General features: G+C 44.3%; 22 protein-coding genes. 6 read left to right on the top strand and 16 right to left on the bottom strand.

Features of this window, described 5'->3' with window-relative positions; genetic code table 11:
- From AC1DXF_RS27710 to AC1DXF_RS27700, 3 genes are all read right to left on the bottom strand, one after another.
- The coding region (locus AC1DXF_RS27710; protein ID WP_477451935.1) for a beta strand repeat-containing protein at positions 1 to 7,856 on the bottom strand (7,856 nt) is incomplete at its 3' end.
- Between the two features lie 30 nt (positions 7,857 to 7,886).
- Positions 7,887 to 8,816, bottom strand: coding sequence for a methionyl-tRNA formyltransferase (locus AC1DXF_RS27705; RefSeq protein ID WP_477451934.1), 930 nt, complete (start codon positions 8,814 to 8,816; stop codon positions 7,887 to 7,889).
- 37 nt (positions 8,817 to 8,853) lie between these two features.
- Positions 8,854 to 9,405 carry a phage tail protein gene (locus AC1DXF_RS27700; RefSeq protein WP_477451933.1) on the bottom strand — a complete coding sequence of 184 codons (552 nt, stop codon included), beginning with the start codon at positions 9,403 to 9,405 and terminating at the stop codon, positions 8,854 to 8,856.
- A 463-nt stretch (positions 9,406 to 9,868) separates the two neighbouring features.
- On the opposite strand from AC1DXF_RS27700, the gene AC1DXF_RS27695 reads away from it, so the two are divergent.
- From AC1DXF_RS27695 to AC1DXF_RS27675, 5 genes are all read left to right on the top strand, one after another.
- Positions 9,869 to 10,462 carry a hypothetical protein gene (locus AC1DXF_RS27695; protein WP_477451932.1) on the top strand — a complete coding sequence of 198 codons (594 nt, stop codon included), beginning with the start codon at positions 9,869 to 9,871 and terminating at the stop codon, positions 10,460 to 10,462.
- 12 nt (positions 10,463 to 10,474) lie between these two features.
- Positions 10,475 to 11,131, top strand: coding sequence for a hypothetical protein (locus tag AC1DXF_RS27690; protein WP_477451931.1), 657 nt, complete (start codon positions 10,475 to 10,477; stop codon positions 11,129 to 11,131).
- A complete protein-coding gene (locus tag AC1DXF_RS27685; protein ID WP_477451930.1) occupies positions 11,098 to 11,886 on the top strand; it encodes a sensor histidine kinase in 789 nt (262 codons plus the stop codon). The genes AC1DXF_RS27690 and AC1DXF_RS27685 overlap by 34 nt, the downstream gene beginning before the upstream one ends.
- A gap of 119 nt (positions 11,887 to 12,005) precedes the next feature.
- A complete protein-coding gene (locus AC1DXF_RS27680; RefSeq protein ID WP_477451929.1) occupies positions 12,006 to 12,659 on the top strand; it encodes a response regulator in 654 nt (217 codons plus the stop codon).
- Between the two features lie 117 nt (positions 12,660 to 12,776).
- On the top strand, positions 12,777 to 13,079 hold the full coding sequence (locus tag AC1DXF_RS27675) for a GIY-YIG nuclease family protein (protein WP_477451928.1): 303 nt from the start codon (positions 12,777 to 12,779) through the stop codon (positions 13,077 to 13,079).
- 920 nt (positions 13,080 to 13,999) lie between these two features.
- Here the strand turns inward: AC1DXF_RS27675 and galB are convergent.
- From galB to AC1DXF_RS27615, 12 genes are all read right to left on the bottom strand, one after another.
- Positions 14,000 to 16,414, bottom strand: coding sequence for a beta-galactosidase GalB (gene galB, locus AC1DXF_RS27670; RefSeq protein ID WP_477451927.1), 2,415 nt, complete (start codon positions 16,412 to 16,414; stop codon positions 14,000 to 14,002).
- A gap of 221 nt (positions 16,415 to 16,635) precedes the next feature.
- Complete coding sequence (locus AC1DXF_RS27665) at positions 16,636 to 17,754, bottom strand: glycoside hydrolase family protein (protein ID WP_477451926.1); 1,119 nt, start codon at positions 17,752 to 17,754, stop codon at positions 16,636 to 16,638.
- Positions 17,755 to 17,974: 220 nt separating this feature from the next.
- Positions 17,975 to 20,740, bottom strand: a complete 2,766-nt coding sequence (locus tag AC1DXF_RS27660) for a family 78 glycoside hydrolase catalytic domain (protein ID WP_477451925.1) — start codon at positions 20,738 to 20,740, stop codon at positions 17,975 to 17,977.
- 25 nt (positions 20,741 to 20,765) lie between these two features.
- Positions 20,766 to 24,284: a malectin domain-containing carbohydrate-binding protein gene (locus AC1DXF_RS27655; RefSeq protein ID WP_477451924.1), complete on the bottom strand. Its 3,519-nt coding sequence runs from the start codon at positions 24,282 to 24,284 to the stop codon at positions 20,766 to 20,768.
- Positions 24,285 to 24,351: 67 nt separating this feature from the next.
- On the bottom strand, positions 24,352 to 27,246 hold the full coding sequence (locus AC1DXF_RS27650; RefSeq protein ID WP_477451923.1) for a glycoside hydrolase family 95 protein: 2,895 nt from the start codon (positions 27,244 to 27,246) through the stop codon (positions 24,352 to 24,354).
- 8 nt (positions 27,247 to 27,254) lie between these two features.
- Positions 27,255 to 30,020, bottom strand: a complete 2,766-nt coding sequence (locus tag AC1DXF_RS27645; RefSeq protein ID WP_477451922.1) for an alpha-d-galacturonidase — start codon at positions 30,018 to 30,020, stop codon at positions 27,255 to 27,257.
- 217 nt (positions 30,021 to 30,237) lie between these two features.
- Entirely contained in the window at positions 30,238 to 31,797 is a 1,560-nt protein-coding gene (locus AC1DXF_RS27640) for an MGH1-like glycoside hydrolase domain-containing protein (protein WP_477451921.1), read from the bottom strand.
- A 2-nt stretch (positions 31,798 to 31,799) separates the two neighbouring features.
- Positions 31,800 to 32,813: a zinc-binding alcohol dehydrogenase family protein gene (locus AC1DXF_RS27635; protein WP_477451920.1), complete on the bottom strand. Its 1,014-nt coding sequence runs from the start codon at positions 32,811 to 32,813 to the stop codon at positions 31,800 to 31,802.
- A 147-nt stretch (positions 32,814 to 32,960) separates the two neighbouring features.
- Complete coding sequence (locus AC1DXF_RS27630) at positions 32,961 to 34,613, bottom strand: UxaA family hydrolase (protein ID WP_477451919.1); 1,653 nt, start codon at positions 34,611 to 34,613, stop codon at positions 32,961 to 32,963.
- A 32-nt stretch (positions 34,614 to 34,645) separates the two neighbouring features.
- Positions 34,646 to 36,115, bottom strand: coding sequence for a tagaturonate reductase (locus AC1DXF_RS27625; RefSeq protein ID WP_477451918.1), 1,470 nt, complete (start codon positions 36,113 to 36,115; stop codon positions 34,646 to 34,648).
- Positions 36,116 to 36,141: 26 nt separating this feature from the next.
- Positions 36,142 to 38,043 carry a glycoside hydrolase family 88/105 protein gene (locus tag AC1DXF_RS27620; protein WP_477451917.1) on the bottom strand — a complete coding sequence of 634 codons (1,902 nt, stop codon included), beginning with the start codon at positions 38,041 to 38,043 and terminating at the stop codon, positions 36,142 to 36,144.
- A 171-nt stretch (positions 38,044 to 38,214) separates the two neighbouring features.
- Positions 38,215 to 39,870, bottom strand: a complete 1,656-nt coding sequence (locus AC1DXF_RS27615) for a glycoside hydrolase family 28 protein (RefSeq protein WP_477451916.1) — start codon at positions 39,868 to 39,870, stop codon at positions 38,215 to 38,217.
- A gap of 291 nt (positions 39,871 to 40,161) precedes the next feature.
- Between AC1DXF_RS27615 and AC1DXF_RS27610 the strand changes: the two genes are divergently transcribed.
- Positions 40,162 to 41,193, top strand: coding sequence for a LacI family DNA-binding transcriptional regulator (locus AC1DXF_RS27610; RefSeq protein ID WP_477451915.1), 1,032 nt, complete (start codon positions 40,162 to 40,164; stop codon positions 41,191 to 41,193).
- 142 nt (positions 41,194 to 41,335) lie between these two features.
- Here the strand turns inward: AC1DXF_RS27610 and AC1DXF_RS27605 are convergent.
- The coding region (locus AC1DXF_RS27605; RefSeq protein WP_477451914.1) for an OmpA family protein at positions 41,336 to 42,413 on the bottom strand (1,078 nt) is incomplete at its 5' end.

The raw sequence follows: 42,413 nt of genomic DNA, 5'->3' as shown, positions 1-42,413 counted from the left end.
GCCGTAACAGTTATGCTTGACGTCGAAGCCAATACCGACGTTTGATAATTTACCGTGCTGCTGCCCGTTATAACTGTCAGCGTAGAAGCTGGGCTCAGGCTTAATGAGCTCAAAGCAGGATTACTTGATCCGTTTTTATACACAACGATAGCATAGGTACGAATGGTGACACCATCCTCGGCTGTTACAGAAATATGAACGGTAGTAGTCCCGGTAGCATTTAGCGTTACAGGGTCAGATGTGCTACCACTTGGCACAATATTACCTTCGACCCGTATCACCGAGTTAGGATCTGACGCTATAGCCTTAACATTTATACTGGCAGTGGCTGCAGAGACCGTAGTTTGATAGTTTACGGTACCGCTACCTGTTGTAGTTGTCAGTGTTGACACCGGGCTTAGATTTAGGGAAGTAAGCAAGGCATTACTTGACCCGTTTTTATTTACAACAACGGAATAAGTACGGACGCTGACACCATCCTCGGCTGTTACGGATATATGGATTGTTGTAGGGCCCGTTGCATTCAGCGTTATTGGGGCCGATGTAACACCGCTGGCTACTGTAGTGCCATCAATCTGTATCACTGCATTCGGGTCTAAAGTTGTAGCTACAACAGCAACAGTCCCTGCTGTCACCGATACCGAGGTTTGGTAGTTTATATTACTGGTACCCGTTGTCGCTGACAATGGACTTGACGGGCTTAATGCCAATGAACTTATTAAGGTATTACTTGATCCGTTTTTGTACACGGTAATGGAATATGTACGAATAGTGGCACCATCTTCGGCTGTTACAGAAACATGAATAACAGTTGCTCCGGTTTCGTTCAGCGTTATCGGTGCAGATGCGCTTCCGCTCAACACCACATTGCCCTCAATCCTTATTACCGCGTTTGGATCTGCACTTGCAGCCGTAACAGTTATGCTTGACGTCGAAGCCAATACCGACGTTTGATAATTTACCGTGCTGCTGCCCGTTATAACTGTCAGCGTAGAAGCTGGGCTCAGGCTTAATGAGCTCAAAGCAGGATTACTTGATCCGTTTTTATACACAACGATAGCATAGGTACGAATGGTGACACCATCCTCGGCTGTTACAGAAATATGAACGGTAGTAGTCCCGGTAGCATTCAGCGTTACAGGGTCAGATGTGCTACCACTTGGCACAATATTACTTTCGACCCGTATCACCGAGTTAGGATCTGACGCGATAGCCTTAACAGTTATACTGGTTGTGGCTGCAGAGACCGTAGTTTGATAATTTATGGTACTGCTGCCTGTTGTAGTCGTCAGCGTTGAGGTAGGGCTTAGATTTAGGGAAGTAAGCGAGGCATTACTTGACCCGTTTTTATTTACAACAACGGAATAAGTACGGACGCTGACACCATCCCCGGCTGTTACGGATATATGGATTGTTGTAGGGCCCGTTGCATTCAGCGTTATTGGGGCCGATGTAACACCGCTGGCTACCGTAGTGCCCTCAATCTGTATGGTTGCATTTGGGTCTGTAGTTGTAGCTACAACCGCAACAGTCCCTGCTGTCACCGATACCGAGGTTTGGTAATTTACATTACTGGTACCTGTTGTTACTGACAACGGGCTTGACGGGCTTAATGCCAATGAACTTATTGAGGCATTACTTGATCCGTTTTTGTACACGGTAATGGAATATGTACGAATAGTGGCACCATCTTCGGCTGTTACAGAAACATGAATAACAGTTGCTCCGGTTTCGTTCAGCGTTATCGGTGCAGATGCGCTTCCGCTCAACACCACATTGCCCTCAATCCTGATGACCGCGTTAGGATCTGCTGTCGCAGCCGTAACAGTTATGCTTGACGTCGAAGCCAATACCGACGTTTTATAATTTACCGCGCTGCTGCCTGTTATTGCTGTCAGCGTAGAAGCTGGACTCAGGCTTAGTGAACTCAAGTTTCCATTGGTAGACAACCCAGCATTCGAACGGTTAACCGTTAGCGTATAGGTACTGGTGGTACTGCCGTCCTGCGCCGTAACCACTATCGGGATAATGTTGGCACCGGGGGTTAATGCTACCGTTGATGTACCGGCAACATTGGTTGCTAAGCCATTAACGGTTATTGTTGCATTTTGGTCTGTAGCGGCCGGGGTTATGGTTAAAGAGTTGACCGACGATCCTACCGGGACGGTATAGTTCAAATTACTGACATTAAATACCGGGCTTAATGTCCCAGTACTTAAGTTCAAGCTGGCAAGCGTGGCATCCGAAGATGCAGCTGCCCTGGTTATTGTTACATTGTATGTTTGGGTAACAGTACCGCCAGCGGCATCACCAGCTGTTACAACAATAGCAAAACTGTTATCGCCTGCAATCAACGGCATGGTTGCCGACGCGCCAATTAACGAACCATTAATGGTTATTACGGCGCCTGGATCTATTGCGGTTGGCGTGATTAAAACGCTGCCAACATTACCGCCTACCGAAGCGGTATACGTTGTGGTTGCACTGTTAAATGCCGGGCTAAGCGTACCACTGCCAAGGGTAAGCGAGGCAAGTGTAGCATCGGGGGCCAAACGGGTTACATTTACGGTATAATTTTGGGTATTCACGCCATCGGCAGCGGTTACCGTTACCCTTATACGATTTGGCAGCCCTACGTTAAGCGGAACACTTGCACTTGGTGCACCGGCACTAATAGTTGTGGCCCCTATGGTAACTATTGCATCAGTAGCATTGGCAACCGGAGTCAGGTTTAAATTGCTAACGCTATAAGGCACCGACGCAGAATAAGTAAGTGTAGTGCCAACAAAAGCAGGGTTCAAGGTGCCGGCATTTAAAACCAATGAAGCAAGGCTAATATCAGCGAACGGTAACCTGTTTATGTGCAGCGTATTTGTAGTTTGATGAACGCCATCAGCCGCGGTTACAACCACATCAAAAGTATTATCGCCTACATTTAACGGCAACAGATTTGTACTGGCATCATAAGCTAATGCAACGCCGTTAACAGTAGCTATTGCACCATCGGCAGGGATTACGGGATGAATCCTCACCCCGGTTACTTTATTTGCCACGGTAAGAGGTGTAAGCACATCAAAAGCGAAATTAAAGTTGTGACTATAGCCGGTAGCCGAAACAGACATTGCAGATAAAGTAGCATTAGGCGACAATAGCGGCGGTGGCGTACCTGCGCGTGTAAGCACCAGCGTATACGTTTTTGCAGTGCCGTTATCCTGCGGCGTAACTACTATATTAAAGGTATTTGCGCCGCCATGTAAAGTCATGGTGTAATTGGCAAACCTGGCTACCGCGGTTCCATTTATTTTCATGGTAGCGTTCGGATCGTAAGAGTAAGCTGTAAGCGGCAAACCGGTGATGGTCGAATCGGCCAGTGTTGCAGTATAGTTTAATACACTGGGATCAAACGGTTCGTTTATGGTAGTAACGAACGGAATGGAAAGTGTAGACAGGTTATTATCTGACGATAGCGTACGGGTTACTGTTATGGTATAGGTATGTGTTGCAGTACCATCTTCGGATGTAACTATAATATTATAAGTGTTAACGCCATAGTTAATTGTCGGCGTAACGCCTAAATAATTTACGGGGTTACCGTTAAATGTAATAACAGCAGCGTTGTTTGTACCGACAGGAACAAAGTTAAACTGTGATACATTGTTGGCTACTGTTGCGGTATAATTATACGTGGTACTGCTAAATGGCTCATTAAACGTTAATACAGTAGCATTAAGCGACGATAAACTGGCATCTGATGATGGTGCCCTGGTTATGGTGATGTTATAATGTTTGATATCGCCGTTTTGCGCTACCCCATCAACGCTGATGGGATTGTCGCCAACGTTTAATGAAAAAGGATAAGACGTGGTGGCAGTTATTTTGAAGGGACCTATTTGTGCATTTGCATCAACATCAGCGGCGGTTGCAGTAATATCGGTACCAGTAACAAGGTTATTTACAGCAGCCGTATACGTTGTTGTGTTTGAATCAAACACGGGGTTAATTGTAACACCGCTAAGCGCAATATTTGTTAATAGGGTATTTGTAGAAAGCGCCCTGTTTACAGTTACCAGGTAACTTTGTGTAGTGGTGCCGTCCTGGGCGGTTACAACCGTGGTAAAGTAATTGTCGCCGGCATTCAAAGGCAAAGTAATTGCAGAAGCTGAGGTAAGCGCCATACCGTTTACAAGCATAGTAGCATTGCCCTGATGAACCACCGCCGTAAGATCAATTGATGTAATGTTATGATCTACATTTACCGAATATTGATGTGTCGCGGCGTCAAAAGACGTGTTTAACGTTCCCTGTGAGACAGATATATTGGATAAAGCTGCATCAGAAGATAAAACTACTGTTAATGCCGAACCATTTGCCGGCGATTGCACAAAGCTATAATTATTGGCGCTTAAGCCCGAGCCGTTAATAGGATAGCTTCCCTGCGGACTTGAGCCTGTTGCTGTTGATGTAAAGCTTAATGTACCGGTTGTGGCCGTAGCCTGTGTATCACCGTTGACAAAACCCGTTACGGTACCGGTAAAGGCCGGATTGGGCGCCAGGTAAGTTTTAGTTGCCGGGGTTGCCACGTAACTTAAAGTAATCTTGTTAATTGTTAAACTGTTGCCGGCATAATTTAAAGCGTAGTTATTATTTAATGTGAGGCTGCCCTGGTTGATGTTGTAGCTGCCTGCAAACTCGCCAGCGTCACGCGTTAACGAGCCACCAAAGGCATCGCCACCCAGTAATGCATCGGCCGTATAGGTTAAAGCCGGATCGGCATCGCCATAAGCTTTGCTTTGCGCGTTTGCTGTCACATTTATTACCTTTTTACCGATAGTTAAATTACTGCCTGTAAAGTTTAAAGTATAGTTGTTATTTAAGGCCAGGCCTCCCTGGTTAATGGCATAAGTACCTGCTGCCTCGCCAGCTACGCGGGCTAATGCCCCTGTAAAGCTATCGCCGCTTGTTAATGCATCGGCGGTATAGGTTAAGGCAGGATCAGCATCGCCATAGGTTTTGTTTTGGGCAGCGGCAGTAACGTTAATTATTTTTTTGCCTATAGTTAAATTTGAACCTGTAAAGTTAAGGTCATAGTTTGTGGTGTTTAAAGCAAGCGTTCCCTGGCTAATGGCATAAGTGCCGTTACTTTCGCCGGCTGCGCGTGTAAGTGTACCGCTAAAGGTATCGCTAAAACCAAGTGCGTCGGCGGTATAGGTTAACACCGGATCAGCACCACCATAGGTTTTACTTTGCGCATTTGCCGTTACATTAACCGTTTTTTTGGTAATGGTGAGGTTGTCAGATATAATTGATATGGTGTAATACTGATCGGTAAATACTCCAGTTGTTGCATTTACCGGTCTTTTAGTGCCAAGGGTTAATGCGTAAACGCCAACATCCTCTCCTGCCAGCCGGCCAAACGTACCCGTCATACCTTCGCCAGGCGCAAGTGAGCCTACAGTAAACTGGTAAGGAAATCCGGGATCGGCACTGCCGTAAACTTTGGTAGCAGGTACAGGGTGCAGCGTTATATCTCTTTTGGTGATAGTTAAATACTCTGGTATATAAGTGATAACATAGTTATTGCTTTGATCTACACCGGTTGTTGCATTTATGGGGTGTTTGGTTCCTATGCTTAACGCGTATGTACCTGGGGTTTCGCCCGGATCGCGTACATATGAGCCTGCCATTCCGTCGCCGCTTGGCATCGAGCCCACCCTAAAATAATAAGGGAAATTGGGATCAACATCACCGTATGATTTAGTTGCAGGTGCAGGCTGAATACTGATAGCTCGCTTATTGACAGTTAAAACACCGGTTACAAACGAGAGCGTGTATTTGCTGGTGCTTAAAGCCAGCGTTCCCTGGGTAATATTATAGGTACCAATATTAGTGCCCGCATCGCGTGTTAATGCGCCAGTGAAAGCATCACTACCTACCAATGCACCCGTGGTAACTGAATAAGTTAACGAGGGGTCGGCATCGCCATAAATTTTATTTGCGGAATTTACAGTTACTGTAATTGAAGCTTTATTTACGGTTAAGGCCTGCACTACGCTGGTTGCCGCCAGGTTACTGGCATCGCCCGCTTGCGAGGCTGTAATATTAGCAGTGCCTGGTGCAACAATGTGAATCTTACCACTTACTATAGTTGCCACAGCTGTATTATTGCTGCTATAGCTAACAGTTAAACCGCTGCTGGCTGTTGCGCCCGGCGCATAATTTGCATCGCCATATGTTTTTGATGCCGTTGAAGCAAAAGTAATGGTTTGTGGAGTTTTAGCCCGGTTTACGGTTACTGTATAAGTCTTGGTAGAACCATCTTGCGCGGTTACCACAACGTGTTGGGCATTATCGCCTATATTTAAGAAAAAATTGGCAGATGCCGAGCCTGATGTTACAATGGTGGTGTTAACTCTAAGTGTAGCGTTGGCCTGGTTGCATGTTGGTGTAATGGCAATTGTTTCTGTGCTGTTTGGTACCGAGGCTGTATAAGAAGTAGTAGCGGAAGCAAATATTGGGTTTAATGAACCACTACTTAAACTAAGCCCCGAAAGTGTGGCATCATTTGATAGCGTTGAAAAAGTAACTACAGCACCATAAGTAGTACCGGCGCCATTTACAGCATATGCCCTGGCATAATAGGTTGTTGCTGGACTTAAGCCTGTAACATTTCCGGAATATGCAGCATTAGTGGTTACCGTAGCGTTCGCTGCTTTGGTATCGCTTACCGTAGGCGTGGTATTGGTTGAACTATAAACAACACCACGTTCGGTGCTCATTCCGTAGCCGTAAACCAGTGTGCCGGCAAGTGTTGCCGTTGTTGCTGTTATTGATGATGCCGCAGTAGTGGTTACCTTAGGTTGTTCCGGCACGGCTAAATCAGAGAGTACCGCAGCGGTTGAGCCTTGTGGTAAATTAAGTGCTGTACTGAAAGTATTATTTGAAAGATTTACTGCTATTATCTTTGCCGTAACATTATAAACATCGGCTATATAGGCGCGGTTGTTACCCAAATCGAGCGCCAAACGAAAAGGCGTATTGCAAATTGAAGTAATCAAAGCCACATCGTTGGTACCATCAAGGTTTTGCCTCCGCAATGCGTCGGTGGCGGTAAGTGTTGTGGGGTTAGAACCTTCAGTGAGGTAATAAATATAGCCGTTTACCTTATCAACCGCAAAATCGTATACCGCGGGTGCACTGGTGGCAAACGACCGTGATGTAACAGCGTTGCTGTTTGCCAGGTCGATCGTTTTCAAAGCTCTTCCGCTAAAGCTTACATCCAATACATAAACCTTATTGCCGGCAACATCCACATCAATTCGGTAAGGGTTTTTTGTTATCGATGTGGCTATTGTTTGTGAGCTGGTTCCATCGGCATGCACCCTATAAACAGCATCGCCTGCATCGTTAACGGTTATACTGCCGCCTTCAGTTATATAGTACAACCAGTCGTTGGCAACATCATACGCAACATCTTTTATATATTTGGAGTTAGCGCTGCTGATGGATCTTATTACAGCGCCTGTAGTTGCATTAATCACTTTAATAACATTACCTGCGGTATACAATTCCGACACAAAAAGTCGGTTATTGTTGCCATCCAGGGCAATATTACCCGGCTGTGTCAAACTGGCTGTCGGCCCGGTAGTAATTGTTGTTACGCCGGTGCCGTTATAATTTACGCGGTTAACAACATCGCCCGCAACAGGGCTGGTGCTGGATTGGTCGCCCAGGCTGTAAACAACCTGCGCACGGGTTGTTATACTGATACATAACAATACTAACAACAAAAAAGCAGCCGACATAGTATAAAGGCTTTTTAAAAGATTGCTTTTTAATAAGAGTAAATTTCTTTTCATGATGCTTACTTAAGTGGTCTGTTTTTGCGGCTATACCGTTATATTTTTGCTAATGAATTTTTGCCCCGTTTTTAATCCATAAAAACATGCGTGCCGGGCCGGTATGCATGTATTATCTATATTAAAAAAGTTTATGTTTAACTCCTGTTTATTAATGCAGGCCACATAAAACTTGTTATTAGCTATGTTGATGGTACCTGGCGCAGCGTTTGTATTTTGTGGCGTTATCTGCGCATCCAGTATCTTTAATTCGTAACCATTTATTAAGGCGCTTGCCCCGTTATTCCAGGGCGTGCATGCCTTAATCAGGCCTAATACCTCCGTTGCCGTCATTACTTCCCAATTCACCAATACATCGGCCAGTTGCGGCTTTTTGTAATACCGGGCCAGTGTTTCGTCCTGTTCCCTTTTTATAAGCGGCTGTTTTGTGCTTAGCTTGTGCAATATCTCTGCTACACCTGCTACCTGCATTTGGCTAAAAGCCTGGTTTGTGTAACTATATGTATAATAATCTTCGTTCTTTAGCGTTTTATCCCATATAACCGCACCACTATCCAGCTTATTGGTTAGTTGGTGTATGGCTAAACCTAATTGCGCTTCGCCATTTTTTAACTGCCAAAAAACCGGCGAAGGCCCCCTGTATTGCGGCAGCTTACCAAAGTGTATATTATAAATTCCTTTTTGCACGCCGTTTAGTTCTTCAACCGCAATTTTATGAGCGTAGCCGGTAATAAATATTACGTCCGGTTCATTCAGTTGCTGCCAGTTGTACAACTCTTTTTTGTCATTCTCTGCATAAAACGGTATACTGTTCACCCTGCAAAAGTCAGCCAGATCGGTCATGCTGATATCAGCATGGGCCGATTTGCCGAAGTACAGTGTAACCCCTGCTTTTATACTCCTTAAGTACGAAAGCAGGGGTATACATATTTTCGAATTAGATATGATGCCGACTTTCACCAGCAGGCATTAAAATTCATAAAAGGTTTGTTCATTATTATGGTCTTGAAGGCCAAATACCTTGCCATGCAATAATGAAATTGATTCCTAAATAAGGCGTTACCACGTTTACCGGCTGGTTACCACCTGAAGGCACAACGGTTTTTTGATTCAGATAGGTTTGAGGAAGCGTGGTGTCGACAAAATCCTGGTAACTAGTGGCCGCGTTGCCCGTCGACCCGTCTACGCCGATTGAAAGGAAATTATTCTCCGGCGTAGATTGATCGGCAGCCGATGCAATGACAAGCACCTGGTGCCCATGCGCCGGCATTTGCTGTACCGATAAGGTAACGTTCTCTGTTCCGCCCAGTTGGCCAAGTTCATAACGGGATACGCCCCTTCCTTGTCCGTTTCCAGAGTGTATGGGCGCACGGCCTCTAAGGTCGGGTATTTGAAAAGTACTCATACCGTCGCCGCCATAGGTAGTGCCTATTAATGAAAAAAATGCCTGATACTGATTAATTGACAGCATTGAGCCATCGCAAAAAAACCAGCCCTGGGGTGCAAAATTGCCGGCGAACATGCGGATTTCGCCAATGTAAGGATCCATAGTAATAAGTTTTATAGTTTAAATTAATAAGTTAGTTTTATGGGGGGAGTGAATAAGTTGTTTTGGTTTAATCGGTTATAAATATATGTCATTATGTCAATTGAAAAATTTTATCTGCGGTGAATGTTCACAACCAATTGCTATAAACATCAGCTTAATTATCAATGTTTTATAATAATATACCATTGGTTAATTTAATTGCAAATTTCAGTGAGTTACCCCCACAACAAAGCATTATTATTGCTGCCTGGTTATGTTAAACAATGTATCAATACATGTAACAAAACCGTTACCTCATTTTCTTTACTTTGCATCACATCACAAATGTCTGTTATAGTTAAAAGGTAGTATAGGGTATAATCAGCTTTTTTAAAGGTGTTTTTTAGGGTAAAAAAAGGTTTAATATAGATGTTGTGTTTCTACTCATAATTGAGCACTTTCGATAAACTCAAATAACAACATCATGATCAAAAAAATTACCCTAATTGCCCTGGCTTTTACCATTATTTGTTTTAGCGCATGCCAGCAAAAGCCGGCCACCACTACGGCGGCAGCTCCCGACCCCCAGGCTAATCTTGATACCGTAGGGTATAAATTAGCTTTAGCCTATGTAAAAAATTACGAAAAACATGCCGGCAAGGCCGACTCAATTATTAAGCTTGATCAGAAGCCCGACACCGTGAAAGTAGCTAATACCCGGGCTATCTGGTTTGACCTTAAACGACTGAAAGCTTTAGTTGCAAAGATAGACAGCGAAAAGGGCGATGGCATTCGTTTTTACCTCGCAACTTATCATAATGACTATCCAGGCACTTTTGTTGACGGCCACATTCCGGATAAAATGTATTGGGGCCGTAATACATTGATAATGGTATCAACCGTCGAAGTTAAGAAAGATGGCAAAACGCTGCACTGGGATTACTATAATGGAAAACCGGCACCAGGGCAAAACAGTGGCGCAACCGGCTTTATAGTAGGCACCCCACCAGAAAACCGCGGCGAGCAATGCCCGCCGCCAAGCACCTGCAGCAGCATAGGTGCAACATTGGTACAATAATATCTAAACCGCATGATTTTTATCACAATAAATACTGTTGCCGAATTTATTTGCTTCCTGGCCGCCCTTATTTTTCTATCAAACGAAAAAATAGCGGCCTGGAAGCTATTTATAGCATACACCCTATTAACCTGCATTGTAGAGTTTACAGGCATTTATATGAACAGGGTAGCGCATATCTTCAATCATCATTTGTACAATGTGTTTTTGTTATTTGAGTGTGGCATGGTAAGCTACACCTTATACAATTTATACAAACCCTATAAAGACACGCGCAAATGGCTGCTTGCCTGGTACAGTATTTTTATGATAATATTTATTACCGAGTTATTTGCTACCCACTTTAAAGGCTTTGTATCAATTACTGCAACGATAATGTCGGTAATGTTTGTATTTGCCTGCCTTTATTACTATTACCTTAAACTAATGGATGAGCAGTTTGAACGGCTGGCATTTTCAGCACCTTTTTGGTGGGTAAGCGGCTCATTGTTTTTTTATTTCGGGAGCACTACCTGTAATGTTTTTTTCGATTATATGTCGCACTCAAGTACGGTAATATATGGGCACTCTATACGGTACTATATTTTTAATTTACTTAATATTATACTTTACGCATTTTGGTCATACGCTTTTTTATGCAGGTATCTTCGCAGGAAATCATCTTCCTGATAGGGTTAACTTCCCTCATTTTTTTGATTGCCCCCCTATTCTTGATTATTTACGTTGTTTCATACAACCGCAAAAAAAAGAAACACCAGGAGGAGAAGCTGCTGCTGCAAAAAACATTTGAAAATGAGCTGCTCAAAACCCAGATAGAAGTACAGGAACAAACCCTTAAAACCATCGCTTACGATCTGCATGATAATATAGGCCAGTTGCTGAGTATCACCACCATCACCTTAAGTTCTATCGACCTGAACAATACGGATAAAGCAGCCGAAAAACTAGCATTTATTGAAGACCTGACCACACGATCAATTAAAGAAGTAAAAGCGCTGTCGCGCCTGCTCCATGGCGAAGAATTGGTAAACCGCGGGCTGGCCGCGGCTATTGAATTTGAACTGGAATGGCTGCAACGATCAGATAAATTTAAGATCAATTTCGATAAACGGAACCTCGGCTCATTTAATGCCGACAGCGGTAAAGAAACCATCCTTTTCCGGCTGTTCCAGGAGATTATAAATAACATTATACAGCATGCCAAAGCAACTGAAATATTTATAACTTTAGAGCAGATTGAAAATTCATTTCAGTTAACAATCCGCGATAACGGGAAGGGTTTTGATGTAGAAGAAACACTGAAACGAAAAAATGGGATGGGCCTGCATAACATCACCAAAAGGGCGGCCATGATAAATGGCACCGCTTTTATCAACTCGGCCCCGGGAAGCGGATCTGAAATTATTGTAACTATACCCTACTAACGTTAAGTTAATAGTACTAAGTTTTGAGTCAAAAATTGAATTTATCCTTTTTCGACTTAGAACTTAAGACTTTCGACTAAAGATTATCCCATTGCACAATTAACATAACCTGAATATTAATGGACGCTGATAAAATAGATATAGCTATTGTTGATGACCATACCCTTTTTCGCCAGGGCCTGGTAAGCCTGCTTACCGATTCGGGCAAGGTAAACGTGATCTTTGATGCCGAGAACGGCCAGGATATGATCCAGAAGCTGTCGCGCCATCCTATACCCGAGGTAATCCTGATGGATATTACCATGCCCCAGATGGATGGCTACGAAAGCACCAAATGGATTAAAGAAAACCATCCCGAAATTAAAGTACTGGCTTTAAGCATGTTTGAAGAAGACAAGCCCATTATTGGCATGCTTAAAAGTGGTGCCGGCGGTTATATGCTCAAACAATCCAGGGCGTCTGATCTGATTGATGCCATAACCGGCATAGCCAAACAATCTTTTTATATTAATGAGCTGGTAAGCGGTAAATTACTACGTAACATTCAAAACAATCAGCCGGTAAAAACGCAACAGGTTGAAATAAATGCCAACGAACTAAAATTCCTTGAACTGTGCTGCAGCGACCTCACCTACAAGCAAATAGCCGATATGATGAACCTAAGCCCACATACCATCGATAATTACCGCGAAGCCCTATTCCAAAAATTTGAAACCAAATCAAGAACAGGCCTGGTGATTGCCGCGCTAAGGCAGGAATTGATAAAGATATAGGGGGTTGTTTTAACACTCCCAAGTCATGCCGAACTTGTTTCGACACCCCACGCGCTAAGTAATCAGTGTGCTTATAACTTTGCATATCGAAATCCCTAAAGTTAGATAACTAAGGAAATGCTTTACAAACAGGGTCACGTTTACATAATGTCTAACACTTACCGCACAACATTTTATATAGGCGTAACCAGCGATCTGCGTGCAAGGGTTTGGCAGCATACCAACGGAGAAGGCTCCGCTTTTGTTAAGAAATATCGGCTTTATGACCTTGTTTACTATGAATATTTTGAACGAATAACAGATGCAATCGACCGGGAAAAACAATTAAAACGATGGCATAAGGACTGGAAAATCAACCTTGTAAAGTCTGTAAACCCAACTATGAAGGATTTGAAGGACGAAATAGAATCAATGTTATAAACCGCAAATATAGGATAGCAATGGTGTATCGCGAAGAAAATGTCGTCCTGAACTTGTTTCAGGATCCAACAGGACGGTAGCCGCCATGGTGTACACCCTGCATGTGGGGTGCACGAAGAAAATGTCGTCCTGAACTTGTTTCAGGATCCCACAGGACGGCAGCCGTCATGGTGTGCACCTTGCATGTGGGGTGCCGAAACAAGTTCGGCATGACTGTAGTATAACGCGCAGAAAATGTCGTCCTGAACTTGTTTCAGGATCCCACAGAACGGTAGCCGCCATGGTGTACACCCTGCAAGTGGGGTGCCGAAACAAGTTCGGCATGACTGTAGTGTAACGCGAAGAAAATGTCATCCTTGAACTTGTTTCAGGATCCCACAGGACGGTAGCCGCCATGGTGTGCACCCTGCAAGTGGGGTGCCGAAACAAGTTCGGCATGACTGTAGTGTAACGCGAAGAAAATGTCGTCATGAACTTGTTTCAGGATCCCACAGAACGGCAGCCGCCATGGTGTGCACCTTGCATGTGGGGTGCCGAAACAAGTTCGGCATGACTGTAGTGTAACGCGAAGAAAATGCCATTCTGAACTTGTTTCAGGATCCCACAGGACGGTCGCCGCCATAGTGTACACCCTGCATGTGGGGTGCACGAAGAAAATGTCATCCTGAACTTGTTCAGGATCCCACAGAACGGCAGCCGCCATGGTGTGCACCTTGCATGTGGGGTGCCGAAACAAGTTCGGCATGACTGTAGTATAACGCGAAGAAAATGCCATTCTGAACTTGTTTCAGGATCCCACAGGACGGTCGCCGCCATGGTGTACACCCTGCATGTGGGGTGCCGAAACAAGTTCGGCATGACTGTAGTGTAACGCGAAGAAAATGTCATCCTCAAGTTGTTTTCCCGCCATCCTGCCGGTTTTACCTACCACTTTGTATCGTAAGCTGCGCCGCCTGCAAACGATCCCCGGTAACTGTTATATTAATTTTACCAGCATTTGATTTTGATTGAATAATAGCCAGCCCCAGCCCATTAAACACCCGGTGCTGATTGGAAACAAATGGATCCAGATCTGTTTGCGAGCCATTATCAACCGTTTTTAAGATCCCCTGCCCCCCTACTTTAAATTTAATGAGCTGACCGGCATCCGGTACCGGGACATTATTTTTATCAAGTATGGTAACAGTAATATATGAAAGGTCTTTACCATCAGCTTTAATATGGCTCCTGTCGGCTTTAAGTTGGATGCGGTACGGCTCGCCTGCCGTAACAACCTGGGTGCTCATAATGACCTTGCCATTTTTGCGCGAAACCGCTTTCAAAGTGCCGGGCTCATATTTAACCCGCCACATTACATGCAGGTCATCACCTGTTTTCCTGCGGATGCCTAATGATTTGCCGTTTAAATAGGCCTCCACTTTATCGGCATTATTATAATAAGCCCAAACATCAATAGTTTGACCGGGCTTCCAGTTCCAGTGGGGCAACAGGTGCAACACTGGCTTAGTTGTCCATTCGCTTTGGTACATATAATAAACATCCTTGGGGAAGCCAGCCAGGTCAACTATACCAAAATATGAGCTGCGTGCAGGCCATAAGTACGGGGTAGGTTCGCCGATATAATCAAAGCCGGTCCACACAAATAATCCCGAAAGGAAATCGTATTTCTTGATGATCTTCCAGGTTTCTTCATGTGTTGAACCCCAGTAGGCCGATACATTGTCATAAGCCGATACCGTAAAATCGGGATTGCCATCTTTCAAAGGTGTTTTGCCATCCTTTGGCCAGCGCCTTATGCTATCCGACGGCATATCATAATGCCCGCGGGTAGCCAGCGCCGACATGTTTTCGGCCCCAATAAACTTTTGGCCGGGGTAGTTCTTTTTAAAACCGGCATACACCTCCTGGTGGTAATTTAAGCCAACCAAATCGAGTGCGCCGGATTGATAGATGAAGTTCTTTTTAGGATCAGCCTCGCTCAGGGCCGACGTAACCGGCCTGGTTTTATCCAGCTGCTTCACTATGCCAACCAATTCGCGACTGATCCTGATGCCGGTACTGTCAAATTGTTCCCTTATCTCGTTACCAATACTCCAGGCAAAAATCGACGGGTGGTTTCGGTCGCGCAACACCTGGTCCTGCAAATCTTGCACATGCCATTTGTCCCAATCCTGGTGATAGTCATACTTACTTTTCTTTTTTCGCCACATATCAAAAGCTTCATCCATCACCAAAAAGCCCATCCTGTCGCACAGATCAAGAAATTCAGGTGCAGGCGCGTTGTGCGATGTACGGATGGCGTTACAGCCCATGGCTTTCAGTATTTGCAGCTGGCGCTCCATAGCCCGTACATTTACAGCCGTACCCAGTGCGCCCTGGTCATGGTGCAGGCAAACGCCTTTTATTTTCATAGGCTCGCCGTTTAAAGTAAAGCCTTTATCGGCATCAAAGTTAAAATAACGGATACCCGTGTAAATTGACTGATCATCGAGCACTTTACCGTTTTGCAACACTTTTATTACTACTTTATACAGGTACGGCCTTGTTACCGACCAAAACTTAGGTTTGCTTACTGCCAAAGTTTGATGAACAACAATCGAAGTGTCTCCGGTATTTTTTACAGGGGATGTTTGGGAAACAACAACTTTACCTTCGGCATTATAAATGGTAGTTTGCAGGCTTAATTTGTTGTTTGCCGATGGCTGATGTACACCGATCTCCAAAGCCACTTCGGCGGCTTTATCATTTACATTAGGTATTGTTATAAAAGTTCCCCAGTTTGTAAGGTAAGTTTTAGCCGTAGTAACCAGCCACACGTTACGGTAAATACCCGATCCTGTATACCAGCGGGAATTAGGCTGATCGGAATTATCCACACGTACCGCGATCACATTTTTTTTGTTGTCAAAGTTGAGGTACGGCGTAATATCATACCTGAAAGAGATATATCCATTTGGGCGTTTGCCCAGGTAATGCCCGTTTACCCAAACCTCGCTGTTGTGGTAAACACCATCAAAATCAATAAATATGTTTTTGTTTTGGGCTGATAAAGGCAAGGTAAAACTTTTACGGTACCAGCCAATGCCCGCGGGTAAGCCCCCCTCGGCCTGTGTAGTGGGGTTTTTCTGATCAAAGCGCCCCTCTATGCTCCAGTCGTGAGGCAGATCCAGGCTGCGCCATTGTGCATCACCAAAGGTGCTATTTTGAGCCCGCGGCTCATCGCCTAAAAAAAACTTCCAGCCGGTATTAAAATTTTCTGTTTTACGCGCGCTTTGGCCCTTAGCCGCAGCAGCACAGATCAATAAAGTAATGAGCAAAAAATAATGGTAACGCATAATTTGAGTTTATAGAACAGTTTTAACGCCAACCCTCCGTCATTGCGAGTGATCACCAGCCGTAGCCCGGAAAAAACAGTAATGACATCTTAAAAAAAATAGCGTCATTGCGAGGAGGTACGACGAAGCAATGACGGGTAAGAGGTTTCTGTACAAAAAAATACATACTGACAATCAACAACTTATAATGACGATCTGTTTATAAAGCCTATCTACTTCATTTATTTCTTCTTTTTAACCGGTGGTGCAACAAAATTCAATTCGCTTTTGCCCAGATCTTTTGATGTGGCTACAGCTATACCACGCTGATCGGCTTTGTTTACAGCGCAATAGTAGTGATATACCACACCCTTATATTTTACCACAAATGATTTGTGGGCAAACATATTGTCATAAGGTTCGGATGATTCAATCAGCTTATCGCCGGTCCAATCAGTCCAGTGAACCAGGTCGTACGAACAGGCAAACCGGTTAAATACACCCGTTGTCCCGGTTTTCCAAAAGGCGCCGAAATAAAACATCACATACACATCGCCCATTTTTTGAATATACGGGTCGCCGGTAATGCCGTCGCCATGGTTCAGCACAGGATCTTTACCATAACGCCGCCAGTGCAGCATATCGTCAGATACAGCCATACCAATGCGCTCGGCACCGCGTTTTTTGTTTAGGCTATCGCCGTTGGCATTGTAATACATTACAAATGGGTGCCCGGTAAGCTTTGCCTTATCCCATATCACGGTTTCTTTGTATTGGGTATGGTTATCCCACCAGCTTACGTCTTTATCGATACTTGATAGCACGGGATGATCTAACCGCTGCCATTCGTGCGGTGTTGACGGATCCTTGCCGGTATTGGCTATGCTGATTGATAGCAGCCCTTTCTCGTACCCCCGGCTTTGCCCGCCGAAATACGACATCCAGTATTTATCCTGGTATTTTTGCAGCTGGTAACTGCCGCCCCATTTGTAATCCTGCAAAGCAATATAACCTGCCTTTTGGTTGCTGTCCCACTGCGTGGTATCTGAGAATGACAGGATGCGGCCGCGGGTTTTCCAATGCAGCAGGTCCTTGCTATCAGCCAGCCAGGTTTCGTAACCACGGCCATTGAATACAAGGTAAGTCATGTACCAGTTGTTTCCTTTCCTGAAAACACTTGGGCAATCCATTTTTTTTGAATTGCTATCGGGCGCCATCACCAGGCCATATTTATACGGGGTTTTTACCTGCTGGTAAATATCCTGCATTACCTTATTAGGCACCGTATTGGTTTGTGCCGATAGTTTTATAGCCTGTAACAGGCAAATAAATAATACCAAGCGTTTTAATGTATGATTCATATTTTATAATTCTTAAAAGCTGCCTAAAAACAGATCGTCATTGCACGAAGCAATAAGGTGTTTGTAAAAAAATTCTTTGTCATGCTGAACGTAGTGAAGCATCTATTATTCGCCATACTTCTTCGCCCTGTACAGCCTGCGAATAGATCCTTCACTACGTTCAGGATGACAAACCCCTTCAGAATTTCCCCAAACTTTTACTACTCAACATGACACCCCTCTACCTAACCACAAACAAATAACCACCCGACCCTACCTTAACCAGGGCCTTACCGTTTTTGTATCCTATAAATTCCATGTCTTTTCTGTTCCTGATGTTTTGCCCGCCAGCTGTGATCATAGCCGTTTTAGCTACCGGCAAATAAATGGTAGCCGTGGTATTAGCCGGAATACTTACGTTCAGCTCAAATTTACTTGCCTCCTTTTTCCAGCTGCTCGAAATGGTACCATGAGGCGACTGGTAGTTTGCCTTTGCCCAGGTTACATCGCCCACAACTTCGGGCCTGATCTCTATTTTATTAAAGGCGATGGCATCATCTGCCGGGCGGATGCCTGCCAGTCCGCTGTAAAACCACTCCATTAAATGGCCCAGCATAAAGTGGTTGTTTGATACCGATGGCAATGCGGCCCATGATTCTGTCAGAGCCGTTGCGCCATGTGCTAACTGATACCCATAACCCGGCACATCAGCACGACTATTCATATCAAATATCACGTCAGACCGGCCCTCATCATCCAGTACCCTAAGCAGGTAGCGGTAACCAATATCACCGGCGGTAAGGCTGTTACCCCTACTGCGGATATCCTTTATAATATTGTTCACCACAGCGGTTTTATATTGCGGCTCAACCAACCCGGTATAAACCGATATGGCATTTGCCGCCTGGCTGCCGGTACCGTATTGCCTGGTTTCGGCATTAAAGAATTTTTTATTGTAAGCTTCTTTTACCTGAGCTGCTAATTTATTGTAAGCAACAGAGTCTTCGCTTTTACCCAGTAAAGTGGCAATTTTTGCGGCGATATCAAGGTCATAATAATATAAGGCCGTGGCGGTGATGCCTTGTGGTGTTAACTGGGATACGCCAGGTGGATTTGGCCCCAGATCGTACCAATCGCCAAGGCCTTGCGTTAAAATATGAGCGTCTGCTTTTTTACTTAGGTAAGTTAGGTAGCGTTTTATCATATCGTAATTTGGGGCCAGCACATTTTTATCGCCGTACCATTGATACACATACCAGGGCAGAATAACGGCATTGCTGCCCCATTCGGGCGAGTCGCGGAACGGCTCATCAAACTTTACATATTCAGGAGCTATCTCCGGAACCAAACCATCTTCAGTTTGCGAGATCCGCATATCGTTGATGCATTTACCCGCCAGCCCAACTATATCATAGTTATAATGCAGGGAACTCCCCACCAAATGTGCTTCTTCCAGCCAGCCCAATTTTTCGCGGTGCGGACAATCGGTAAACACGCTGGCCATATTGCTTTTCATGGCCCAGTCTATCAGCTTAAAGGTTTTATTGAACAGCTCATTTGAACAGGCAAAATCGCCAACCGTGGCAGCAGCGTTGCGCGTATGCAGGCCTTTTAGAGCGATAATAACCGGCTGCTGTTTAACATTAGCCTCATTTTGCGGAGCCGCACCCACCACCTGTAAATACCTGAAACCATAATAGGTAAACTGCGGCTGCCAGGTTTCGGTACCATCACCTTTTAAAATGTAATTATAATAATGCGGCCCGCCCGATCCTTTTTGGTTCGCACTGCCATCAGCATTAACCAACTCGGCGGGGATTATCTTTACCGTATCTCCTTTTTTACCTTTAACGGTAATTTGTGGGATGCCCGAAAAGTTTTGTCCAAGATCATAGATCCAGGCTCCTGTGTTTAATTGTGTTTTGTTTTGGGGGATAAACTCCTGCATAATCTTCAGCGGGTCGGCCGCCTGGACGTTTAGCATCGGCGGGCCATCAACCTGTATAGCCTTACGCCAGGTATCATCATTAAAGCTATTGGTATTCCATCCGGCCTGTTCCAGGTTGGCATTATAGTCTTCGCCGCCATAAATACTACTGAAGGTTACCGGGCCGGGGGAGGCCTTCCAGGTGGTGTCACTCAAAAGATTGTCTATCCTCCCATCCTGGTACTCCATAACCAAACGGCAGATCATTTTGGGGTAGCCATATCCACCGGTAAGTTTACGGTAGCGTTTATCGCGGGGGATATAATAAAACCCATTACCCAACATTACCCCAATGGTGTTTTTACCGGCTTTTAGCTGACCGGTAATATCAAATGGTACATACAGGGACTGCTTGTCATATTTTGTCCAGCCGGGGTCAAGGAAATGGTCGCCAACTTTTTTACCGTTCAAACTCAGGTCGAAATGACCCAGCCCGCAGATGTAAAGTGTAGCTCTTTTAAGCCTATTGCCCACATGGAATGTTTTACGCAGCAATGGCAGCACATCATTGGCCACCCCTAATTTTTTTGGCCCTTTACCGTGATAAAAGGGAACAATAACTGAAGTATCGGGCAGTTTATCATAGGCTATCCAGCCGGCACCTTGCCAATCGGCCTTAGTTAACAATCCCACTTGCCAATTGGCGGTACCGCTCCAGGAAGATTGCCGTTGATAGTTATCCCAAACCATTACTTTCCAATAATAAGTTTTGGCCGGCTGCAATTGCCTGCCTTTGTAAGCCACCTGCAAAGATGCCGCCGAGGTCACTTTTTTTGAATCCCAGATGTTGCCCTTATTATTGTCCAGCTTCTGCGGATCATCGGCTACCAATACCCGGTAAGCCGTTTGCATGGTGTTGGCTTTGCTGCTTTTCAACTGCCAGCTCAGCCCTGGTGATACCGACTCAACCCCTTGTGGATTTTGTTTGTAATCACATTGCAGGCTCACCACTTTTAGCCCCTGGGCAAATAACTCCAACGGCAATATCAGCAGTATTAACAAAGTGATGTTTTTTTGCATTTTTTTGTACTTTTTTTGAGTTTTATTACTGCATTTCTATACCAAATATGCATAAACCTGCACACTTTTTACCAGTAATTACCAGTTTATAATTACCCGCGTTAATACTCGTCCCCGTTGTGGTAACCACCATTCCCGACTTGTTTTTGGCTACCGGTTTAAAGTTTAAATCTTCCTCTTTCATCACTGTTCCATCGGCAGCAAGCAACTTCATTTTTGCAGTAAAGGTCTTATCAGTTGAGTTGTAATACTTTATGCGCAAAACATACAAATCAGCCACACCGGGGGTAATGGTAAATGACGTGCTCCCACCTGCATCCTTTTCAAAACGGATCACTTTTTTACCGGCCAAAGTATCCCGAATTATGCCATCACCCTGTATATCAGCGACTTCAGCCTTGTAGCTTATTGTTTTACGCAAGTCGGTTGCCGGTTCAAGTGTAGTTACCGGCAAAACAGCTACGGTGTACATGTATTTTCCTTTGTTCGCACCCAATTGAACCATGCCATGCTTTTTAAATCTTTTACGGTAAACCGGGAGCTTATGCCCGCCATTCGCATCATTTTCTATATACAAACCGGTAACTTCATAATCGTTTAACCATTCGGGTCTTTGTGAAGGGGCGGCATCCATTGCCACAAATACATCTGCATCAGCAGTTACATTAAACGAGGCAAACTGCTTATTATCAGAAAGATCTGTACAAATCCAATCAGCCCCAAAAAATACAGGCGGCAGGTTACTGAAGCTGATACCGGCGTTCACATATTGCTTTTGGCCCACATCCATCCAGCTTTGCAGTGTCCACTTACCGGCTGATTTTAAATGCGCTATTATACCGCTGTTGTTTGGTATCGCATGTATCTTGCCATTTAAAGTACTGATAGCCAATGCAGATATGATAGCTTCCCCAGCCGGTACATTGGGGAAGCTTATACTTATTTTACCGCCTGTGATGTGAGCAGTGATTGTTTTCTTTAGCGCGCATGCATAGCCTGCTTCTTTCCAGATATCCAGGTTTTTGATCTTTGTTTCACCGTTAACAGCTACATCAAATAAACGCCAGCCAGTACAGTCCATTCCGCCGCCTGTGCAATACCATGGTTCGGTAAAATATAATTCTATGCGGTAATCGCCGTCAGGCACCGGGAAGTTAAACTGCAATTTATCCATCCCATACCTGTACGTTTGAAATAATTGACTATCATTTGTACCGCCAATATTATCAAACGTACGTTGCTGGCTGGCAAAAAAGGCTGGCATGTTCGGATAATCGTCCGTCCATGATAATGAGCCCGGTTGGTTTTTATTATATTGATGCCTATCGGCCATCCATAAATTACCGAAGCTGTCTTTATAATCGGGGCCCCCGCAATTTAACCTGTACAGGTAATTGTAACCGGCCGCAGGTTTAAGCAACACCGAATTTGCTGACCTATCCGTATTTAAATGCGGGGCAGCAGGTAAATGATTGAGCACCACCTGGTCATGCGCAACGGCTCTGCCATTTACATACCCAACCGTATATAAAATGTTATATCTTACATCCACACCATCCCACTGAAAATGAGTACCTATCCCGCCTTTTTTCTTTTTACCCAGCGAAATGTGCTGTACATCATTAAACAATTCAACCTCATCGCAATTGGAGTAAACGGTAATACTATCCTTTTTACCGGGTGTTAACCAGCGATCTGGCCATGTATGGGATACAATGTAGACCATCGGCTCTTTATCTTTTGGTGCATAATTGGCCCGGTACATATAAAACGCGTCGGTCGGCTGCCCCCAGGGTGTAAATAAGCCCTTATAGTTAACCGGCCCCACCCTGTCCAACTCCCGCTGGCCTTCTCCACCTTGTGTGCGGCCGGGATTTTCATGCGAGTACAACAACCATTGAAAATGCCCTGCAACCTGGTCTTTTACAGAATCGGCCAGGCGCACCTTAGTCTCCATCAGTTGTGCCATTCGGTTCTCGCTAAGCGGACCGTTTTGGTTAAATGTACCTTCGGTATGTAAACCAAGGCTTCTCCAGGCACCATATTCGCCCACGAGGATCTGTTTTTTGAGGTCTTCGCCGTAGGTTAACGGGTTGCCACCATAGGTGCCGGTCCAGTTTTGGGGCACATCCCAATCGGTGCCCTGGCCGCCGTTACAGGTGGTTATTTTGCGCTGCGATGAAGTGGTCGGGTCAAGCTTGCGGATGATTTCGGAACATTCATGGGCAAAATCGGCCGGCAGTTTGCTTTCATTCTGCAAGCCCCACAAAATAACTGAAGGACCGTTACGGCGCTCTTTGATCCAATCAACCAACAATGCCTTATAAGTCGCCCTGAACTCCGGCGTATCAAACCAGATATGCGCCGAATATTGCGGCCACCAAAGGATGCCCAGCTTATCCCAATATGTTTGATATGCCAGATTATGCGGTTGGTGCGCATCCCTGAAAGCATTAAAACCCGCAGCCTTTACCTGCATCACCCTTGCATTGATCTCTTCACCGGTAAAAGCCTGGCTCTTACCTATCAGGTGCTCATACTCGGCTATACCATTGATAAACACCGGTTTGCCATTCAAATAAAAACGATTATCGCCATTATTACGACCAATTGGCCAGCTTATCCAACGGACGCCATAGGGAGTGATCGTTTGATCCACAAGTTTGCCATTTTGCCAAACCTGGGTAATTAAATTATATAAATACGGATTTTGTAAAGACCATAAATGTACACCGGCTATATCCTTAAGTAATTGCTGTACCACAACAGTTTCGCCGGGTTTAACTTCATTTGAAGCGTTAACTTCTGCTGCTACTTTTCCTGTAGCATCAACCAGTTTATTGCTGACACTGATGGAAGACGAGTGCGTACTATAATTTTTCACTTCTGTTTCGAGGTTAAGCGTGGCTGATTTTTCGGAGACGGTAGTATCATTCCAAATATGTACGCCAAAAGGCTCAATACGCACCGGATTGGTCACAATCAAATGCACCGGCCTGAAAATACCCATAGGCTGCGATCCTTCCGAAAAACCCGGATCGTCCGAGCAGCCGCCACAAACCCATGGCAGATCTTTTATAAAGGCCGGATGATCTGCTCGAACACAGAGCAGGTTTCCATTACCTGTTTTTATCGCCTCGGTAACATCCAACGTAAACGAAGTACGCCCACCTGCATGATAGCCCACCTGCCTGCCATTTAACCAAACGGTGGCATATGATCCCACGCTCTCGAACCATAAAAAGTAGCGCTTATTTTGCTGCTTTGCAGATAAAGCGAATGTTTTACGATACCATGCATAGCCATGCCTGTTGCCATGTTTTAAACGGCGGTAACCTTCATATTTGTCCCAATTGTGCGGTACGTTTACAGTTTTCCAGCTTTGATCTTTAAAACTGGCCTGTTCAAAGCCAGGATGAGCTTTTTCACTATTATCATCGGCTGTGGTATGCCAATTGGTGTTTAACAAAATCTCCTGCCTGGTGTTATTTTGCGCAAATGCCGGGCTTATCAAAAAAGTAAACACCAGGCATATAAAAAGCATTAAAACCGGATGGTGATTAAACCCGGGAAACTGTTTTTTAATATGACCATTGTTTACCTGCATCTTCTTATAGCTGTTTCAAATCAGCGTTAAACTGGTATAACCCGCCTTTTTGCGTATTGATAATGATGGTTTTATCATGATAACGCAACCGACAAATCCCGCCGACTTTTGATTGCACTTGTACCCCCTGCAGCTGCCCGTTTTGCCAGTTAAAGTTCAATTCAAAACCACCACGGGCGCAAATACCTTTTATATTTCCCTGTGATAAAGCCGATGGCAGGGCTGGCAGCAACTCAATATCATCGCCCTGGCTTTGTAGCAACATTTCTGATAACCCGGCGGCCCCGCCAAAGTTTCCATCAATCTGGAAAGGTGGATGCGCGTCAAACAGGTTGTGGTAAACACCGCCTTTTTCTTTGCCAGAGCTCACATCAGCAGGCGAAAGCAGTTTGGTGAACATGAGGTAAGCATGATCGCCCTGCTTCATCCTGGCCCATATATTTACCTTCCAGGCAATACTCCAACCTGTTCCTTCATCACCACGGTATAGCATAGATTTTTCGGCTGCATGCATCAGATCCGGGGTTTTCCAGGTGATATCTGTACCGGGGAACACGCCCCACATATGCGATACATGCCGATGGGTATCGGCAGTATCGTCCTTATCTTCCATCCATTCCTGTAGCTGGCCGTATTTGCCAATTTTGTTCGGCGCTATCTGATCGTATTTTGCTTTTAGTGTATCGGCAAAACCCTTATCAATTCCTAAAAGGGCTGACGCTGTTATGCAATTTTTAAACAAATCGCGGATGATCTGGTGATCCATGGCAGGCCCCGCTACCAATCCGCCATGTTCAGGCGAATTGGAGGGAGTGCTGATAAGGTAACCGGTCTTAGGATCTTTCACTAAAAAGTGCACAAAAAACTCCGCCGCTCCCTTCATTTCCGGGTAAGCGCGGTTCTGTAAAAAACTTTTATCCTTAGTATATAAATAATGCTCCCATAACTGGTGACAAAGCCATGCGCCGCCGCTTACCCAGATACCATGATTAGATGCATTTACCGCAGCAGTGCCCCGCCACAGGTCGGTATTATGGTGCAGCACCCAGCCGGGTGCACCGTAATGTTCTTTAGCTGTTTGCTTACCTGTTTTAGCCAGGTCATCAACTATACCGAAAAACGGTTCGCTGCAGGCCGAAAGATTCAACACTTCGGCAGGCCAATAGTTCATCTGCAAATTGATGTTGGTGGTAAATTTGCTGCCCCATGGCGGCGTAAGCAGATCGTTCCATAGGCCCTGCAAATTAGCCGGACCATTACCCAGGCGCGAGGACGATATCAACAAATACCTTCCGTATTGCGTGTACAGTGTGATAAACGATGGGTCGGGCGTGTCCCTGAATTTCAGGATTCGCTCATCTGTAGGCAAATCAGCATTAATGCCTTTACCAAGGTCAATAGAGAATGTTTGGAAGAATTTTTGGTAACCTTTTATATGATCTGCCTTAATAATCGGGTAGCTTTTATGAGCGATGCCTGTTATTTGCTTTTTGCAGATGGCTTCCGGATTGCCTGATACATCATGGTAATTTTTGAAATTTGTTGCTGCTGTTAAATAAAACGTAGCCTCATTAGCACCGGTAACTTTAATATTGTTTGGTGTTACCAGCACTTTGCCGCCAACAGCCTGCACATGCAGGTAACTTACCCCGCGTAATACCCCATCATGTACTTTTACCGATAACGCCAGGGTATGATCGTCAACTCTGCGGGTAATAAAATTTTTATGCAGGCTTTTCATCAGGGCATTTACCGTAATGCCGCCGGACTTATCGGCAGTTAAATGAATAGTTATTACCTGGCCGGGGACGCTTGCAAGGTACTCGCGGGTGTAGGTTATTCCATCAGCCTTATAGGTAACATGTGCCGTGGCATTCGTGATATCAAGGTCGCGCTTGTATTCACTTATTGTTTGCTCAGGGAATTGCAGGTACAAATCGCCAAAAGGCTGGTAATCGGCATTATACCGTGGATAAGCTGGCGGATTATCATCCTGGATCCGGTATTTCCACGTTCCGCTTAATTTTATTGGTTCTATAATGCTACCCTTTTTATCAATAGCGGATGTTATCTCATTACTTGTTACCCCGGCTTTGATGGTAGCAACTTCAACACCTTCAGGATAAAGCAGCATTTCTTTTGCTGCGCTGGTTAAACCACCTTTATCATTGAAATTTAATACCTGTATAGCTAATAAATTTGTTCCTGTACGCAGCTCTTTAGCCGGGATGATATATTTACGATAAGCGGTTCCACTGGTTGTGCCTACCTGGTTGCCATTGATATAAGTAACATCCAGATCCCGGATGCGGCCTAAACTGAGCACCAGATTTTTTCCCTTCCAGTTGGATGGCAACTCAAATGTCGTTCTGAACCAAACTGCTCCGTCAAGTCCCTCAAAACCGCGGGTTGTTTCCCAGCCCTGTGCGGTGGGTAAGGTAATGGATTTCCATGCGTTATCATGAAAATCAACACCTTGAATCTCTTTTATACTCCGCATCATTTTAACCCACCGGGCAGAATCGGCAGCATACGTGATTTCATTGCTTTTCATCCCCATGAAATGCTTTTCGGCAAGTGCCTCGGCTTCGGATTGTTTGCCATCAAACAAGAGCTCGCGAATAGGTTGCAGGTATTTTACAGCCCCTTGCCGCTCATAGGCGCGCGGACCGCCCGTCCAGAGCGTTTGCTCATTAAACTGGATTCTGTCTTCTTCCACTCCACCAAATATCATTGCACCTAAACGACCGTTACCAATGGGCAAGGCATCTGTCCATTTTTGTGCAGGCTTCCTGTACCAGAGTTTAAGATCAGATTGGGCCTGGGCTAAATGCGTGGCAAGCACAAGCGTAATTGCGATAAATAAATATTTTGAGACGGGCGGTATGGCGTTTTTCATAGCACTGTTTAGTTAAATAACCAGCGTAAATCTTTAATGTTACCTGTATTGCTCAATCCGGCATCATAAACCGGGATATAGGCATCATCATTAACAATACCTAAAATTAAACAAGCGCCCTTACCCAGCGTAAGCGTGTTGGTGCCCGCCTTAAACGAATAGGTATGCACATTAACCGGTGGTAAACCTTCTACTTGTATAGCATTGGCAATCTTTATATCTGCCTGGCCGTAATCATTGGCACTGGCATCTGTTTCCAATTGTGGTTCCGGCAAGTATTTAGGGTCTTTCTCATTAAAAAAACCCACCAGCACCTTAACAGGCTTGGCGTTGGTAAAACTTAGCTCAGTACCATTTTTAAGCTGATCTGCTTTCATTAATTTTAAAGCCTGCAGGTCTGCCAGCTCAGGAGCTGCATTTTTAACAACTACAGCAGTATCAGCAAATACCTGTTCACCGTTACTCAATTTGTAAAAGGCCATATCCCTTGTTTTAATCACTGCCTGCGCGTTGGTAAGGCTTACCTTATCAGCTTTTTTTGCCGCTACCTGCGGCGATTTCAACGAGTCGATGTTATGTTTAAAATTATCCAGTTCTTTTTGGTAAACGGGCAGCAGCTCTACCCAGGTTTTCATTTTGGCATCATTGCCGCCAACGGGAATTTTACGCTGCTTAGTTTGCATGCTATTAGCATACAGGTAAGTATCTTTGGTAAGATTAACCAGCTGTTTGAAATAATCCAGGCTGGTTTGCAATTCAGGTAAGGCCTTTTCCAGGTCGGCAATGTTATCCGAATATTTGTACCGAAGCACCCATAATGCTGCTTTTGCTTTATAAGCATAGCTGTTTGCTAAAGCATTATAGCAATAGATGTCATTTTTTAACCTGTTAAATTCAGTTTTATCTTTTTTTATCTGTGTCGATGCCCGATCAATAGCCTCAACAGCTTTGTGCCCCTGCACTATTACACTATCAATTACTTTAACAGGTGTTTCGCCGATGTGGGGCTGGTGTTTCCATTCCTTTTCGGCATACTCACTCATCATTTCGCCAACCGGTCCTTCAGAGTTATAAAGTAATGTGAACAAACCATATTTTTCGGGATTAACCAGTTGGCTCATCAGCATACCCAGGGTCATGGTTTGCCGGTTGCCATCGGTAATACCAAAGCGCCTGAGCAATTCCGGGGCTATTTCGCCCGATTGCTCGTACGCTGCTAAAATATCCTTGCCATAGGTTTCATTACAGCCATATTTGGCGGCCAGCTGCTTAGCCCAATAATTTATCTCGTCTCCCCTGCCGCGATGGCTATCCCAGGCATAGCGTGCCCATGCCTTGTACCAAATCCAATCCCTATCCAGTTGTAATAGCCGCTGTCCACCTGTGTTATCGGCTGTATAAGGCCAGTCCCAGTAAGATGCCTGTGGGTATATGTGCAAGCCATTTGCCCCGTAAACATTGTGCATGGCTAACAAGCATTTTTGTATAAAATCCGGTGAGCCATAGCGAAAAGGTTCCAGGTTTGCCATGATATGCACATTCTCTATCTGCACGGTACCAATGCGGCTTAAGGTACGGTGCAGATCGGCCCATGGGCCATGCGGCTCATAGGTGGTAAGCGCCTCGCCATTATACTTAGCCATGGTATACAGGTTTTTATATAATGGTTTGGCGTATTTCATCACTGATGGCGCATCGCTATCATGCGCACGCAATACAATCGGCGGTTCATCGGTACGGCCCAATGCTTTCAAGCCATCCTGAACGCCGGGAATAATGGTTTTGGTGAACCAGTCTATATCATCCTGCCCTACCCCTTCCATAGCTTCGCCAAGCGTGATTAACAAACCTACATTCGGGTATTTTTGTACAAAGGCCGCTATTGATTTACGGGTATAATCGGCAATTACGGGTACTATATGGCGGTTCCTGTCCTGTGTTTTGAGGTTATTTTTTTCAGCAAAGGGTTTAGATACGATGATGTTATAAAAGCCCTGGATCAGCCAGATGCCGCGTTTATCGGCCTCGCTCGCCAGGAAACGATATATCTCCTCATTCTTTTTAAAGGTGACGTCATCCACCTCAACGGCATAAGGATATTCCTTTACTTTAACCAGTGATGCAAAAGGATGACCATTCCATAAGTATAGAGAGTTCATCCTGTTTTCGGCCAAAGAATCCAGGTAACGCAGCCAAAGTACTTTATCATAAAACCAGGGAAAATTTTCGGGCGTATAAGGATATTCGTAAGTGCCACGACCGGGCAATAATGCTGGTTTTTGAACACCAACACAAGCGCCGCGCAATACCATTTCGGGTTGATCGGTTATTGCCAATTTAAGAGGTAAAGCATGCGCTATTTTTACCCTGCCGGCCAGTTCCAGGCAACCATATAAAGTACCGGAATTATCCGCGCCGGCTATGATAGTCGTATTATTGGTACTATTAATTATAAAGCCTTCTTTACCAGGAAATTTTAGAACATTAGCATGTTCCTTTATCAATGCTCTTTTAATAACAGGATCCTGTAAAAGACCAACAAAAATGGCGTTACCGGCCACCGCTTTAGTATTTTGCTGTATGGTAACTATATAACCGGCCTGTTGCAAGGCTGACTTCAGTTTTTGAGCGCCATAATCTAATCGTTCGTGATGTTTTGAAGGCAGCACGATGGTTATTTTTTTGCCGGGGTCCTGGGCCTTCAATGAGGAATGAAAACAGCTGAATATCAGTATCAGAAGCGCAACGTAGCTATGGGTTATTCTCATTTTCATGTTTTTACATCATTGGCTACAAAGCCATTTCAGGGGGACAGACTTGGTATAGCAGGTTATGTTAAGATGGTATTAAGGTTGAACTTAATTGGTTGTATAACATTCAAAAATATCAGTATAGCATGGTAGTTTCATCTGATATTTTTCCCAGCTACTGTACGATATTACCATTATTGCAGCCTTTGCAATCCATGAAAGAGATAACGTAAGCTGCTAATTAAACAGGCATCCTTACCAATACATGCTTAAGCCGTGTACTGCGCATAATTATTTTACCATCGGCATAAATTATAAAACCTTTGCCTTTATGATATTTGGTGCCGGTTTTATCCCATAAGATACTAATGCGATGACCATGGTAAAGCACATTATCCAATGCAAACCATTTCCATTGATTTTTAGGGATAAGCGGAAAAACCTCCAGCATATTATCGGCGCGGGGCTTTAAGCCAACCAAATCATTGATCACCAGGTCGCAAAAACCAGAGTGGTTATAATAGCTGCTGCGCGGGTTATCGCCTTTAAGCCAATAGCCGGTTTTTTCGTCCTGGTACTCACCAAGATACGGCACTCCCCGCTTTATATGCGATAAGGCATATTTATGCAGTTCGTTATAGAAAACAGCCGGGGTCATGCTGCCTTTGTTTTGATAATCGGTAAGCAAATTTGCCAGTCCTTTTAGGGTTTGGGTAGTAGCAAATGGCCAAACTGCCCCATCCCACTCGCAGCCATGCCCGGTACCATGTGTGCGGAAGAGCGGGTGGCGTCTTTCGGCTGTAGTAATACCCCAAGGTGCGTTAAAACCTTTATCATCAGTCAACTGATCCCATTGTTTGGCAAAAACGGGTTTGTCATCGGGCAGGTTAAAATACCATGGGATAAATCCCAATTCTTCACGGGCACCGGCCAGGCTCCCATTGGGCCTGCGTGCCTCAAAAAATGAAGCAGAATCGCTCCATAAACTATCCTGTACCAGTTTTTTAAGTTCGATAGCTTTTTGGCTGTATTTATTTTTCAACGAATCGATGCCAAGCGATGATGCCATTTTTGATAGGGCCACAGCGTTACCATACATATAACCGTTAATGGTAGGTCTCTTATTTTTTATTTTTCGTGAGCCGCTAATGGATTCTTCCATGGCATCCCTTACATCAAACTGCCAAAACAGTTTCGAGGGTAGTTGCTTTTCGGTTTCCCATTGCCTGTAGTCGGTATTTAAGGCAGGTATTACCTGCTCTACAAAATCTTTATTGAGGTTAACCAGGTAATAATTATAAACGGCATCATCAATCCAGCTGCTGAAAGCGTGCAAATGAGGCTTCTTTTGTTTTGGGTCAACATAGAGCCAGAATTTGATGTAGTCGTTTATATATTGAGGATCATGCAGCCACCTACCCTCATAAATTTGGTGACCAAGCGCACTGCTCGAACTATTGTAAACGCCCGTAAAACTTACCGGTGTAATAAACTCTGTAAAAATAAAGCCATCCTGGGTTTGTTTCAGGTGTTTACGGAACGTCCACCAGCGATAATAATATATTTTTTGTATGGCCGAATCGGGGCATTCAAACAACGGTATGTTTTTGGCCATCCAATCATAAGCACCATCATTGGTTACATAGTTCTTTACCGTCTCGGTATCTATTGCATTAAAGTAGCTTACATAAGTTTTTAGCTTATCATAGCCTATCAACGCCTTTTGCTGCGCATAAACACCATCTGTTACAAGAGCAAACAAAGCTATTGTAAAACTTATTATAATAGTTCTCCTGGTCATATTTATACTTCAACCATAGCTTTAATTACCCCATTGGCAGGGTTTAGCCAGCTTTCAAACTGATCTTTTACTTCATCAAATGTTACCCTGTGGGTAATATAAGTTTGGGGATTAACCAACCCGTTTTTCATGGATAAGATCACATGCTCAAAATCCTGGCGGGTAGCATTGCGACTGCTCATCAGGGTGGCTTCACGTTTATGAAACTCCGGGTGACTAACCACAATATCGCCCCGCTGCAAACCTACCAGCACATACCTTGCTCCGTGCGCCATGTATTGAAAAGCGCCATTTATAGCGTTTTGATTACCGGTTGCATCAATTACTACGGTAGGCATATCGCCGTTGGTAATTTCTTTTAACCGCTCCAGGATATCTTCGCCCTTTACGTCAATGGTATGGGCAATCTTCAGGTTATCCCTGCAAAAAGCCAAACGCTGCTCGTTCACATCGGCCGCTATAACCACTCCTCCTGCTATGCGTGCAAACTCCATAATACCCAAACCAATTGGCCCCGCGCCAATAACCAGTACAAATTCTCCTGGTTGTACGCCTGCCCGTCGCACGCCATGCGCGCCTATGGCCAATGGTTCAACTAATGCCAGTTCATCAAAACTAAGTCCCTCGCCGTGCACCAGTAAATGTGAGCGCACCTGCAGGTATTCGGCCATGCCACCATCAGTGTGCACCCCACAAACCTGTATGTTAACACAGCAATTGGGCTTAGCCGATCTGCAGGCAATACAGTGGCCGCAATTAAAATATGGGATAAATGTTACAGCCTCTCCTTTTTCAAACCCATCCGCATCGCCGGCATCAAGCAGTTCGGCTGCCAGTTCATGCCCTAATATGCGGGGATAGCTAAAAAATGGCTGTGTACCCTCAAACGCGTGCAGATCCGTGCCGCAGATGCCAATACGTTTTATTTTGAGCAGGGCATAGCCGGGTTTAAGCGCCGGAACATCAGCGGTTCCATACTCCAGTTCGCCGGGGGTAATACAGGTAAGTACCTTCATTATGTTATTTTAGATAAGAATCAAGATGTTAGAGTCAAGAATCAAGAGAAAGCAACAGTAAGGTAAAGGCTTGGAAAACTTTTATGTTTTGACGCTTTTGTGCTGTCTTGATTCTTGATTCTTAATATTGTTAATAATTGTAAATACCTATAAGGATACGCCTCTTTTCCATGGGATAAAATCATCCTGGCCATGCCTTACCGCGCTTACTTCAATTTCGCCGCCGGCTACTTTAATTACGTAGTCCAGGATCCTTTCGCCTGCCTGTTCAATTGTTTCATCGCCTTCTACTATGGTACCTGTATTAATGTCGATGATATCGCTCATCCGGTTAAACAAAGTAGTGTTTGTGGCGATCTTAACAACCGGCGCTATCGGGTTGCCCGTTGGCGTACCCAAGCCGGTTGTAAACAAAACTATATTAGCTCCCGAACCAACCTCGGCTGTGGTTGATTCCACATCGTTACCGGGTGTACACAGCAAATTCAAACCTGGTTTGGTAACTTTTTCAGGGTAATCAAGCACATCTGCCACCGGTGATGTACCGCCTTTTTTTGCAGCTCCGGCAGATTTGATGGCATCGGTTATTAAACCATCTTTTATATTGCCCGGCGATGGGTTCATATAAAAACCAGAGCCTGCTTCTTCGGCGCGCTGGCTATAGCTGCTCACCAGACTGGCAAAACGCTCGGCTTTATTTTTATCCAAACAACGGTCAATCAGGTTCTGTTCAACACCGCAAAGCTCCGGAAACTCAGACAAGATAACCGAACCACCAAGCGCCACCAGCAGATCGGACGTGTAACCGATAGCGGGGTTTGCCGATATCCCCGAAAAACCATCAGAGCCCCCGCATTCCAAGCCTATAACCAATTTGCTTAACGGCGCCGGCTTACGAACGTACGTATTGGCCTGCATTAAGCCAGCCAGGGTTTGCCTTATGGCCAGCTCCATCAGATCGGCTTCCTTTCCGGTTTTTTGCTGATCCAATATGTATAAAGGCTTATTGAAATTAGGTGAGCGTTTATTAATCTCTTCCTGCAGGATCCGTACCTCGGCATTCTGGCATCCCAGGCTTAATACCGTAGCGCCTGCTACATTAGGATGGGTAATATAACCTGCCAGTAAACCGCACAAAGTAGTTGAGTCCTGGCGTGTGCCCCCGCAACCGCCTGTGTGCGATAAAAATTTAATACCATCAACATTAGGGAATATTTTATTACTGGTTACCTGGGCTGTATCGCCATCAATTTCGGTATACAATACCTCATTGATCTCTCCGCCGGCCTTAATCATGCCTATCAGTTGCTGTGCTTTTATTTCATAAGTTTTTTTACGCCCATAGCCCAAAGGCTTTACCAGCGCTTCCTGCAATACCTCAATATTGCGGTTCTCGCAAAATACCATCGGAACTACCAGCCAGTAATTGGCTGTACCCACGCTACCATCCTCCCGGTGATAACCGTTAAATGTCCGGCTTTGCCATTTACTTACATCGGGTTTATGCCAGTCGGTATGGCTGCTGCCGGTTAAAAAGCTGTTGGCTGCATGCACTACATTGCCGGTAGATAACAAACCACCGACCGGGATAGGGCTTTGCGCTTTGCCTACTAAAACCCCATACATAATGATCTCGCCGCTCTGGGGTATATCGGCAATTGCAAACTTATGCTTGGCGGGTATAAATTCAAGCACTTTATAACTAATCCCCTTATATACAACCTCTTCGCCTGGTTGTAAATCGGCAAGTGCTACCAGTACATTATCGGCAGGATGTACTTTTATAATTCGTTGTTTCATCGTTTTAATTTTTTAATAGTGCAGCAATCTGTTTATCCTTTATTCAACTGGTTAAATTGCTCAATCACAGCTGCAGTAAAACCTGGTAAAATGTCCAGGTCGGCATCCCACAAGTCTTTATTTTTTAATATGTTTTGAATTACAGCATCGCTATCCGGATTTTCCCAAACCTTTGCAAAATATGCAGCCTGGCTATCTGTAACTTTATATTCCTCATTGTTGATGGTACCGGTATATTGCCCCTCATCACCTGCTTTAACGCGCATAAAACGGATAAAGGCAGCAAAGCCCATTGCCATGCATGCAGGTACTGTATTGTTTAATTTATAATAGTTTAATAATAACGGAATAACACGCATTTTGATTTTAGTAGCGTATTGAACCGAGATACTTAACCACTCATGCCTGATATACGGATTGCGAAACCTATCAAGCACCTTGTTTGCAAAATCAGCAGCTACAACATCATCAATTTTATACGGGATGGCAGGCCTGATCTCTTCAAACACCAGTTGCGTAATAAACTTTGTAAACTGCTCATCATCCATTGCCTCTTTAACCGTTTTAAAACCCGATAAATAAGCAAAAGCACAGCACAATGTGTGTGTACCGTTTAGCAACCTTAACTTTAATTCCCTGAACAATTCAATATCAGGTGTTATTACCACACCCTCATCCGCCTGTGCAAATGATAATACGTCCTTTATTTTATCATCTCCTTCAATAGCCCATAAACTATAGGTTTCGGCCATAATTGACAGGTTATCCGTATAACCGTTTTTAGTCTCTAATTCTTCATTCAATACTGCATCCGGGCGACCAGGCACAATCCTGTCTACCAATGAATTACAGAAACTATTGCTATTTTCCAGCCAATCCATAAAGGCTGGCTCCAGTTTATTCAAATGAGCCAGCTCCAATACAATGGCTTCCAGTTTTTTGCCGTTATCAACAATAAGTTCGGTTGGGATAATTATCAGGCCACTATCCGCGCTGCCGTTAAAAGCCATGTAACGTTCGTATAAAACAGCTAATAATTTGCCGGGGAATGAAGCCGGCGGGTGTTTACGCACATCTTCCTTTACCAACTTAATACCTACTTCGGTGGTGTTAGATATGATTACTTTTAATTTTGGTTTCCTGGCCACATCCAAAATTTCATCCCACTCATTGGCGGCAGAAAGCACCCTGCTTATTGCCGAAGAAATCAGCTGCTCACTTACTTCCTTACCATTTACAATCCCTTTTGAATAAATGGTGTATAAATTATCCTGCTTATCAAAATCATCAACTGTGCCTGTATCTGTCGATTTTATAACAACCACCCTGCCATTAAAAATTCCGCTGCGGTTAGCCTTGTCAATAAAGTAATCGGGAAGGCCCCTTAAAAGCACTCCTGTGCCAAATTGCAATACCTTTTCGGGCAGTTCAAATAGTTGTTCACCGGGCAGTTCGGTTCCTGAAACGTTTATTCTTTTAAGGTTATACTTTGATAAGATCATGCTTTGTTTGATTGGGGTATTTATGATTATTTATGTTTTGATAAAATCTGCCCGGCCACCCAGCGTACCAGGTCGTTTGCGGCATTAATGTTTTCAAATTGCGGGGGCAGCTTCCGGCCATCTACATATTCGTTGTAAAACCAAGGGTCGCCTACGGCAAACACAGCTCCTTTGCCATATTTAGCGGTGGCAACTATTACGTCATTTTTGTTAATAAGTCGGGCTATAGCCGGGGCACTAATGTTTAATGTGCTAAGCTCTTTAATGTATACCTTTTTTGCTGTTTTAAATATCTTATTATCGGCAGGTATGTTTATTGCACCCTGCTCAAATTCACGCCCGGCTACATGGTTAATGCTGTTTTTATTAAAACTGATACCAAACTTTGCCATCAGCTTGTTAAGATGGGTAAACTCGGCGTTACCAGTATCATTATTTAGTACCAGTAAAACGCCGCCATTTTTAACCCAATCGCTTATGGCTTTAATGTGCGGTTCAAGTATATATTTTGCCTGTGGGTTTTCCTTGGGGATATCGGGGTCAACAATGATATAAACAGCCGTATTTTTTAGGTTTGCGGCGGTGGGCTCCTCATTTAAAGTTTGTGTACGGAAACCATAGTTATTAAACACCTGCCCAAAAAACGAAATGCCATTGTTATCCCACTCCTCCCATTTATAATGAAACGGTGCAGTTTTGCCGTTAATATCCTGCCGGTGCTCGTCATTAAAATAACTATCCAGCAAAGCTATTTTGCCTTTGCCTGCAGCCAAGGTTTTTAACTTTTCCATTTCAACACTGGCCAGCATAAAAACGCCAACACCCTTAGTTTCATTGGTGACGGTTTTTACACCGGTATAATAATCATAGCTGCCATCACGGTATGGTTCGCCGCCCACGCCGACAGCGCCGCAGGTTCCCTTTATATTAACCTGCCCGGCTGCATCGGTTTCAATAAACTGTTTTATAATACCTTTATATGCTTTTTGTGCAGGCAACAAGTATTTTGCGGGCAGATATCCTTCCCGTACACTTTTGGCTAAAGCGTAAACAAACATACAAGAGGCGGATGCTTCTAAATAATTACCCTTTTTAGCCCCTTTATCCAGCACCTGGTACCACACGCCTGTTTGTTTATCCTGGTAATTAGTTATCGCAACAGCCAAACGGTTTAAAATAGCCAGCAACTGCGCGCGTTTTGGATGATTTAACGGAAGCTGGTCGAGCACATCAACCAGGCCCATAATATACCAGCCATCGGCCCTGGCCCATAAACACGCAGACAGACCCGTTTGCGGATTAGCCCAGCGTTCTTTTTTGCTTTGATCCCAGGCATGGTACAGCAACCCGGTTTTAGCATCGCGGGCGTTTTTTTCCATCAGGATGAACTGGCTGCTTATATCATCAAAATCATTTTCCTGGTGAAACTCCCTGGCATATTCTGCATAAAAAGGTTCGCCCATGTACAGGCCATCCAGCCACATCTGGTTTGGGTACCGTTTTTTATGCCAGAAACCGCCTTCGGGTACGCGGGGTTGCTTGTCTATCTGTTTACGCAACAGAGTGGCCGCCTTGTAATACTTTGGGCTATTTAAAACCCGGTAAAGCATAATGAGGCTGTGGCCCATTAAAATATTATCAAGGTTAAAATCATCCGCTTTATAGGTACGGATAGTGCCGTCAGCGGTAACATACCTATCGGCTGCATGTTGTATATAGCTAAAATATTCGCCGTTGGCACTTTGCTGCCAAACGCTTTGCATGCCCTGCAAAACTATGCCCTGATCATACGACCAATTACCACCGGGCAGCGAATCTTTCCAGATATGCATAACTGTGGCAGCCATGCGCTGAGACCAGGGTTGCTGTTGCGCCCGAAGCAATAATCCTTGCAGGAGAATGGTAAACAACAAAAATATCTTCTTCATTTTTAAGGTTATTTTATGGATGAAACATCCCAGTTATCATTACCGGCCAGGATATTTTTTATAGTATATTTTTTAAAATCAGCTGCGTTCAACTGGTGCGACCATGGTACACGTCCTTTTGCCTACGCCCTGGCATCACTATGATCAATATCAGCAGGTATAATTTCCTCATTATTTTGCTGTTATAAGTGAGCTGCTTTCGGCACCGGAGCCAAACTCCGCTTTATTTTTAGCCTTTGAGGCATCGGTATTTAACAACTGTACCTGCGCCGATTTTTTGCCGGCTATTTTAAGCAGTAATTGCGCCTGGCTATACGTTATGCCGCTAAGAATTATGCTGCTGCCATTTTTAATATTAATAAGCGGGCTGGTATTTTTACTATCCAGGTGCACATTTTTAAGGCTGATGTTTTGCGCTTCAATAATATCAACCCCATCGTTTGTTTTGAAAACGCTGTTTTCAATATAGATGCCTTTAATGCTCATTTCGGGCAGGCCCCGTATCATAATGGCTTTTTCGGCACCGTTGCAGGCTACATTGTTCACATAAAAATTGCGGAACGCGGGTGTAGCTGCTGTTACCGGGAAATTCGACTGGTCGTTAACCTCATCTGCTTCTCCGGGTGATTTGCCGCCGTAATACATATCAAATAGTATAGCCTCATGAAGTATATCTTTCATGCTGATGTTTTTGATGAAAATATTTTCAACCACCCCACCACGGCCGCGGGTAGTTTTAAACCTGAGGCCGATATCGGTACCAATAAAGGTGCAGTCGGACACGAAGATATTGCGCGCGCCGCCCGACATTTCACTGCCAATTACAAAGCCGCCATGCGCACGGTAAACAACATTGTTTCTTACAATAACATTTTCGGTTGGTTTGCCTCTTTTGCGGCCCTCTTCATCGCGACCGGATTTGATGCAAATGCCATCGTCGCCGGCATCAAATGTGCTGCCTTCTATCAATACATTTTTGCATGACTCCACGTCAATTCCGTCACCGTTCTGCGCGTTCCATGCGTTTCTTACACGCACATTTTGCACGGTAAGGTGTTGGCACAACAAAGTATGAATATCCCATGCCGGTGAATTTTGAAGTGTAACGCCTTGCAGCAATACATTTTTACAATTAGTAAGCACCAGCATATTCGGTCGGAAAAAATCCTTCATGGATTCATTATCCCCAATGGTTTTACCTTGCCCAAGTATACCGGCCCCGGGTGTTTTTACACCTTTCATAAAGCTTTCTGATGGATACCACGATTTGCCGTTTTCGCTTACAACACCTCCACTGGCCACCAGCTTTTTCCACTCGTTTTCGGTAAGCCTGTCTTTGCCGATGGCACGCCAAACCTCGCCATGCCCGTCGATAATACCATCGCCGGTAATGGCTATATTTTGCAGGTTGGTACCCGATATGGGCGACTCGTTACGCACAGCAGCATGCCCTTCATAATTGCCTTCAATTAATTTATACTGGGCTTTATCATCGGTAAACTGGAGCAATGCTGCCCTGCTTACATGCAGGTTTACATTACTTTGCAGTACCAGGGGCCCGGTGAGCCATAAACCCTGCGGAATAAGCACTACTCCGCCACCTTTTTTGCTACAGGCAGCAATTGCTTTATTAATATTAATTGTATTTAATGTAATACCATCCGGCTTTGCGCCATAGCTTAAAATATTGACTGTATCTTTTTTGAATACCGGCGCATTTATACGGGGCAAATGCTGCCACGAATACGTTGGCCCCTGTGCAAATGCAGTTAGTAAACCGGCCGCAAATAAGACTGCGACACTAAATGATACTTTTATTAACGACATGCTTTTATAGGTAATTTTTTACGCCTTAATTGGTAGCGAATTAAAATAGGCAACACTGCTGACGGCGCTATGTAAAATTCTTAAACAAGATTAACGGCTCTTAACTATAAAAAAAAGGAATTGGCCAACTAAAACCACGCAATCGTTCCCAGTAACGTTTGCGTGATTTTGGCGGTAACGGGTAAACATGATAAAATCCGTTTTTTTTACAATAACTTAGCCGTAAAATAATTTCTTAATATTTGAAAACGTTTGATCTTGCCGTAATTTGCAGGATCAGGGAACCAGATTATGTTTGAATCTTATACCATTAAAGACATTGCAAAGGCTTTGGGTGTATCCACCTCCACCGTATCAAGGGCATTAAAGGGCAGCTATGAAATTGGCGCTGAAACCAAAAAACTTGTTCAGGAGTATGCCGAGAAGGTGAATTACCGCCCCAATCCCATTGCCTTAAGTCTTAAAGATCAAAAAAGCCATTCAATAGGTGTTGTGGTATGCGAGGTAGCGAACGACTATTTCTCGCAAGCCATAAATGGTATCGAATCTATTGCATATAACCTTGGTTACCACGTTATTATTACACAAACCCACGAATCGTTTGACCGGGAAACGGTTAACGTGCAGCACTTGCTTTCAAGACATGTTGATGGATTGCTGGTTTCTTTATCTGCCCAAACCACAGATACATCGCAGTATAAATATCTTCATGAAAAAGGGTTCCCTATTGTATTTTTTGACAGAATAGCTGCAGATATTAACACACATAGGGTAGTTGCTGATAATTTTAAGGGGGCATTTGATGCTACGGAGCTTTTAATAAAATCCGGGTTTAAAAAGATAGCGCACTTAACCAATTCAAATAACTTATCGATAACAGTTGAAAGACTCAACGGCTTTAAAGCAGCATTGGATAAGCACAGCATCGAATTTAAGCCTGGTTATTTAAAAAACTGCGAGCATGGCGGGATGATTCACGACGAAATTGAATTTGCTGTGAAAGCTTTGTTAGCTATGGATGACCGGCCCGAAGCTATTTTTATCGGCAGCGACAGGTTGACCATTAATTGCATGTCGATTTTAAAAAAACTTGGGGTAAAAGTACCTGACGATTTGGCTTTGGCTGGTTTTACCAATTCGGATGTTGTTGATTTATTTGATCCGCCACTTACCGTAGTCCGCCAGCCTGCATTCCAGATAGGACAAAAAGCGACTGAACTACTGATAAAAACAATTGAAAGCAAATGGCCCGTTGAAGAATTTACGACCGAACGGGTAGATACCCAATTAATTGAAAGGCTCTCATCTCAAAAACTAAACTAAAACATCAGATAGTAAATCCGTTTAAGGTAGATTCCTTTCGATAAAAAGCGGTTACCGCGCTTTAAAGCCGGGCCAACGGTATTTAAAACGCAAAAAGCCCCGGGTTATCCGGGGCTTTCACAATTAATGTTTAATTTAAAAATTATTTTTGTTTGAACTGAACACGACGGTTTAGTACACGACCTTCTTCGGTTGAGTTATCAGCAATTGGCATAGTTTCGCCGTAGCCTTTAATTTTTACTTTCTTGGCATCAACACCTGAGTTAACTAAGTAAGTTTTTACCGAGTTAGCGCGATCTTTTGATAACGAGATGTTATGAGCGGCGGTACCTTCAGATGAAGCGAAGCCATCAACTTCTACCTTTTTACCGGTAGAACGCAAATCAGCAGATGTTGCATCTAACACAGGGTAAGATGAAGTACGCAATACCGAGCTGTCAAATTCAAACTGGATGTTTGAGTAAGCGGTGGCAGGGGCCTGGCCTGCTGTTGCTGATGAATCTGGTTTAGGGAATACGATAACGCAACCAGAACCGTCAACTACGCTGCCTGCAGCAGTACCCGGGCATTTGTCAAACTGATCGGCAACACCATCACCGTCCGAATCTTTTTTCAGGTCGGTAACAGCAGTTTCAACATTGGTTACACGGCCTTTTAAAGCTTCAACTTCCTGGCGTAAAGCTGCATCGTATAATTCATCATACATTTGAGCAACCGGGTTTACCCATGTCAGGTTCTGTTTTGTTTTCGGACCAAAAGTATACTCTAAACCACCATAGGTATAAGAGTAATGGCTAAACTTCGGATAGGTATGAATACCACCAAAGTTGTAACCTTGTACAAAGCTAACAGTGTAACCCAAATTTAAGGCTACCGCGTCGGACAGTTTGAACTTTACACCAACGCCAACCGGGGCAAATAATTCTTTAACCGTTTTATCGCCAAAAGGCAGCGTGTGAACAACGCCATCATCGGATGTGTTTTCTTTAATTTTGTACATGTCTAAACCTAAGCCTGCAGAGCCATAAAAGTTAACACTGTTTTTGCGATGCAGGAAGCTAACACTTGCAATGTTAAATACCGCACTAAGCGAACCCGAATTGAACGAGGTTTTGTAATCAGTGTAACCAAACTTCGGTTTGCCGTCCTCGTCTTTACCGTGTACTTTACCACCCAAATAGTCTAATTGTAAGCTAAAGGTGTGCGATAAAGGTGTGCGA

It is taken from the genome of Mucilaginibacter sp. P2_A5 (assembly GCF_056404995.1).
The sequence above is the reverse complement of the archived record's forward strand: the minus strand, read 5'-3'. Positions and strand labels throughout refer to the sequence as shown.

Excerpts from the sequence above, each read along its gene's own strand:
- AC1DXF_RS27700 (WP_477451933.1), bottom strand. The coding sequence starts at position 9,405 with ATGGATCCTTACATTGGCGAAATCCGCATGTTCGCCGGCAATTTTGCA.
- AC1DXF_RS27695 (WP_477451932.1), top strand. The coding sequence starts at position 9,869 with ATGATCAAAAAAATTACCCTAATTGCCCTGGCTTTTACCATTATTTGT.
- AC1DXF_RS27690 (WP_477451931.1), top strand. The coding sequence starts at position 10,475 with ATGATTTTTATCACAATAAATACTGTTGCCGAATTTATTTGCTTCCTG.
- AC1DXF_RS27685 (WP_477451930.1), top strand. The coding sequence starts at position 11,098 with ATGCAGGTATCTTCGCAGGAAATCATCTTCCTGATAGGGTTAACTTCC.
- AC1DXF_RS27680 (WP_477451929.1), top strand. The coding sequence starts at position 12,006 with ATGGACGCTGATAAAATAGATATAGCTATTGTTGATGACCATACCCTT.
- AC1DXF_RS27675 (WP_477451928.1), top strand. The coding sequence starts at position 12,777 with ATGCTTTACAAACAGGGTCACGTTTACATAATGTCTAACACTTACCGC.
- galB (WP_477451927.1), bottom strand. The coding sequence starts at position 16,414 with ATGCGTTACCATTATTTTTTGCTCATTACTTTATTGATCTGTGCTGCT.
- AC1DXF_RS27665 (WP_477451926.1), bottom strand. The coding sequence starts at position 17,754 with ATGAATCATACATTAAAACGCTTGGTATTATTTATTTGCCTGTTACAG.
- AC1DXF_RS27660 (WP_477451925.1), bottom strand. The coding sequence starts at position 20,740 with ATGCAAAAAAACATCACTTTGTTAATACTGCTGATATTGCCGTTGGAG.
- AC1DXF_RS27655 (WP_477451924.1), bottom strand. The coding sequence starts at position 24,284 with ATGCTTTTTATATGCCTGGTGTTTACTTTTTTGATAAGCCCGGCATTT.
- AC1DXF_RS27650 (WP_477451923.1), bottom strand. The coding sequence starts at position 27,246 with ATGAAAAACGCCATACCGCCCGTCTCAAAATATTTATTTATCGCAATT.
- AC1DXF_RS27645 (WP_477451922.1), bottom strand. The coding sequence starts at position 30,020 with ATGAAAATGAGAATAACCCATAGCTACGTTGCGCTTCTGATACTGATA.
- AC1DXF_RS27640 (WP_477451921.1), bottom strand. The coding sequence starts at position 31,797 with ATGACCAGGAGAACTATTATAATAAGTTTTACAATAGCTTTGTTTGCT.
- AC1DXF_RS27635 (WP_477451920.1), bottom strand. The coding sequence starts at position 32,813 with ATGAAGGTACTTACCTGTATTACCCCCGGCGAACTGGAGTATGGAACC.
- AC1DXF_RS27630 (WP_477451919.1), bottom strand. The coding sequence starts at position 34,613 with ATGAAACAACGAATTATAAAAGTACATCCTGCCGATAATGTACTGGTA.
- AC1DXF_RS27625 (WP_477451918.1), bottom strand. The coding sequence starts at position 36,115 with ATGATCTTATCAAAGTATAACCTTAAAAGAATAAACGTTTCAGGAACC.
- AC1DXF_RS27620 (WP_477451917.1), bottom strand. The coding sequence starts at position 38,043 with ATGAAGAAGATATTTTTGTTGTTTACCATTCTCCTGCAAGGATTATTG.
- AC1DXF_RS27615 (WP_477451916.1), bottom strand. The coding sequence starts at position 39,870 with ATGTCGTTAATAAAAGTATCATTTAGTGTCGCAGTCTTATTTGCGGCC.
- AC1DXF_RS27610 (WP_477451915.1), top strand. The coding sequence starts at position 40,162 with ATGTTTGAATCTTATACCATTAAAGACATTGCAAAGGCTTTGGGTGTA.